Below are 55,978 nucleotides of genomic sequence, written 5' to 3'. Positions count from 1 at the left end.
AACGTCCTGGTGCGGGATGGGGATGACAAGCCATTCCTCATCGACTTCGGAGCGGTGTTCCTGCCAGGGGCGTACACGTTGACGCGGGAACTCCCCCCGGTGACGTTCCACAACATGCCGCCCGAGGTCGCCGCCTTCCTGCGAGGGGGCGAGTGGGAACAGGGAGCGCACTTCCCCGCGCAGCCCGCGGCGGACCTCTACGCGTTCGGTGCCCTGCTCTACGAGGCCCTCACGGACTGCCATCCCTTCAACCCCCGCCTGTCACCGGAGAAGCTCCTGCTCGCCATTGAGTTCCTCCCGCCGGTAGAGCCCGTACAGTTGGACCCGCGCGTGCCACCGGGCCTGAACGAGCTGGTGATGCGATTGTTGGCGAAGGCGCCGGAGCAGCGGCCCCCGAGCGCCAGAGCCGTGCACGAGGAGTTGGTGCGGATGCTGGAGCGGGAAGGGGACACGGAGGCCTGGACGGCGCTGTATGCCTTTCCCACGACGCGCGATGGCGCGGGCCCACGGGCGGAGGCGCAGCCGGGAGAAGGGGCTGGCACGCCAGAGGTTCTCGAGGCTCCCCGGCATCCCACGGCCTCCAGCCGCCAGGCGACGGATGACTCGCCTCCGTCACCCGAGAGGGACGCTCCGGTGGTTTCGGAAACGGTCGGGCCGAACAGCACTGGGCGGGAAGCGAGATGGTATCGCAAGGGTTGGGGGAGGGCACTCGTCGTGCTCGCCCTCTTCCTGCTCCTGCTCGGGATAGGGTGGGGATTCATCCGCACGCTGTGCGCGTCCGTCTTGGAGGGGGCGTGTTCCGGTGCGGCTTCCACCGCGCTGGCCCCTCCGGCGCCTTCCGAAGAAGGATGCGAACCCTTGCACTTCTCCACACCCAGGTCTTTCCGCGAAACCCTCGCGCTGCTTTGTGCCGTTTCCACCCACTTCCTGGCCTGCACGGGCGCCCCCGTGCGCCCTGACGTCGGAGGTTTTCTGGAACGGTGTCCTCCCGAGGCTCGCCTGACGGCCCTACGATTGGGTTTCGGGAAGCGGCTCTTCACGGCTGTCGAGCTGACGACCGTTACGGACGCAGGCCTTGGGAAGACGAGTCTGCGCAATGTCAGGAGCGGACCCATGGAGGGGTGGATATTCCTGCCCGACGAGAGCATCCGCCGGGTGACCGGTGAGGCGAAGGTGTTACCGGATCGGGTCTACGTGCAGTTCGATCGGATCTATCTCGATGGGCTCTATCCGAGCACTCCCGGTCGCATGGCGACTCCGATTTGTGCCGTGGTCGTGAGCGATCTTGACCGGACGAAGTTCGGGGTGCTGACGCATGCAGCCCTTCCGGACGAAGGGGTCGAGGTCGATCCCTCCAAGGTGGACCGAATCCCGGATGCAGCCGTCATCAATGCGCCCATGGTGGACACGTATGTCCAGGTCCCCGATCGCCACTTCCCGGAGTGATTCAGGTAGGCATACCCTGCGCATTCGTCGCGTAGTTTGAAGAAACCCCGGGTAGGGCTCAAACATCGCTCGGTGCACTGTGTCGAGATGAGCCCTGACGGTGATTTCCAGCACGCCGACATGGTTCTGGCTGCCCATGTCGTCGATGCTCAAGGCAGCAACCTACAGATTTTGATCGTCCAGCTCTATTGGGAAAACGTCTGGCTTGATCTGTACGCTGTCTGCTACGACTCCAGCGGGTAGAGAACCGAGACTTCCGACAATCGCTTGAGCGAATGGCTGTATGCCGTTGAGGATTCGGAGCTTCGGTTTGGAGCTTGCAAGGTCGTATAGGCGTGCAATGCGATAGTTCTCCGTCGTTGCGGCGAAGCGCAACTCGGCAATGCTCATGTGTATCGGCCGCTCGAATGAGCCACGCGTCGTCTTCACGTCAACGAACACGTGGGGGGTGGTGTCCAGCCATCTGGCCGCATGTACTTCATAGTCGAACGCTGAACGGGCATGGGTCAGCGAGACCCATTCAAAGTCGTCTTCGTCGTGGCCCTTGCTCACCAGCCAGTTCCCGAAGAGCTCTTCACCCAGTTGTCCGGTTTCTTCAGCAGCCAGAAGTTGCTGGCGCAGTTCATGAGGGGACATCGCCACTGAACGGCCGGACGGTGTTGTCCCCACTGGAGTTGGAGCGCTATTTCCAAAGAGGACTTCTTCGACCGTGTCACGGAAAACGAGTGCGTCGAACGGATGCTCGCCAGCGGCATACGCATCGATGGTCGCTGCGCGCAGGTCGGCGATGATTGTCTCCGACACCTCGACCATGGTGCTTCTACCAGCGAATTCGAAGAAGCTTGCAATAGCCGCGCGCAGCTTGGCGTCATCATTGGCCGAAACGAGAACGAGTGACAACGCTTTTGGACGTTCATTGCCTTCGAAAGAGATGACAGCAAAGTCGTCTGCCGCAAGCCCGTCGTAACGCCCCGGCTCTCCATCCGGGTCATGGATGATCTCACCGTTGAGACGCCAGTTTTTTGCGCCCGGTGAGCGCAGGGCCTTACGTGCAAGGCGGTGCGCCGCCCTTCCCCCGGGACCAATGATGGTCAAGGGAAAGAACACCGGGTCGTAGATGCCTTTGAGGCCCGGGTAGAATCGGTCGATGAAGACGTCGCTGTTGAGGTTGATCGCCTTCTGCTTCGAAAGCTTCAGGTGGACCTTGAAGAATGACAGGTCCGAAGATGTCAGGGACTTGATTGCGATCTTGGCGCTGCTCATATTCAATCACCCGGGCCTTCAGTACTCTTCGGTTCTCAAACAGCCGCGCTGGTCTGTACTTTCGCCTCGCGATGTGACCCGGCAATCGCATGGTGTGCGACACCTATCGAAGCAAGGAGCGGCTCTGCGAGTGCATGCGCCAGCAGCGGAGGCACCGCATTCCCAATCTGTCTGAAGGCTGGATTCATCGTGCCCGAGAATTCAAACCCGTCTGGGAAGGACTGAAGGCGAGCTGCTTCGCGCACTGAGAGGACACGCGCCTGGTCGCTGTCGTAATGGATGTGGCTGTACGAATCCTTACCCAGATGGGCCATCAACGTGCGAGCCGGTTCATCAGGCTCCATTTTGCGCCACTTGTTTGGGAACTTCCCCGGATCATAGGGCGGCACGTAGTCACTGCGGAGCGCTTCGTACTCGGCAGAGCCGGGATCTATAGGATGTCCCGCTCGTTTCTCTTCAGCGAGGCGTTTGGTGAACAGGCGCTCGGCCAGAGCGTACGCTTTCGGGTAGTCGTCACCCCAACGCATGGCGCGAAAGAGTCGATAATCGCGGTCACTGAGTGAGCGGATGGCGTGATCCCAGATCTGACCATCACCTTCGAAGCCGGGCCAGGTTCGCATCAGGCGGGCATAGTCGGAAGGCACGACATCCGGGCGATAGGTGACGGCATTGTCGAACCGCCGCGCACCACGGCGAATGGTTCCTTCGAGGTGCCCGGTGATCGGAGGGAGGTCTGCAAGCGCCTCGCGCACTGTTACAGGTGGGCGTCTCGTTCGCCTAGCCTCGGGTGTCGGCACGTATCGGGTCCGCGGCGCGAAGAGGTCGCCAACGACGATGTGCTTCAAGGCGACATCACGCGAGCCTTGATATCCCGGTGGGAAATCGACCTTCCGTGTTGGTGCCGGGAACGAAAAATAAGCACCTGCGGCTTCATGGATGCCGACCAGGATGAATCGCTCCCTCATCTGGGGCACGCCGTAGTTCGCTGCGTTGACGAGCGTGTAGACGCAGCGGTAGCCCAGGCCCTCAAGGACCTCACAGACCTCTTCGGCCAGGTTGTGCCCGCCGAAGTTGAGGATGTCCGGCACGTTCTCCATGAGGAGGGCTACAGGCTTGAGTGCCTTCACGTACTCGAGGTACGGCAAATAGAGCTTGGCTCGTGGGTCATGGCGGAACGCCTCGGGGTGCTCATGAACCTCGCGCAGCTTCGCACGTCCGACACGGGTGAAGGCCGGGCACGGTGGACCACCAACCAGGACGTCAACTTCGTACTCAGGCTTCTTGACGCCGAAGGATTGGAGCAGGGCATGTGGCCCTGTGACCGTGATGTCCTTCGGTGCCGCATGTGCCTCGAAGAGTTCTGGGGGCAGATGCCGATGGAAGTTGAGGGCGTGAGAGCGGGCGGCATGCTCGTCGAACTCCACACCGCAAACCACCTCACAGCCGGCGCGGTGAAAACCAAGGGTAAGGCCTCCGCACCCGGAGAACAGATCCAGTAGTCGCGGGCGCTCCCCTCGTGCGAGGCGGTCGAGCTTGTGGTCGATGGGTCGAAGCATGGGGGTTTAGAATCCTACGGCCTGACGGTGCCCGGTGTCCGCACTGGCCTTCTCGAAAAACAGGTCCAACAACTGCGGCGATGCGCCCTCTTGAGTCCTCCTCAACTTCACTTGGATTCTCGGGGGCATTCCATCGGACTTATAACGCAGCGGCTCCGGCGCGCCACCTCCTGCATGCAAGCTACAGGCCGCTACCGGACTGCCCGTGTGACCTCTTCCACTTTTTCGTGCTGCGCCTGCCTACCACGAACCGTCGAGGCTCGGTGCTTCGCAGCTCCTCCATCCAGCGCTGTTCCATGTCCCCCTCTCCAGGCAGCGCATCCACCTGCACGACCCTCCAGGAGACAGGCGGGCTCCACTGCTCGCCCTGGATCGCAGCGCGGATCGTCTCCAGAACTTCGGGTAACGACTCGAAGATCTGGTGCTCCCAGAAGCGGCAGATGCGCCAGCCCTCGGCTTCGAGCTGGTGCGTCTGCCGCTGGTCACGCTCTACGTTCTCAAGGAGCTTGGCGGACCAGAACTCGTTGCGCGTCCGGGGCCGGACGTAATGCTCGGGGCATCCATGCCAGAAACACCCGTCTATGAAGACGGCCACCCTGGCCTTGGAGAAGACCACGTCCGGCCGCCCATGAGGCGTCCTGGATTGCAGCCTGAAGCGCAGGCCTGCCCTCCATAGAGCCGAGCGCAAGAGTCGTTCGGGGGAGGTGTCCTTACCACGGATTCGCGACATCTGCTCGGAACGGGTGAGGCCCATGCATCCTCTCCTTGAGACTCCATACCTCTCGGGTGGTAGCGCGTTCCTGCGCGGTACAGGGTAGTTGGGGGATGCTACCTTGGCGCCAACTACTTCAAAGGTAAAGAGGAACGAACCAACCCCGTAGAATCAGGGCCCTTGTGGATTGCGGTTTCCCCGCACATCAGCACGCACACCTGGCCTGCCTGCAGACGAATTCCGGCGGGCCGAAAGGCCCACCGAGGGAAGGGGGAGTTCCACTCGCGGTCCAAGTCATCCAGCTCAGTGACGGGTTTCCTTGGGGCCGTACGATTGGCCAGACAGACACAGTCGGGATACGCTGGGAGCAGACAAGAGGGAGATGACTCATGTCCGGTGTCAGGTGGAGCTTCCGTAAGATGCAGCGCGGGGAAATCAACGCGGACCCCGTGCAGGAGGAGTTCTTCACCCCAAAGGAGGGTCTGGCCGACAGCTTGGTGCGAGAGGGTGACCAGAACACGCTCGATGCCCATGTGGATGGGCAGCCACTGCGTGTCTGCTACACCATCTCCAGCCAACCGTTGGAGCCCCAGGCCGCAGAGAAGTATCTGGCGGGCCTGGAGGAACACCTGGAACCCGGCGGTGTCCAACTCCGCCTTCGTGACGAGCCCGCACGGTACCTCGTTATCGAGGATTTCGGCACGCGAGGTCTCCAGGGCAACCCGAACCAGGATGAGGATGACCCACCAGGATTGCCGTCGGAGAGCAAGAACCACTTCTTCTACTTCTGGCGGAACATTGGCCGCTCCAGCAAGGGTCATACGGATCGCGGTAGATGGGGGCTTGGCAAGACGGTCTTCCCTGCCGCGTCCCGGTTCCGGACCTTCTTTGGGCTGACGGTTCGGAAGAGCGATGGTCGGGCGCTGCTCATGGGCCAGTCCGTGCTCAAGGTCCATAGCATCGACAAGCAGCGGTACTGCCCCTACGGCTATTTCGGGCTGACGGACAATGAAGGATACAGCATCCCCGTTGAGGACGCGGAGGTGATTGCTGCATTCAAGTCCGACTTCCATCTGCAGCGTGCGGACGAGCCGGGCCTGTCACTTGTGATTCCTTTTCCGCATGTGGAGGAAATCAATGCGCTGCAACTCCTCCGCTCCACTATCCGGAACTACTTCTACCCGATTCTTTCGAGAGACCTCGTGGTGGAGGTCAGACATGGAAACGAGAAGTGGGTGCTGAATCGCGACAGCCTGAACGACATCTCGACCCGGCTTGACTGGAAGGACTCTGACACTTCAAAGGAACGTCTCCTGAAGCTGTTCGATTTCGCCAGATGGTCCATCTCCAGGCCGGAATCCGAATTCGTTGCATTACAGCAGAAAGGGATGAACGCACCGACCTGGGGAGAAGAGCTCTTTCCAGAGAGTGCACTTGCGAAGCTGCGGGAGAGATTTGAGAAGGGCGATCGGCTCGCATTGAAGGTCCCTGTCAAGGTGGAGCGCAACGGTCGGCCGATCAAGACAGCTCACTTCAGGGTCTTCCTGGAGAAGGATCCGAAACTCGGTCGAGGGGAGGACCACTACATCCGGCAGGGCATCACCATCACCGATATCCGCCAACTCAAGGATCCCGGTGTTCGGGGCCTGCTTGTCGTGGATGACCCGGAACTCACTTCCCTGTTGGGGGATGCCGAGAATCCAGCACACACGGACTGGCAGGAGAAGTCCACCAAAGTCAAGGAGGGGTACAAGCATGGCACATTCAGCATACGGTTCGTCCGTAGCAGCATCCGTCACATCGTCACATATCTCTCTGCTCCTCCAGAGGGTCTGAAGGAGGATCTGCTGAAGGATTTCTTCTTTGTCGACCGGCCAGATGGCCCGCGTATGAACGAGGGACAGGGCGGGGCGAGCGAGGCTCCCCCTCCGCCTCCGGAGGGAACTCCTCAGATTCCGCCAGCCATTCCTCCTTCAACAAGTAGTTACCGGCTGGAGCCGCTAGCGGGAGGCTTCTCCATCAGGAGTGTTCCCGGTAGGCCGTTGGCGGGCAAGGCCATCGAACTTGAGGTGGCATATGAGGTCAGGCGTGGAAACGCATTCAAGCGCTACGACCGCAACGATTTCGATTTCAGCAGGTCCGTTTTCACCATCGCTACCCCGGTTGGCGCAAACGTGGCCGACAAGGATGCGAACAAGTTGCGTTTCGACATCACCGACGAGGAATTCGAGATCAACGTAACCGGCTTTGACCCGCAGCGGGACCTGAAGGTCCGTGCGAACGTCCGGGACTAGGGGACGGCAATGATCAGACGGTTCAATTACACGAAGCGCAGGCGCATCGACCCTGAGCGGGTCTTCATCCGGTTGATACGCAATCCGAATGGGCCTCCCTCCTTCGATGCCAGGATCGACCTCTCGGGGGCGCGATTCCCGGCGGATGCCAGTGTTTTCGTCGAGGCCTACTATAAGTCCTCGTACATGCGTTTCCCCTACGGCACAGTGGGACGTATCGTGCCCGAGCCCGAGCGAGACCTGAAGGAGTTCGACCGGGACAGTACGGTCTTCTTCCGCGTCAAGATCGTAGACCGCAGTGAACGGGTGGGCAAACTGCTCGCCGAACTCGATGACATCAATCCTGTGGAGGCGGGGTCGGAGGGCGATACGAGGTATTGCATTCTCCCAGTCAGCTTCGGGGAGCTGGGGCAGGAGATCTGGCGGCTCAAACTAGACGAAACCAGGCCTGTGTTGGAGGTCAACCGTCTGGATGGGATGGAGGAGTATGTGAGGAGCAGCCCGATGTTCCTCTCGCTCGTCTACCCAGCTGTCATCCGTGAGGTGCTCCAGCATCTGTTGCTGGTTGAAGAGGAGGAGATCGCGGATGACGATACCACGTGGCGGGGCCACTGGATGAGATTCAGTAAGCACTACAATCCCGAACCGGTTCCTTCAATAGAGGAGGATTCCTATCTCCGGCGGGAGTGGATCGAACGGGTGGTTCGGCGCTTCAGCGAATCGCAAAAAATCCGGGAGAAGTTCACTGCTGCGCGTATGTCGGAGGGCTCCTGATGGCACTCGTGCGCAAGTTGAACGCCAGGGGGCTCAAGGCGTTCCGTGACTATTGGAAGGAAATCCGGAGTGGCTCTCCAGCATCGCCGCCGCTCGACCTGCTGGAGGATCGTTCGTGCTCGGATGCGCTCGATGTCCGGATCGATGTCGAACACGAGCGTTTTACTACCCGATTGGAGGCCGCCCGATATTTGAGCGAAAAGCTCGCGCCGCTCCCGTCCTCCTCCGTCAAGAACAACGCGGAACTCTGGAATTGGCTATCGCTCTTCTACTTCGATCAACTCAGTCCTCAGGACGGTCGAAAGGGACGGAAGGTGAGGCAGGAGTATCACTACATCCTGCCGGCCGTGACGGAGGCCGGGCATTCCTGGCACTACTATCGCCATCTGCTGGTCGGGCCCTACATCATCTATGAGCTACACAAGGAACATGCTCAGACGTTGTTGTGTGGCCGTGTGGAGGAGTTTGGAGACTTCAACGAACAACTGGCATCGCGGCAGGAGTTCGTGACCAACCGAGCCATCGTCCAGGCGGTGGATATCCTCTATTTCGACAAGGACAAGGGGAAGCCCAAGAGGGGCGCTTCGCCCAACAGCAGGAAGCCCGGGACGCTCCGACGATTTGTCGACGTCATCCAGCAGTTCGACCTCACTTACGACCTGTACTCGCTGAATGGAGAACAGCTTATCGGATTGTTCCCTGTCGAATTCGAGCGGTGGCGAGCCAGGTAGGTCGCGACGAGATGAAGTTCGAAGATGGAGCCTTGGCTCAGCTGTATATGCTCCTCACGTGGAGGACATTCGATGGCCGAGCCCGCTGGTCATTGGGCATCCGCGAAAGGATGGGCTCGTTGGTGGAGCGTTGCTGTCTGCTGGCGGGCTGATCGGCTGCGCCACAAGCCGCGACACAGTGACCGGGTACATCTGTGACTGACCAACGATTGGGTGGTAGTTCAGGCGGACCTGTTCCCGGAAGAAGATGATGAGCCAGACCTACAAGGCCCTCACGCAACCGTTACCCATCGACATTGTTGGCCCTGATGGAAAGAAGCGGCCCATTCACGCCTTCCCGAAGGTGGGTGGCTTCAAGAAGGTTCCGCTCGCCCGCGGATTGAAGGCGTTCGAGCTGCACTTTCCGACCTTCCTCAAGAAGCGGCGCGGCAGCAATCTCGTGGCTCCGGACCTTGGCACCTCCCTATGTATGCTGCTTGAAGTGGAGGACGAGCAGCAGTGCTCCGAGATCGTCCGTCGTGTGGCGCATGAAGAAATCCCGGGGACGTTTGGCAAGTACCTCGACACCATCCATTCCTTCGACGTCACCGTGCACCGCGAGGCGCGCACGATGCAGGTCTCCGTGGTGCTGACGCCGCACGGGGCCGACACGGTGTCGTGGAGCTTCGAGCTGCGGTTTCCTCCAGAGGAGGAGGGCGTGCGCCAGGACGAGGTCAGGCCTCTCCCGAGTCCCCAGGCTCTGAACGATCCCAGGGCCGCGGAACTCATCCGCATTGCCTGGCACTACTACCCGGCGGGTTATCCCGTCTGGGAGGACGATGACGAGGAGCCGGTACTTGCCTACCAGCGGACGCCCGAGTACCAACGGTGGAGTGCGATCCGGCAGAAGACCTGGGACGACTGGAAGGAATGGGAAGACTTCCTCGAGAGCGTGCGTGCCGTGTTTCCAGGGCACGTCATCCGGGATGTCACCTATCCCTCGACGGATGCATGTTCCCGCTGTTGTTTGTATCTGGAAGAGCCCTTGCCGGACGGCGGACGGGTCGTCACCCGGGTGGTGGGGGCCGTGTGTATCCTCGCGCCGCTATACCTCGTCTACACGACGACGGCGACAGTAAGGCCCGACAAGACCTCAACCCGATCGCGGCTCACCTTCGAGCCGGCCGGCGAGGCGAAGCCTTTCGCTGACGCAATGGCCCGGCTCATCGAACAGTCGTTCGATTATCGCCCCTTCCCCCTGGAACTGGCCGACATCCCCCTGCCGGACCTCCGTGTCGAGTCCCTCTACGAACCGCCCACGCTCCTCGGTGCCCTCTTCGCGTCTCGGGACACGTTGGATAACCTCCCCTGAACCTGGGGGGGCCGATGAGCTTCGAAGATTCCCATCGTATTCGTCAGTACGCATTCGAATGTGAGGAGCGCTCGTGGGTACGGGCTTCGTTCGACCGGTACGTCAGCCTCCCACTGCTGGCGCTCCTTCCTCGCGGCGTGCACCCCAACGTGTTCACCTTCTCCGGGCACTTCGCGAACGTCGTGGCCTTCATTCTGCTCGCCTCATTCGCGGACTTCGCTCTCGAGGATGAGCCCGTCTCCTTCCGGCTCGTGGCGCTCGCCGCGGCTCTGCTTCTCTTCGTCTCCTGTGTCATGGACAGGGTGGATGGCCTCCAGGCCCGCCGCCTCCGCGTGTCCAACCCGCTCGGCGACTTCTATGACCACGGGCTCGGTGCGCTCGCGGGCTTCATGATTCCTCTCGGCGGACTCGCCGCCTATGGGGCCTCCCCCGGCGAGTTGATGGGGGTCACGGTCGCCTTCGCGTTCGGCACGTGGGCCGGCACCTTCGACCGGCGGCGGACCCAGCGGCTCGTGCACCCGCCCTTCGGTGCGCTGGAGATTCACGTCCTCTTCATCGCCGTGCATCTGCTCTCCGTCCCATGTGGTCCGGCGCTCTGGCTGATGCGTGTGGCAGGGGTGGGGCTCGTGGACGTGCTCGTCCTCGTCACCGTGCTCAGCTTCGCATACGTGGGGGTGGATGCCCTCGCGAGGATGGGCCGGGAGCGCCGTCATGTGCTGGGTCTCGGCGTCAATGTGGCGCTGGTCGGGTCCTGGTTCGTTCTCGCCCTTGCGAGGGGTCAGCACATCGCGGTGGAAGCGGTCAGTGCGCAGCTGCTGCTGGGTCTGGTGGCGGTGAAGCACCACTGGGATGTCTTGCGCAACGTGCTCATCGGCACGCGCTACCGTTCCTGGGACGTGCCCCTCACCGGGTTGTTGGGGCTCTGGAGTGTGAGTCTCCTCATCCCCGAGCTCTCCCATGTGGAGGCGCAGGAGGAATTGCTCCTGCTCTTGGTGGTGTGGGTGTCGGCCTCGCTCACCTGGCAGTTCCTCCACACCACGTGGTTCGCACGGCGTGAGTTGGGGATGTGACTGCTCGTGCTTTCTTCGTCGCAGCGCGGCATGAAATAGGCGTGCAGGTTGTCCTGGCCCGGCGCCGGGGCTTCCGTATGCTGCGCCTCCCGCATGAACGAGCAACACGTGGCCTGGGTCCCGTGGTCCAGTCCCGGGCACGAGCATCTCATCCTTCGCGAAGTCCCCCGCGGTCTCACTGCGCACTCCTCCGTCGAGGGTGTCACCGACGAAGGCCGCCCCTTCTCCCTTCGCTACTTCCTGCGCACCGACAACGCCTGCCGCGTCCGCGAGGTGGAGCTCGCCCTCCTCGGCAGTGACTCGCGGCTCGCTCTGCGCTCCGATGGTGCGGGCCTCTGGTCCGACGACAAGGGCCGCTCCCTTCCCGAGCTCGACGGCTGCATCGACGTGGACATCTCCGCCAGCCCCTTCACCAACACCCTCCCCATCCGCCGTCTGGGGCTCGCCCCCGATGCGTCCGACGACATCGTCGTCGTCTACCTCTCCGTCCCCGAGCTCGCCGTCCGCCGCTGCCGCCAGCGCTACATCTGCCTCGGCCCCGAGCGCTACCTCTTCGAGAGCCTCGAGTCCGGCTTCCGTGCCGAGCTGAGCGTCGACTCCCAGGGGCTCGTGCTCGACTACTCCGGGCTCTTCCGCCGCCTCCCCTCGCGCTGACGGGGACCCGGGCACGTCCCGGGCGTTTGGCGTACCCTGCGCATGATGCCTCCACTCGCTCTCAGGAAGGGCCCAGGACCCGTTCGCCGTTGGCTCTACGTCGGTCTCGGGGTCGCCACCTTCGGCCTGTATGGCATGGCCTTCGTGGTGGACCGCTTCGGCCAGCGCGAGCGCGCCGTCCCCTCGGACGTCCTGGTGGTGCTCGGGGCCCGGGTGCTTCCAGGGGGCGAGCCCTCGTCCGCGCTGCGCGCCCGCGTCGAGAAGGCGGTGGCGCTCTACCGCCAGGGCCTGGCTCCTCGGCTCCTGTTCTCCGGTGGCGTGGGCGTCAATCCGCCCTCGGAGGCCCAGGTCATGCGCGAGCTCGCACTACGGCTCGGCGTCCCCTCCGAGGCCTGTCTCCTGGAGGAGCGCAGCCACTCCACCGAGCAGAACGCGCGCTTCTCCTCGGACATGCTGCGCTCGCTCGGCGCCCGGCGCGTGGTGGTGGTGTCGGATCCGTACCACCTCCTGCGTGCCCGCCAGTACTTCCGGCTCCACGGCTTCGAGGTGGCCACCAGCCCCGCCTTCCTCTCCGACCGCAACCTGCGCACCAGCGACCGCATCTACTGGACGGTGCGCGAGGCCATCGCGCTGCTTCTCCACCCGCACGTGCTCCTGGCTCGCGAGCCGTCCTGAGGGGCGTGGCCGGAGATGGGGGCTCCGCCGTCCATCACTCCGGGTGGGTGCGTCCGCGGGCCCGCTGATAGACTGCCGTGGCCATGCCCTCGAAGTCGCCCAATGCCCTCGTCACGCTCGCCTTCCACGTCGAGCACCACCTCGAATCGTGGGGCTGGCGCTTGCGGCGCAAGCTGGGCCTGGGCCGTCCGCCGCGCATCCTGCCCTACCGGGGCTACGGGACGACCCGTCAGTCCGTCATCAAGGCCCGCGTGCTGGAGGACCGGCACGTGCGCCCGCCCTGGAAGCGGCACACGCTGCTGGGCAGCGCCATCGCCTCGTGGAAGCGCTACATGACGGTGGAGATTCCCCACGCGCGGGTGCGCGTGTCCTGGGGCGGGCACCAGTGGGAGGGCACCACCGACGAGGAGGGTTTCCTCGAGCTGTGGGTGGAGCCGCCCGCGGGGGTGAAGGCCGGCTGGCACGACGTGGAGCTGGAGCTGCTGTCGCCCGCTCCCGAGGGCGTGGCCCGCGTGCGCGCTCCCGTGTTGGTGGCGGGCCCCGAGGCCGAGGTCGGCGTCATCAGCGACCTCGATGACACCGTCATCGTCACCAACGTCACCAACTTCCTCAAGCGCTTCTGGGCGCTCTTCCTCACCGAGCACCGCACGCGGCTGCCCTTCGAGGGCGTGGATGCCTTCTACGAGGCCCTGCATCAGGGCAGCACGGGTGCGGCGGGCAACCCCATCTTCTACGTCTCCTCCAGCCCGTGGAACCTGTATGAGCACCTGGACGAGTTCCTCGGGCTGCACCGGATTCCCGCGGGGCCGCTGCTCCTGCGCGACTGGGGGCTGAGCCGCCACGGCTTCGCGCCCGGAGGGGGGCACGGGCACAAGCTGGAGAAGATTCGCGGGGTGCTGGGGACGCTGGAGTCGCTGCCCTTCATCCTCATTGGCGACAGCGGGCAGGAGGACGCCGAGCACTACCGCACCATCGTCCGCGAGTTCCCCGGGCGCATCCGCTGTGTCTACATCCGCAACGTGTGGCACCGGCCGGGCCGCGAGCGCGAGCTGGCCCTCATCGCCGAGGACATCCGCGCCGCGGGCAGTCAGATGCTGGCCGTGGATGACACCGTGACGGCCGCCCGCCACGCCGCGAGCCAGGGCTGGATTCGCTGGCGCGAGGTGGCCGAGGTCCAGGCCCACCAGCGCGAGGACGCCCAGGCCCGCTCCCTGCTCGACAAGCTCGACCGCGAGCACGGTTGAGGCTCGTGCTCCCGCTTGGGGGCGGAGACGCCGGGTGATGGGGGATTGAAGTATAAGTGTTTTTCTCCCATGTTGCTTGAATTCCTGGAATGACCGTGGCACACGGGCCGGGAAGCTGGACGGGGCCTGGGGGGACCGCGTCCCACAACCCCGAGGGCCTGATGATGCGTCGCAAGCGGATGGAGACGTGGATGGTGCTGCCGGTGGCCGTGCTGGCCGCCTGCGGTGGTGTGGACGGGACGGAGCAGGCGGTGGAGACGGGCGAGAGCACCCAGGGCGTGCTGTACGCCCCTGCGGCGCCGGCCAGCGGCAACATCCTGGAGGGCACCACGTACCTGGGCCCGGTGGCCCTGGGCGGCGCGGTGCAGACGTACTTCACCACGAATCCGCAGTACTACTCCTTCACGGTGCAGGTGCCGGCCAGCTCCCTGGTGAAGCTCGAGGTGACGCACCTGGGCAGCTCCATGTACCTGGACACGGGCCTCTTCGTGTACGGCCCGAAGAACGCGGCTGGCAGCTACGGCACCACGGTGCTGGCGCAGGACGATGACGCCGGCTATGGCCAGCTGAGCAAGCTCGACTCGGTGCCGCTGGTGCAGGGCGGCGAGTACCTGGTGGTGGTGAGCTCGGGTAGCGGCTCGGGCAAGCAGTTCCGCCTGCAGACGAGCTGTGCCGGGGGCGCGTGCGCGTCGACGACGCTGCCTCCGGCTCCGGCGGGCTACCAGTTGGCGCTGACGGAGCAGGCCATCACCTCGCAGCTCCAGGCCACGCTGAACAGTGGCAACGCCGTGTATGACTGGACGACGGGCTACCTGCGCCGGTTCGACTTCGCGTGGCCGTACTCGGGTGAGCCGACCCTGGCCCAGGCGGACGCGGCGGTGCTGGGCAGCACCCAGGACTACGGCGAGTACGCCTACGACGCCGGCACCGTGCTCACCTATGCCCAGCTCCAGGACTTCATGTACTCGGAGTTCCAGCCGCTGCACCCGCAAATCCTCTCCACCTACGGCAATGGGGTGGAGAACGTGCAGGTGATGACGCACTACTACTCGCGGCTGGTGGCTCCGGGGGCGTCCGGCTGGTTCCGGCTCAACGTCATCCTCTTCCCGCAGTCGCGCAAGGTCATCGTCTTCGAGCAGAACGGCTACGAGACCTGAGCCCCACCCGCGTCCGCCCGGCACCGTGTCCAGTCAGGGCCAGCTGTGGACAGGTTGGCCCTGACTGCCGATGGTCATTCCGTTGCCGCGCCCTGGCTGCTCCACCGGGGCGAGCATCGGCTGAGAGCCCCGGCGCGCCCCGCTCGAGATCAACCGCCGGGCTTGTCTCGCTTGCTTGCTCTGCGTTTGTTGGGAGCAGTGCCCTCCGTGCGTGGTCGGCTGCGCTTGGTGGGCGATGCCGGGCTGGGCGCGTCTGGCTGCCCCGCGGCATCCTCGGCGGGGTCCAGGGCCCAGGTGCCGCTCTCCCAATTTTTCAGTACTAGCGAGGCTTCAAAGGGCACCAGCCCCTCACCCTTCGCCGCTTCTTCCAGTATCGCGCGGGCCTCTGACGTCCGGTATCGCAGCAAATACGCAGCGGCCGAGACCCGAACGTCCATCCGAGGGTGCGTCAACAGCACGGTGAGCGCATCGCGCCCGGCATCGCCATGTGCGGTCAACTTTTCGAATGCGGCTATGTATCGCTTGGCGTGCTTGTTGCCGGTCTTCGCGTCACCTCTCCAGATTGAGTCCGTCTGTGCAGCCACGTTCTCGGCAAACTCAGCAACAAGCCCCTCAATCTCCGTCACCAGATGCCTCCTAGAATGTTCTTGATGGCCAACAAGCCGAACTCGCGCTGTGCCTCATAGGATTGAGTGCTAAGCCACTGCCGCACTGTCAGGGTATTTGAGTTCGTGATCTTTGGCTGAATTGACGAGTAAAATGCGCTGATGCGCGTATGGATGGGTTTTTCTAGTGCAGCAACATTCTCGGTGTTGTGAAGGGCCTCGCCCCCGAATCGCTTCACATTGCCCGGTGTCTGCTCCACGATGTGATGCCATTGCTTTCCTGGGCCTGCCGGCCCCATGGCCGCCTTGAAGCCACTAAACGACCCCCACGCCCTGTGTCCGTTGGGGAGGAGCTTACCCCGGCTCGGCGCAGGATTCCCAGCGGCAAGGCCTTGGGCAGCCATGGTCACAACGTGAGGTGCCAATACGAGGCGGATCGTGTTCTCGGGCACCGAGACGATGAAGCGCTCGGCTCCGATGGCCGCATCCTGCAAGGGCAAGCCGGTATTGGCCGTGAACCTCTCCGAAGCTTGCGCGAATCCCGGTAGCTTCGGGGCCTTGGAAGCGAGCGCCGCCGTTTCTCCGATCGCCGCTGTCGCCACGACTACGAGAATCCGCACGCTGTTGGGGCCGATGACACGGCCGAACCGCTCGGCTATCTCGCGTAGCTCCGCAAAGGTAGAGGCTCGGGGCGCAGCTTCGTAAAGCTCCGCATAGGCTTGCAGCAGAGTGAAGAATTCCCACCCGAGATAAGCCCACATGGCGGCGCTGAACACCAGGGCCGCGCCCTTTGTTATCGGCTCGGGCACTGGCGCCAACAACAGCGCCATGTAGATGGTTATGGTGGTGCCGAGCATTGTCAGCACCCGCGAGGGGTTGAGCATCGCCCGCACTTCCGCGTTGACGCCTTCCAGGGCAGGGCCCACAGCCAGGGAGAGCGCAAGGCGGCGCTTGTCGTCGTCCTGGATGCGTGGCCCGTCGTCAAACAGTGTCAGGCAGTCCCCTGGAGTGCCGCATCGCTCGCAATACCGCCCGTAGGACTGCGCCAGGTCTGATTGCGATGCTTCCCCACTCATGGGTGTGGAAGCCAACGCCAGCCTACGGCCGACATAGAGAGGTGGGTGGGAGGTGGCCACCCGCAGCGGCACGTCGAGCCAAAGCGTTGTGAGGGCTGCCGCGAGCTCGGAGTCACTCACCTGCACCGGTGCGAAGTCCGTGGGCAGCCTGGTCAAGACAGTTTCTTCCCGGCCTCTGTCGTTGGCTTCCGGCTCTGGTTCCCACGTTTCGGACGAGTCGTTCGGAACGGTCGGACGGTAACGGTATGCCGCGCCCATGGGAGCCCCGGTGGCACATGCTGTCACCAGCATCAACCCCGCCAGGGCCAGTGCACCCACACGCAAGGGCCGCCGTGGTTCCACGGGGCGCGCATCGACCGCATGGCTAGACATTGCCGCACCTCTCCGAGCGAACCGCCCGAGTTGGAAATCCAAGCCCGCCGATTACAGAGAGCGGCGGACCGTCACGTCAAGCCGTCGGCTCCGGCGAGGTGCTGAGCGCAATGCCTGGTGACGTCTGGACGGACTCCCAGCCTTCTCCCAGAGAAGGCCGGGGTGAGGAGCTTCCACCTCCACGAGCGAGCGCCGGTGCTCCCGCGAGAGGCCCGGCGTCTTGTTTTCCGTGCTCACTGGCAGTCGGGGTCCGCCTCGTCCGCCTTGCCGTCCGCGTCGTCGTCGGCGCCATTGGCACAGTGGCCGGACTCTCCGGGCACGTACTCGGAGATGTGCAGTGTGTAGCGGATGGGCACGGCCGCGGTGTCACTGGTCAGTCCATCACCGCGACGAGGCCCACCCACCCGAGCCCGCTCCACCGCCCGCCCATGCCTCCGCCCTCCACCCGACCCGCGAGTGGTCTCCGGCGGCACAACCTGGGGTGGCCCGGCTGACAGGGGAAGGGGTCTCCGACTGCCAGGGGCCCGGTGGTGAACGGACGCCGCCTGTCCCCGAGGCCCATGGGCGACGGGTTTCCGACAGCACATTGCCCGGGCGCACCGATTCCTGCACGCACGCCTGGTCGTCACCTTGTGTGGAAGGGCCTGGTGGGGAGGGGGGAGGGCAGCGGATGAGGCGTCCGTGGACGTTCGCGACGCGCATCGCGGTGGGGCTCACCGCCTCGCTGTTGGTGGCGTTGGCCATCGCCGCCAGCACCGCGCTCGCATTGCGCTCGGTCCTCTCCGGCGACGAGGGCGCCACCCTCAACCGTGTCTGGCACCTGGCGAAGGTGGAGCGGCTGCGCCGGGCCTTCAGCGAGAAGATCGCCAGCCAGCGCGGCCATGAGTTGATGGGCGGCAGCGGCTTCCTGGCCGAGGCGGACCTGGCCCGGCGGCAGTTCATGGACACGCTGGAGGATCTCCGCTCGCACGCGGTGGGCGAGGAGGAGGTGCGCTCGCTGGACGCGGTGGCGCGCGCCGAGCGGGAGCACGAGCAGGTGAACCGGGAGCTGGAGGAGGCTCGGGCGCACGGGGCGAATCAGAGCACACGGGAGCGGCTCACCCTGCGGTTGACCGAGGCGCGCAAGCTGACGAACAAGGCGCTGGACGAGCTCGTATGGCTCAACGAGCACCAGGTGAGCGAAGGGGCCCGGCAGGCCCGCATGTCCGAGCGCCACGTGCTCTGGCTCATCCTCGCCGTGGCGACGTTGGGGTTGCTCGTGGCGATGGTGCTGGCCTGGGTGCTCACCCGGGCGCTGTGGCCCCTGCACCATGAGGTCCGCACCACCGCGGAGCGTTTCCAGCTGCTGGTGGAGGGGGTGAAGGACTATGCCCTCTACCTGTTGGATCCCCAGGGCCGGGTGGCCAGCTGGAACCCGGGCGCCGAGCGCATCCAGGGGTGGCAGGCGGAGGAGATCATCGGCCGGCCCGGCGCGCTCCTCTATCCGCCGGAGGTGATGACGGAGGGGCTGCCGCAGCGGGAGCTGGAGAGGACGGCACGCGAGGGGCGTCTGGAGTCGGAGGGCTTGCGGTTGCGCAAGGACGGCACGCGCTTCTGGGCCGAGTCCCTGCTCACGGCGCTGCGCGACCTGGAGGGCCGGCTCGAGGGGTACGCGGTGCTCACCCGCGACATCACCGAGCGCAAGCGCCTGGAGCGCGCGCAGCACCTCTTCACCGAGGCGGAGCGTCTCTTCCATGCCGCGAGGGATCCGGACCAGGTGGCGGTCGAGCTGGCGCGGATGCTGGTGCCGGAGCTGGCCGACGGGTGTGTGCTGGCCCTGGTGGGCGCGACGGGCGTGCTGGAGCCGCGAGCGGTGGCGCATGCCTCCGTGGAGAGGGAGCTCATCCTGTGGGAGCTCATCCGCAACCCCCAGCGCGGGCCGGGCGCGGTCACCCTGGAGGTGTTCCGCACGGGCAGGAGCGAGCTCGTCACGGAGGTGACGCCGGAGCTCCTGGGGGAGGTGGCGGTGGATGAGGTGCACCTGTCGCTGCTGGAGCGGCTGGGCACGGTCTCCTACCTGGTCGTCCCGCTGCGCGCGGGCGGGCGGGTGGTGGGGGTGATGATGCTGTTGGCCCAGAGGCCGGAGCGCCGCTTCACGCAGACGGACCAGGTGTTCATCGAGGAGCTGGCGGGACGCATGGCGCTGTCGCTGGAGAACGCGAGGCTGCTGCGCGAGGCCCAGGCGGCGCTGGAGCTCATCGGGGTGGCGGCGCACGACCTGGGCAACCCGCTCAACGCGCTGCAGTTGATGCTGGGCAAGCTGCGGCGCACGCCTCCGTCGGAGGCGGACAAGCTGCGCGAGGTGCTCACCTCGGCGATGCGCTACACGCAGCGGCTGGGGCGGCTGCTGCACAACCTGTTGGACTTGTCGCGGCTGTCCTCGGGGAAGCTGGAGCTGGAGGTGGGGGAGGTGGACCTGGCGGAGCTGGCGCACGACGCAGTGGCGAGGCACTCGGACCAGGCGGCGGAGGCGGGCAGCCGGCTGGTGCTGAACGTGGAGCTGGGGGTGGTGGGGAGGTGGGACAGGCTGAGGCTGGAGCGGGTGCTGACGAACCTGCTGTCCAACGCCTTCAAGTACGGCAAGGGCCAGCCCATCGAGCTGCGCGTGGAGCGCACGGATGGAATGGGACGGCTGGTGGTGCGCGACCACGGGCCGGGCATTCCCCTGGAGCAGCAGCGGCAGATCTTCGAGCGCTTCAAGAAGGCGCCGGCGAAGGGGGTGAAGAAGGAGGGGTTCGGGCTGGGCCTCTACATCGTGCGGCAGCTCGTGGAGGCGCACGGGGGCACGGTGCGCGTGGAGAGCGAGGAAGGGGAGGGCGCGACGTTCACGGTCGAACTCCCGCTGGCCTCGGCGAGTCGGGAAGTGGATGCCAGCGCACAACATCCGGGAATGGTGCATTAGTCGGATTGAGCCGGGTAGACGGTGATGAGACCGTGAGGGCGTTCACGAGGTGAGCCATGGTGAAGCTGGCCCTTCTGGGAGAGTCCTTTCCGGCGCAGCTCCGGGAGAATCCGCAGGCGCTCCGGGACGTGGAGGTGGTGTGGTCGGGGTCGTCGGTGGAGTCCTTCCGGCAGGAGGTACCGGCGAGGCGCCCCAACGTGCTGGCCCTGGACTTCAAGGAGTTGAACGGGGTGGAGACGGGGGGGGTGCCGGGGCTGATGGAGGGCTCGGGGGCGAGGCACGCCATCGTGACGTACCGCTTCGCGAAGCGGGGCGTGTTGCAGCAGTACCCGGCGGGGAAGGTGCGGCTGCTGCAGGGGCCCATCTCGCTGTCGCTGCTGAGGGCGCACGTGCACCTGGCGGTGATGGACGACATGCTGCAGCCGCAGCAGGTGAAGAGGGTGCCGGCTCCGGGAGCGGGGGCCCCGATGGCCTCGGCGGGGGCACCGACGCTCCAGTTGGGCGCGCCCGGAGCGGTGTCCACGGTGACGGTGCCGGCCACGCCGAAGCCCCCGCGCTACTCGGCGGAGCAGTTGGGGGTGCTGCTGGAGGTTGCCAGCGCGGTGCAGTGCGAGTGCCCCAACCACCTGTCGCAGATCGTCAGCAGCCTGCAGGCCTTCGAGGAGTACTCGAAGCAGTGTGAGAGCCGGAACGAGGCGGACCGGCAGCTGCACGCGCTGCTCTACCGGTACACGGCGGCGGCGCGCGCGGTGATGGAGGAGGCGCTCACCGCGCTGGTGAAGCACGAGAACATCCAGCTATAGGCGAGCGGAGCCGAGTCTGCGAAGGAACTCGGCGAAGGCGGGGCATACGCGAGCGAGGGTGTCGAGATCGCACTCCTGCACGAGCTGTCGACGGATCTCCGCGGGGTCCTGCTTGCTGGCGTGCTCGTCGGACCACTGCTGCAGGAATTCCTTGGCCTGGCGCCTCCCGAGGCGCTCGGGGGGTTTGGGCGGCGAGAGCGGCTTGCGGATGACGGCTTTGACCGCCTGGGGGTCCGCGATGAGCCACGCCTCGAATTCCTGGATGGCCACGGAGGCGACTGCTTCGACCGTGAGGTCCTGAAGCGTCGAGTCGAGTTCCGCCTGACGGTCCTCCTTGCCATCCGCGTCGACGAGCACGATGGCCAGATCCGGCCGCAGGTCCTCGTCGGCCCAGAAGAGGAGGGGACGCAGGGTGGTGCGGCTGTGGAGCATGCTTCCACGTGCGAGCTTGCCGCGAGAGCGCAACGGCTCCTCGAATTGGATGAGCTCTGGAGCGAGGCTCCGGGCGCGCTCGAGACAGCGGCGAACGAGCAGGTGTGCTGAGCCCAGTTCGTTCTCGGTGAGGGGAGTACCCGGGGCTCGCTGGCGGCTCGTGTCCCGGCCGGTGAGTTCGCCGGGACCTTCGGCATAGACGACGACGCGGAACATGCTCAGGCCCCGGGGACGCCGCCCATGCCGCCGGAGAGCCAGATGCTTCCGAGGGATTGGTTGTACTCCTCGTAGACACGCCGCCAGTTGGTCGTATCGGTGGGGGCTTGATTCACCTGGACGGAGCCATCCTCTTGCGAGCGGGTGAGGAATCGGACTTCCTCGGGACGTACGTAGTCGAGCAGCTCGGCGGAATGGGTAGCGAGCACGACTTGGATGGGCTTCTTGCCAATCTCTCCGGTGGTCATCTTGCGCAGCATCTGGATGAGTTCATCGAGGAGATAGGGATGCAGGGCCCGTTCGGGCTCTTCGATGGTGATGAGCTCCACCTGGGGGTTCTGGTGCTGGAGCACGATGAAGGCCAGCAGCAGCATCGTGCCGTCGGAGACTTGGCCGGGTGCGAGCCAGAGATCCGGGTTCCAGCGATCCTGGAAACGAAGGCGGTGTTGTCCCTGCTCAGTGGGCTGGAGGTCTACGTCGCTGAACATCGGGACGAGTCGGCACAGTTCCTTGGCGACGCTGGCCTGCTGCTGGCGTGTGAGGGAGGCGAAGACGTTGGTGAGATTGTCTCCGCTTCGCGTGAGTCTTTGTGCGAGAGCCAGGGTATTTTCCCGGCGGAGCGCCGCCAGGTCGAAGGCAAGTGGTTGGTACGGATGCGTGCTTGCGTGGCTGGGACTACCGAACCTGAATGCTGGTCCAGCTCCAACGTTATGTTTGCTGGCTCGGAGGTTCTGCGAAACACCGGTATCGTAAATCCAGTCGATAGAGACGGTCAGTGAGGTGTCCTGCTGCCAGAAGTCGGAGCGTCCCAGGCTGTTGCGCCCGTAGGACTGCAATCCTTCCAGCACCGTCGTTTTCCCGGACGAGTTGGGCCCCACGAGCACCGTCAATGGCTCGAGTGTTAGCTCCACGTCCCGGAGGCAGCGGAAATTCTTGAAGTGCACCTTGCTAATCACGGGCCCACCTTAACAGCCCCGGGGCCGTGGGGCTCCGGGCTTTCAGGTGCCTGTGCCGGGGGCCTCACACCGTTGGAATGGGCGGTACCAACGGCTCCACCGAGGACAGGCCGCGCAGGGCATGCGGCTCGTGGGCGCGCTCGTCCTCCTCGAGGCGCTCGAACTCCACGGCGTCGTGCGCGCAGAAGACGCGCACATCCCGGTCGTGACGGCGCACCAGCTCGCGCAGTCGCTCCTGGTTGAGCTTCCGCATCCGCCCGTCCTTCTGCATGAGCTCCTGGTATGCCCACAGCCCTGGCGTGCACTGGGGCCGGTCCGGGTCCATCTCCTGGTGGTAGAAGTACGCGTCTCCCGCGTGCAGCAGCCACCCGTCGGGCGTCTGCACCGCCACGCCCGAGTGTCCGAGCGTGTGTCCCACCAGCGGCACCAACAGGAACTCCGGAGGCAGGCCGTCGAGCTCGCGCACACACTCGAAGCCGAACCAGCGCTCGCCCCCTCGCGGCATGGGGTAGGTCACCCAGTGCGGCTGCGTGGTCCACTGCCGCGGGCGGAAGCGCCGGCGATCCAACCACGTCGTCTGCGCCATGGCCGCGTCCACCTCCGGCGCCATCACATGCACCCGCGCCGCCGGAAAGTCGTCCAGCCCTCCCGCGTGGTCGAAGTCCAGGTGGGTCAGCAGGATATGCCGTACGTCCCCGGGGTCGAAGCCCAGGCGCTGGAGTTGCCGCAGCGCCGTCATCTCCTCGTTGAGCTGGGGCCGGCAGAGGTATTCGAGGAAGAGGGGACTCAACCGGGAATTCGGGTCGCGCACGTCCTCGAGTCCGAAGCCCGTGTCCACCAGCACCAGCTCGCGGTTCGTCTCCACCAGCAGGCAGTGGCACACCAGCGCCGCGGGCACGCCCCCGGGCCGGCGTCTCCCATCCATCAGCCGCCCACCCGGCGGGCACATCGTCACGCAGTTCAAATGGTGCACGCGCATCCGCTGCTCCCTTTCGTTGCCGCAAAGGTGGGGTGTGCCTGGCGGGCGGGCCAGATGTCGGGGGCTTGGAGCAGTCCGGGGGCTTGGTGCCGGGCCTGGCTGGATGCTCGACGAGCGGCCGGGCTGGAATTCGTACCGCTTTGGCTGGCGTGACCCTTCTTCCTGTCTTACGTGAGACGGCGATATGGAATCCCATCCGCTGCTCGAGCGCGCGTTGATGCTCGTCCCGCTCGTCCTCTCGCTCACCGTCCACGAGTTCGCCCACGCCTGGAGCGCGAGGCTCCTCGGAGACGACACCGCCGAGCGCATGGGCCGCTTCACCCTCAACCCCTTCGCGCACATCCACCCGATTGGCACGCTGCTGCTGCCGCTGCTCGGCATCCCGTTTGGCTGGGCCCGCCCCGTGCCCATCGATCCCACGCGCTTCCGGCGGGGCATGTCCATGCGCACCGGCTGGATGCTCACCGCCGCGGCCGGGCCCCTCTCCAACCTGCTGCTGGCGGCCGTGAGTGCGCTCGCCTATGGGCTCACCCTGCGCTGGGCTCCGGACTTCCTGAGCGCCAACCCGGGGCTGCGCTTCCTGCTCGCCATCATGGTGGCGACCAACGTGGCCCTCGCCCTCTTCAACCTGCTGCCCGTGCCTCCGCTCGATGGCAGCCGCGTCCTCGAGGGACTCCTGCCGCAGCGGATGCTCGGCTCCTGGCAGCGGTTCCTCGCGCTCGGGCCCGTGCTGCTGTTGGGCATCCTCTTCTTCGGCGGCAAGCTCATCGCCGGGCCCACGGCGTACCTCATCGGGCTCATGGAGCGGCTCATCTCGGGCATCGCCCTGGCCGGCACCTAGCCTCCTCGCTCCGGCGGGGCACCGCGGGATAGAGTGCCCCACCCATGCGTCCCTGGTTCCTCCTCGCCGCCGTGCTCCTGCCGGGAGCCGCGGCCGCCTCCGGACATGATGTGTCCCTCGGCGCCACCGCCCTCCTTCTCACCAACGGCGGCGTCTACAACGTCACCTCTCCCCGGCTCGGCCTCGAGGCCGCCTATGCACATGAGCTTGGCTCGTGGCGCCTGGGCGGTGGCGTGCGCTGGCTCCCCGCGGGCCGGGGCAACCTGCCGCTCGAGGTCTACGCTCGGGCGCTGCTCTCCACGCACCTGGGGGTCTGGCAGCCCGCGGTGGGCCCCGAGCTGGGCCTCAGCGGCGTGCCCATCATCCTCCCGCCGAAGGGGGGCTTTCCGGATGACCTCTCGCGCCAGCAGGCCGAGCAGCTCGGTGCCGCCTACGTGGCCGTGCATGCCGAGCCCCTGCGCTTCGTCTTCGACCGCTTCACCGTGAGCGCGCTCGAGCTCCAGTGGGGCACCTCGCTCAACCAACCCGGAGCCACCCTGCGCCTGCAGCTCGGGCTCGTCCATGTGGGGGTGACGCTGTGAGACGACTGTTCGCTGCCCTCCTGGGCCTCGCCGTGGGCTCCTGTGTCTCGAGGCCCGCGATGGACGCGGCTGCCGTGTCGCGAGCCGGGGACTTCGCCGCGGGCGTGGAGAAGTCGCGGCTGATATCGAACGTGGACGCGCTGGTGGCGGCCCACCGCGAGGACACGCCGCTCGACTGTAGCCTCTTCGAGACCTCGGACATCGACACGAACCGCCGGCCCGTGTGCAACCTCACGCGCGAGCTGTCCCGGAGGCTGGTGCGCGAGCGTTTCGAGTCGCTCGGGTACAGCGTCACCACGCACGACACCGAGGACGCGCGCTTCCCCACGAGCAACGTCATCGCCGAGCTGCGCGGCACCGAGCACCCCGACGAGGTGGTGGTGATTGGCGCGCACTACGACGCCTTCTTCTCGGGAGCGGACGACAACAGCTCGGGCGTGGCGGCGATGCTGGAGATGGCGAGGCTGGCCTCGGGCAAGCGCTTCGCACGCACGGTGCGCTTCGTGGGCTTCGACCTGGAGGAACTCGGGCTGGTGGGGAGCACGCGCTACGTGCAGACGCACCCGGGGGAGCGGATTGTCGCCTCCATCGTCTTCGACTGCATCGGCTACCGGGACGCGACTCCTGGTGCCCAGCAGGGCCTGCCCGGCTTTCCCGTGCCCACGACGGGGGACTTCATCGCGGCCATCGCCAACGAGCAGTCACGCGCGAGCCTTGAGGAGCTGTATACGCTGGGCTCGCGGTTGAAGGACGGGCTCGTGCGAGGCGTGGTGATGCCGAACGATGGCTCTGGCCCGGCCTCGGGCAACCTGATGCGCAGCGATCATGCCCCCTTCTGGCTGGCGGGGCAGAGCGCGCTCTTCCTCACCGACACGGCCAACTTCCGCAATCCGAACTACCACCACGACACCGACGTGCCCTCCACGCTCGACGCGGACTTCCTCACCGACGTGACGCGGCTGTCCGCCGCCGGGCTCTCCTACTGGGCGGGGGGTCCCCAGCCATGACGCCGACGACGCTTCTCATGCTCTCCACGCTGGCCGCCTCTCCGGCGCCGGCCGAGGAGACGATGCCTCCGAGGCACCAACTCTCGCTGTACGCGCGCTCGGGGGCGACGGTGTACCTGTCGCCGGCGCGAACGCACGGGGGAGTGGGAGGCGGCTTCGGGCTACGGGACACGGTGGATGGGCGGTGGCTGCTGCAGGTGGACGCGAGTGGACTCACGGGCCTGGGCTCGGCGCTCGCGGTGAGGGTTGGAGCGGGAGTGCAGCGCCAGGGGTGGTGGGCGCCCGCGGCGCTGGTGAGCCTCACGGGGCTCTTCGGGGACCGGATGGACTTCCTCACCCCCGAGCATCCCGCGCCCGTCGCGGGGCCCTCCGTGGGACTCGGGCTGACGCTGGCGCCCGCGCGCTTCACGTTGGGGCGCGCACAGGTGTCGGTATTCGAGCTCGGCGTGGGGGTGGGCACGGATCGGCCGGGGCTCGGACTGCTCTACGGGCTCACACTGCTCGAGGTGGGCGTGGTGCTGTGAGTGGGGTAGACGGCCGAGCACGGGCGGCACTCCCTTGAAGAAGCAGGGAGGCTCGGCCCACCCCCGGACATTCTCGAGAGCGGGCTGGTGGCTCCGCGCCGCTTCCGTCTGGACGAGTACCACCGGCTCATTGATGTCGGAGTGCTCGGCGAGGATGAGCGCGTGGAGTTGCTGGAGGGGGTCATCGTCGAGACGACGCCGCAGGGCCGACCTCATGCGCTGGTGATCTCCCGGCTCAACCGTTTCATGACCCGCGCGCTGGGGGATACCTACAGCATCCGTCCGCAGCTCCCGCTCTCGCTCGGCGACGACAGTGAGCCGGAGCCGGATCTGGCCGTCGTCACCCGTCACGAGGAGGAGACGGCCCAGGTGCACCCCCGCTTCGCGTTGCTCGTGGTGGAGGTGGCCGACGACTCGTTGCGCAGGGACCGGTTGCTCAAGGGCCGCATCTACGCGCGGGCCCGGGTGCCCGAGTACTGGGTGGTGGACGTGACTGGCCGCGCCGTCGAGGTGTACTCCGACCCCGATGCGGACGCGGGCCGCTACCGTGCCCTGCGCACGCTCGGAGGAGGGGAGACGCTCTCCTCCGCGGTGCTGCCCGGGCTGGCCCTGTCCGTGGCGGATCTGTTCGCCTGAACGAAGTGCCCGGTCACCGAGCCATCCTGTCACACCCTGGTCACACCTCTCTTGCTACCGATGCTCGCGCGGGACACCTCGGGGGGGTGGACGTGCCGTCGCCTCCGAGTGAAACGCATACAGCTCACCAGAGGGGATGGAATGTATCGGTCTATGTTTCTGGGTGCTTCGGTTCTATTCGCAACGCTCACGGCTGGCTGCGGCACCGCACCGCCGGAGGAGGACGGCGTCACTTCTCGTTCGGATGCCTTTGAAGTCTGGCGGGGCGCGGAAAATCTTCTCATCACCCAGGTGAGGCAGGGAAGCGCCATCCGCGTGTGCCTCTCGGGCAGCGGCGTCGACGAGGCGACGCGGCCTTCCTTCGAGACCACGATTCGAGATGCGATCATCGCCTGGGTTGACGGAGCTCGCCCGGCCTCGACGGTGGCGCTCCTCACGCAGAGCGACATCACCTTCAGTTGTACCGACCCGCACGTCACGGTGGACTGGTCCTCGAGCACGGGCAGCGCGCACACGGGTTCTGGCTCGGTCAGCCTGTTCGCGGGGGATGATTTTCCGGTCGTCCTCCACGAATTCGGCCATGTGTTTGGAATTGGCGACACGTCTGTCGAGGGGGGGGCGTGTGACCCCGGTCAACCCAACTCCGTCATGTGTGGGAGCGGCGGCATCCCCAGCGCCCTCCAGCCCGACGACCTCAATGCCATTCAGGAGGTGTTCTGCATGGCCTTCGAGAGCAGCTGTAACCGCCGCTGGGCGTCCGCGATGAAGTGGTGTTATCAGTCGGGCGACCGGTTCCGGACGGGTGACTTCAACGGTGACGGCCGCTCCGACATGCTCTGCAACAACCCGGTGAGCGGCTACGTCTGGATTGCGTATGCCAGCAGTACGGGGCGGTTCACGGGGACGGGCTGGGAGAAGCACTTGAACTGGTGCAACACCACGGGCTCCCAACTCACCATGGGTGACTTCAACGGCGACGGCCGCACGGACATGCTCTGCCACAACGTTTCGACTGGCTCCAAGGCCATCGCCTACGCGAACAGCGCGGGCAGCTTCACCGGTACCAACTGGCAGAGCGCGATGGGCTGGTGCCGCCAGCCGGACGACACCTTCAGCACGGCTGACTTCAACGGCGACGGCCGCGCGGACATGCACTGCCACAACAGGGCCACCGGGACGCATTGGCTCGCGTACGCCAATGCCTCCGGGCAGTTCCCCGGCACGAGCTGGGAGCGTCGGCTGGACTGGTGCCTGGGCGCCAATGACCGCCTCCACCTGGGAGACTTCAACAGGGATGGGCGTACGGATCTGCTCTGCCACAATTCATCCACGGGTGCGAATTCGATCGCCTACGCCAATACCTCCGGCCAGTTCACCGGCCCCACCAGGCAGAGCACCGAGGGTTGGTGCTACCAGTCCGGCGATGTCTTCAGCCTGGGAGACTTCAACGGGGATGGGCGCACGGACATGCTCTGCCGGAACCTGGCCAGTGGCCACGTCCAGGTGGCGTTCGCGGATGCCAACGGGGGCTTCCTCGGCACGAGCCGTGAGTGGGCGCCGAACTGGTGCACTCAAGCTGGCACCGAGTTCCTTGGCACTGGAGACTTTGACGGCAACGGGACCGACGACTTCCTGTGCCATGACCGGAACGACGGCGACAAGTGGATTGCCTACCAGTATCCGTGAGGTCTCCGCGGTAATGGTCTGAGGCCACGGGGGGAGCGCGCCTCGGAAGAAGGGACGCGAGGCGCGCTCAGTCCGGGAAGAACATCGGCTCGCGCGTGGCCACGAAGTCCGAGATGGCGGAGACCACCTCGGGGGGCAGGTTGCTGAACTGCACGCCCAGGCCGGGCATCAGCTCGGGCGTCTTGTCGTTCACCTCGCGCGTCCAGCGCACCACCCCGCTCACCTTCATGGGCCGGCCACCCGGCAGCGTGAAGTCCAGGTCCACCGTCGTTCCGCGCGGCACCGACTGCACCGTCGCCACGAAGATGCCGCCTTCGCTGATGTTCGTGGCGAAACCGGTGAAGAAGTTCGAGTCGCTGCGCATGTCGATGGCCGTCTGCATGCGCACGCGCGACGAGCGGGCCCCCAACGGACGCGGCTCGGGAATGGTGAGGTTTTCCTGCGCCGGGGCCTTCCGGTGCGCCGGGGCCGTCTGACGCGCCTGCGCTGCCTGGGCCGCCTTCGCCGCCGCCTCGCGCTCGCGCTGTGCCCGGGCCGCTGCCTCCGCCGAGCGCTTCAGCCCCGCTTCCGCCTCGCCCAGGTCCTGCTGTGCCCGCGTGTTGAGCAGCTGCAGGGACTGCAGGGCCGCCTGGGCCTCCTGGGAAGCCCGGCGCCGGGCCTCCAGCGCCTCGTGGCGTGCCGCCAGCCCCCGCTCCCGGGCGTCCTCCGTGGAGCCAGTGTGCACCGAGGCCGACTCGAGCCGGGCGCTCGCCCCACGGACATGCTCGTCCGTCTGGCGCTCGGCGGGCACCCGCGACACCTGCTGCCGCAGCTCCGTGAGCCGGCGGGAGAGGGACTCGGCCTCCGTGGCCGCTCGATTGAGTTGCTCCGCGAGCCGGGCTTCCTGACTGGCCTGCTCGGCCTCGGCTCGTGCGAGCTCGGACTCACGGGGGGGCGGGTGGGACGGGGCGGGGGACGGCGCGTTCATCTCGGCCGCCCACTCTAGCGCGCTCCCCGGGGGGCGACGAGTGGGGAGACCCCTCTCCCCCGCCCGTCCGGACGGTCCCCTCCGCGCGTAACCCCTCGGAGGCACAGCGTTCGGGGGGCGCGTGGCTCCTGGCGCCGGCCGCTTCCGGAGGATCAGCGGGCCTTCGCGGTGCGGTGCGCGCATGCTGCTCCGGCGCGGGTGACGGCCCCGCAAACTCCATTTCTCAACATGGGGTGTGATGAAAAAAATGAAAGCCGTGCGGATTTGTTTTCCAGCTTCGGCGAATTTGTCTGGTTGTGATGACTATTCACACGCGACACGTCACATTCGTGAGAGGTGGAGTTATGGCTTTTCACACAGCGCACTTATGATGTGCACGTGGGGTGACACGGTCAGGGGCTGTATCGCTGTCACCTCATGAAGCGGGGGCAATGCATGGACGCGCAGAACCGGGGCAGTTCACTCCACCAGGGAGGAATGATGGACGCTCGTCAGTTCGCCGCAGTGCTTGAGAAGTTGGCCGGGGCCGAGGATTCGCGGCTCCAGCAGGTGCTTCAGTTGCTGACCCAGAGAAGTGCCTCCGAGGGAACGGAGCATGCAGTTCACGGCCGGTTGCGCGGTGAGCGGCGCCGGTTGGCGCGCAGGCGGCTGGATGCCGAGTTCGCCGCCGCGTGTGGTGCGTGTGCCTGCTTCGGCGCGCCCCATTGCCCCAACTGCGGAGGAGAAGGGAGGCCCGGCTGGCAGGTGCCCGACGAGAACCTCTTCAGGATGTATGTGGCGCCGGCGCTCGAGCGGCTGGGAATCCACCATCAGGAGGAGGGCCACGCCACGATGTGAGCAGCCGGGCCCGCTCCCGTGGCGCGGGGGAGCGGGCGGAACATCAGGAGGGGCTCAGTCCGCGCCCTTGATGCAGGCGATCGGCTTGAGACGCCTGGCCACCTTCGCCAGGCCCGCCATCTCCACCGTCTCCAACACATCGTCGAGGTTCTTGTAGCAGGGCCCCGACTCGTCCAGCGGCGTCGTGCGCGTGTTGAGCAGGATGCCCGCTTCCGTCATGCGCCGGTCCGTCTCGGACTGGTCGAGCACCCGGCGTGCCTCGCCTCGCGACAGCCGCCGGCCCGCGCCGTGGTTCACCGAGTAGATGGACTGCTCGGCACCCTCCTCCGCGAACAGGATGGCGCTGCCTGTCTCCATGGAGCCCGGAATCAGGATGGGGTGCCCCGTCTTCTCCCACTGCGTCTTGCGCAGCGCCGGGTGGCCGGCCGGGAACGCGCGCGTCGCGCCCTTGCGTGCCACGAACTTCCCCGACTCCTTCTGGATGAGGTTGTGGGAAATCTCGTAGTAGATGTCCGCCGTCCCGCCGAACACCTCCTCGAGCGCCGCGCACACCGCCTCGCCGATGAGGAGCCGGTTGGCCACCGCGAAGTTGGCCGCCATGTTGTGCAGGTTCCAGTACTCGCGGCCGAGCCGGCTCTCCGCGTCCAGCCAGATGAAGTCCTCGCTGCGCTTGCCCAGCCCGAGCGCCGCCGCGCCCTCGACGAAGTAGTGCTTCGCGATGTTCCACCCGAAGCCGCGGCTCCCCGTGTGCAGCATCACCCACACGCGGCCGTTCTCGTCCACCTGCATCTCGGTGAAGTGGTTGCCTCCTCCGAGGCTCCCCAGCTGATCCCTCTTCTCATAGGCCCGCTCGGGGATGTCCACCCGGTCGTCCTCCACCGGGATGAAGTCGCGCTCCGTGGTGGACGCGCTGCGGCCGAGCGCCTTGGCTCCATGACGCACCACCTCGGCGAACGTGCGCGTGTCGATGCGCCGCTGCTTCTGCACCCGCGAGGCCCCCACGCCCACGGCGATGCGCTTCGTCACTTCCTCAATCCACTGGCGGCGCTTGGCCTTGTCGGCCACGTCCTCGGCGGTGAGCGTCGTCTGGAGCTGGACCATGCCGCAGCCGATGTCGTAGCCGGCCGCCGTGGGGAGCAGGATTCCGTCCGTCTCCACCACCGTGCCAATGGGGACGCCGTAGCCCACATGGCAGTCCGGCGTCACCGCCACCCGCGTCACGCCGGGGAAGGAGGCCGCGTTGACCACCTGGTCGAACACCCCCTCCTCGAGTCCTGGCAGCTCGGGACCCTCGCCCCACAGCAGCTTGTCCGAGAGGAACAGGTGGGCGTCCACCTTCATCGTCTTGGTCTTCGGCAGGACGTAGTGACCCTCCGCGACCTTCTCCAACCTTTGCGTCCAACTCATGGCCATTTCCCCTGGGGGTAGTTCAACCGCTGGCAGCGACGGAAGCGTCCTTTGGATGCTGACGAACAGAGTGGGCGGACGGGCCTGCGACCGGTCAACGGCCACCGTGTGGAGGATGTTGCCCTCTGGTCACCCGCAGTTGCCCCTTCACTGAAGAATTCCCATTCCTTTCCCGGAGCTTCAAGGGGGTAGGGAGATGGGGATTCTCGGAGCACTGCTGGTGGCTGTGACCGTGAACACGGGTCCCGTCGAGGTGAAGACGGCACCGGTGTTCAACCCCGCCACGTGTAGCAAGAAGCGCGTGGACGCGTGTGGCTGCCACCATGTCTACGGTGTCCGCCACTGCCACCCCAAGCGCAGGACCGACCATTGTGAGTCGGTGGCCCAGGTGAACGAGTCCTCCGGGAAGGACGCCTCGCGCGCGGAGCAGTTCGTCGAGCAGTTCTTCTCCGTTGAGCCGGACTCCGAGTCCACCGAGCAGGCGCAGCAGGACTCCGCGACCCTCTGAAGTCCCACGCCTGGCGCGGTCCCTGGGAACAGGAGGCCGCGCCCGGGTTTCACTCCTCCACGTTCATCCCTCTCGGTGTTGGGGCCGAGCCACCCGGGCGTTGTTCCGCCCGGCAGGCCCCCGGAATAAGAGGGGTTGACCCTCACGCAACGTGAGGCCCTATTCCTTCGCGTGGAGGTGAGGACGATGTCCCTGACAGTGAGCCAGGTTGCCCGGCTGGCGGGCGTCAGCGTGCGGACGCTGCACCACTACGACGAGATCGGCCTGCTCCGGCCTTCCGGGCGGAGCGAGGCGGGTTACCGGCTCTACGCGCAGTCGGATCTCCAGCGGTTGCAGCAGGTGCTCTTCTTCAAGGAGCTCGGCTTTGCGCTGGAGGAGATCATCCGCATCGTCGGGGATCCGGCCTTCGACCTCCGGGCTGCGCTGCTGATGCAGCGGCAGCTCCTCACGGAACGAGCCACCCGCGTCCACGCGCTCTTGAAGTCCGTGGATGCGGCGCTCGAGTCGCTCGAGAAGGGAACGGTCATGACGAAGGAAGAGATGTTCGAGGTGTTCGGAGACTTCGATCCCTCGAAGTACGAGGACGAGGCGCGCGAGCGCTGGGGCAACACCGAGGCCTACAAGGAGTCGGCCCGGAGGGCCGCGCGCTACACGAAGAAGGACTGGGAGAAGATCAAGGCGGAGGGCGAGGAGCTCACGAGGGAGCTGGCGGCGCAGCTCGAGGCCGGGCGTGCTCCGACGGAGCCCGGAGTGATGGAGCTGGCCGAGCGCCATCGTGGCTACATCTCCCGGTGGTTCTACCCGTGCTCGCATGAGATGCACCGGGGACTGGGAGAGCTCTACGTGAATGACCCGCGATTCACGGCGAACATCGACCGGGTGAGGCCGGGGCTGGCGGAGTACACCCGGGACGCGTTCCGGGCCAACGCGGAGCGCGCGTCCCGCTCGTAGCCGAAGGCTCACACCTCCGCGGAGTAGGGCGGCGCCGGGTCGTACTGCATCCGGCGCTGCACGTGGCGTGCGAGTGCAGGGGTCCAGAGCTGGCCCACCAGCCACAGGGCCATGTCGATGCCCGCGGATACTCCGGCCGCCGTCACGACGTTCCCATCCCGGACATAGCGCACCTCCTCCAGGACGGTGACGTCCCCGCGGGCGCGGAGCTCCTCGATGGCCCTCCAGTGCGTCGTCACGCGCCGTCCGGCGCACAGCCCCGCGCCCTGCAGCAGGAACGCTCCCGTGCAGACGCTCGTGAGCCAGGAGGCCTCGGCACTCCGCTCGCGCAGCCACCCGAGCATCCGCTCGTCATGCATCTCCCGCTTGCGCCCCTCGCCTCCCGGCACGAGCAGCACGTTCATCCGGGGCGCGCTGGCGAAGGAGTGGTCCGGAATCACCCGCAGCCCCTTGGCGCAGCGCACCTCCGTGCCCTCTCGCGACACGGTGAAGACTTCCAGGTTCGTGCCCTCCTCCTTGGCCGTCATGGTGAACACCTCCCACGGGCCCACGAAGTCGAGCTCCTCGGCGCCATCGAACAGCACGATTCCAATCCGCGTCATGACGGTCTCTCCTTTTGGGCGCGCGGACGCACTCACGGGTGCCACTCGAGCGCGATGGGGTTGGGCTCGAAGCCCAGCGACTCGTAGAGCGCGCGGCCGTCCGGTGACGTGTGCAGCCACAGCTTTCGGTAGCCGGTGGCACGCGCGTGCGCGAGCAGGGCTTCCATCATGGCTCGCGCCAGGCCCCGGCCCCGCCAGGCGGGCGCGGTGTACATGTTGAGGATGTAGCCCTCGCGGGCCTCCAGGGCGCCGGGCGAGGGCGGCCGGTCGAAGGGGGACAGGCCGCTGCAGGCCACGGCCTCGCCCGCGTCCGTCTCCACGAGCCAGGCGACGAAGCGGCCCGTGGGCAGTGAATCCTGGAGGAAGCGGCGGGTGACGCTCACGAGGGCGTCGCCGCCTTCCCGGGTCTTCTGTGGCTCGAGCTCCTGGAAGAGGGCGAGTCGCAGTCGAAGGAGGGCTTCCACATCCTCGGGGCTTGCCTGGCGCAGCCGCCAGCCGGCAGGGGGCATGTCTGTATCTCCTGGGGACTTGCGAGCGGAACGGATGCGATGCGTCAACCCTCACGCTGTTCCGCCTTCCGAGAGAGTGAGGGGCCGCGCGGACATTACCAACCGTTCGTCGTCCCCCGGAAGCGCGGTGCTTCTGAGCTGCCATTGCCTCGAGAACGGGTTCGCGAGACCCGGCCGTGCGTGTCGTGGTGCGACAGAGAAGTCGCGGTTTCCCCAGAGCCAGGGTCGCGAGTTCTCTCGGAAGAAGGGGCGGCACAGGGGTTGCTGTGGCACGCCGGCGCCTGCTCACGTCCCCCCCTTCTCAAGCTGGCAGGCCTCACGAGCCCCGTCATGAGAACTCCCGAATCCGAACGCGCCCGTGCCAGCGATGGCTGGCATTTGAACCTCCGTCCGTGGGCGGTGAGGTGCTCGCTGCTCATCGCAGCCGCGAGCGCCATCGCCACCTCTCAGCCGAGATCTCCAGCGGTTGTCGCGGAGTACAGCGGAGCCCCCTTCGTGCTGACCCACGAGGCCGGGAAGGTGTCTCGCTCGCTCGTCATCTCCATCTCCCCGGGTGAGGCCGGCCAGAAGGAGAATGAGGGCCTTCTGTCCATCGAAGGCACCGCACGATGGCGGCCGGCGAATTCCTCGGCTCCTGGCAGTCCCTGGCTGACCACCCGGGTCTCGAAAGTAGAAGGGTCATACAGTTCCTCGGATACAGCGATCCTGCTCGAGACCGAGGGGGTGCCGGTGCAGATCCAGGTGGCGCAATCCCTGGTGTCGATCAGATGCCAGTCCGGGCAGACGTGTGAGTTCCCCGTGACGGTCGAGTTCGAGTTCCAGGGCGGAGCGTTCCAGGGGGCCGTGGAGATGGAGTGGCGGGCGAGCGTGTCCTTGCAGGTCGTGGACGAGAACAAGGTTCCAAAGAACTATGCCGTCACGCTCACGGAGCGCTGAGCCCGGCTGTATTGGATTCCGTGGTCGGAGGTTCCCATGCGAAAGCATTGCTTCTTCTCAAAATGGCTGCCCGCTGCCTCGTTGCTCCTCTCCTGCGTAGGGCCCCCGGACGAGCCAGCGCGCACGGCGATGCAGGTGTCACATGACGGCTCGCCCGCGGTGCTCAGCGTCTCCGCTTCTACGGCTCGCCGCCAGATCGCCTTGCACGTTCAGCCCGTGAGCGACAAGCACGGAGTCGTCCATTATGCGGACCTCCACTTCAGGCTCATGCCTTCGGTGCAGGGCTCCGGCCCGGAAGCGCACGGCCGTCCGTGGCTGAAAGCGCGCCTGTTTCAAGCGAGCGACGGGAAGCTCGTGAGTGAAGGGCTCTGGGTTCTGGGGGATCCGGGTGTCGAGGGCTACTTGAACGGCGTCTCGCTGTCCGGGTGTTCCGAGCAGGCGCGGTGCGATGCGGCCTATGTGCTCGAGTTCGAGCGTCAAGGCCCACCCACCGATGGTGAGGTCCTCGTCAAGTGGACTGCCTCCTCCTGGGTGAACTGGACATCTCCCGACAGTGGCACCTACACGCTGTCACTGGACGAGGAGTGAGCCGTGCCGGAGGCCCAGCGCGCGACGCGAAGCATTCTTCCTGGTGACGGTCTTCTGCACCCGCTGGTCCTCGCGGCCGTGCTGCTGCTCCTGGTGAATGACCACGTCCTCAAGCAGCGCTGGCCCTCGTGGTGGACCGGCAAGCTCTCGGATGTGGCGGGCCTCGCCTTCTTTCCCCTGCTGTTGCAGGCCGCGTGGGAGTCCGTGTCCGCGAGACGTGGACGTCCCTTCACGCCCTCCGGCCCGGTGCTGCTCACCTGTGTCGTGCTCACCGGCGCGGTGTTCTCCGCCATTCAGCTCTGGGACACGGCGGCGCTCGGATGGCAGTGGGGGCTCGGGAGTCTTCAATGGCCGGTGCGCGTGCTCGGAGCACTCTGGAACGGCGCCCGCATTCCGCAGGTGGCGCCGGTGGCCCATACCGCGGATGCGTCGGATCTCCTGGCGCTCCCCGCGCTGGGGCTGCCGGTCTGGCTCGGACGGGCGCGCTGTCACCGGGCCTCCACCGCGATGGAGTGAAGGCTTTCAGTGAGTGGCCGGGCCCAGGGCTTCACCCAGCGCTGCGCGCAGCAGGCGGTCGATGAGGTCGAGCCCGGCTTCGCCCTCGCCCGGCACGAACTCCAACACGGACATGCCCACCAGCCGTCCGTCCTCCCGCAGGCGCGAGAGCGCCGCCACCAGCGCCTCCGGTGTCACACCTCCAGGGGTTGGGCACTTCACGTGTGGGAAGCCCGAGGGCTCGAGCACGTCGAGATCCAGGTGCACGTAGACGTGGCGGAAGCCGGCTTCTCCGACCCAGCGGGCGAGCGAGGCCGGATCGTCGTTGAGCCGCGACGCCGTGAGGCGGGCCATCCGCCGGGCCGTGATGAAGTCGGCCTCCGGCGGGTCCAGCTCGCGCGCTCCAGCGAGCAGCACCTGGCGCGGGTCGAGCCGGGAGGCGACGAGCCGGGTCAGCGCGGGCTCCCCCTCGCCCAGCAGACAGCGCAGGGGCATGCCGTGGAAATGCCCGCTGGGCGAGCTCTGCGGCGTATTGAGGTCGCCGTGGGCATCGAGCCAGAGCACCGCCAGGTTGCCAGCGTAGCAGCGGTTCAGCCACGAGACGGGCGCCAGCTCCACGCCGCAATCACCCCCCAGCGTGACGAGGCGCGTGGGCTCGTGGTGTGCGAGCAATGCCGCGGCCGCCTGCTGCTGCGCCAGGAGGGCGTCATAGCCGAGGATGCCGTGTCGGATGGGCAGCGGGGTCTCCCTCTCCACCGGGACCTCCACCCAGGGTAGTTCGGGCCAGCGCTGCCTCACCAACGCCGCGCCACGATAGAGCTCGTCGCTGGTGCCGGACCCCTGCCACTGCGGGAAGTAGAGAAAGAGCATGGGGCCTCTCGGGTGCGTGGAAGGCATCGTGCGGCGCGGTGGGTATGAGTTTCGCTATTCAACAAGCGTAGCGCGTCATGGCTCCGGGCAGGGGTCGCATCAGGCGGACATGGACGGTCGCGGTCCAAGATTGGGCACCACCGCCAGAAACCGGAGTCTTCTCATGAATGCCCCGTCCGTGGCCCCACGTCCCGCTGTGCCCCGCATCGCCACTGGCCCTCGAGGCCTGCCCCTCATCGGAGTCGCTCGCGATGCCCGAAAGGATGTGTTGGGCTTTCTCATGCGGACAGTGGCGGAGCACGGGCCCGTGGTGCAGTACCGGTTCGGCCCCGGGCGCGCCTACCTCGTGACGCACCCGGATGGGCTCAAGTACGTGCTGCAGGACAACTCGAAGAACTACACGAAGGACCACTTCAGCTACTCCATGGTCCGCCGTGTCGTCGGCGATGGCCTGCTCACGAGCCAGGGCGAGACGTGGCTCAAGCAGCGCAGACTCGCGCAACCGGCATTCCACCGGGCCCGCATCGCGGCGATGGCGGAGCAGATGGTGCGAGCGACAGCGGAGTTCTCGGAGCATTGGGCCGAGTCCCAACGCACGGGAGCGCCACGCCACGCCGTGCGGGACATGATGGCGCTGACCCTGCGCATCGTTGGCGAGGCGTTGCTCGGAACCGACGTGCGCGCGGAGACCGAGGTCGTGTCCGCGGCCTTCAACGTCGTCAGCGAACAGACGGTCGAGCGTTTCCGCACGCTGCGCCTCATTCCTCCCATCCTGCCCACCGCCTATGACCGGGCCTACCGCCGGGCGAACCACACCTTGAGGGAAGTGGTGGCCCGGGTCATCGCGAAGCGCCGCGAGCACCTGGAGGACCGCGGAGACCTGCTCTCCATGTTCATGCTCGCGCGAGACGAAGAGACAGGCGAGCAGATGGATGATGCGCACCTCCAGGGCGAGGTGCTGACGATGATGATCGCGGGCCACGAGACCACCGCGACCACGCTCTCGTGGGTCTGGGTGCTGCTCGAACAGAACCCGGAGGTGGAGCGCCAGCTCCACGCGGAGTTGGAATCCGTGCTCGGTGGCCGAGCGCCCACGGCGGAGGATGTTCCGCGGCTCGTGTACACGCGCAGGGTGCTGGATGAGACGCTGCGCCTCTACCCACCCGTCTACATCCTGAGCCGCAAGGTGATGGAGGACGACACGGTCTACGGCTACCAGGTGCTCGCCGGGTCGTCGCTCGACATGAGTCCCTACGTCACGCATCGCCTGGCGGAGTTCTGGCCGGACCCGGAGCGCTTCGACCCGGATCGCTTCACACCCGAGAAGATCGCCGCGAGGCCGAGGTACGCGTACTTCCCGTTCCTCGGCGGCCCGCGTCAGTGCATCGGCAACACCTTCGCGCTGATGGAGGGTACGCTCATCCTCGCGACGCTCGCGCAGCGCCACCGTCCGAGGATGGTGGCCGGCTACACGCCGAAGCCCGAGCCCCTCCTCACGCTGCGGCCGGCCAGCGAGCTTCCCGTGATGATCACCGCGCGCTGAGCCGCCATGCACGCGGCCTCGCTCAGTGGCAGTGCACGACCCCGACCACCTCATCGGTGAAGCGATACCAGACGTTCTTCTCACCGAGGCCCGCATCCTCGATGACGGGCTGCTTCTTGAGCCAGTCGACCAGCTCGGGGCTACAGCCCAACGGACCCTTCTGGCTTGCGAGGTCCTTGAAGAACTGCATGCGCCGGGACTCGGAGACCTCCTTCGCGGCCCTGGCCGCCTCCTGACTGGCTGTCAGGACCTGGACCTCGGCCGGCTGGGAGAGCAGCCGCGAGCTATCCGCATACTCGACCTCCAGGGCGAAGCGGATGGGCCCCGCCGCATTGGGAGTGAAGGTGTGCTGCGGATTGAACTCCGGGTCGTCTGGGTTGCCGGACAGGGGAACGGGCGGGAACCGCTCGGCGACCTGGCCATTCTTGTCGAGCTGGACCACGCGAAGGGTTTGGATCTCCGGGCTCCAGACTCTTCGCAGCAGCCGGGTGAACTGCAGGGTGCTCTTCTGGCCCAGGCGTAGCTCGCGGGGGAAGGGCGCTGGCTCCTCGTGGGAGAACTTGGACAGCATTTGTTGAAAGACGCCCCGGTCTCGTTCCACCTCGGAGCCGGTGAGTCCTGTAACCGCCTCCGCGGAAGGAGCGGAGGGCCGACAGTCCACCTGGAGGGGGATGACCTGTTTGCGCTCGAGGACCTGACCGCTCTGGCAGCGGAGGGTCAGGCTCACGGGAACGGAGTCCACGCTGACCTCGCCGTCCTTCGCGCAGGCTTCCTTCACCGCGGAGACTTCCCACAGGTACAGCTCCATGCGCGTCGAGGCCCCATAGAGGTTGTGCTTGCGCAACAGCTCAAAGGTCTGTGGCCTGCTATTCGGCCCCTTGCCGGTCTTGACCTCCAAACCCACCGCCTTGCTGTCCGAACAGGTCCAGTGGATGTCCACCGCCGCGACGAGCCAGCGTGGCGTCATGCTGGCGGGGCCATCCGGATAGGCGACGCTGGCGGCTTCGCCCCGGCCGGTCACCACCGTGCGAACCTCCTTTGGCTCCGGAGAGCGAAGGGTGAGCTCATTCGTCAGCGCATACGCCGGTGTGAGGGAGAGGGTCGTGACGACGGTCAGCGGCCACGCGAGAGCGCGGGGGCGTTGGAGGAGGGTCATGACAAGGCTCCAGGCGGGAGACGCAACGGTTGAAGCATGGCGTAGCACATGCTCCCGTGGTGGGTCCCCACTTCCGAAGCAGCGATCACGTCCGGACTCAGGACGCGAGCGGCACTTCCAGGTGCTGACGCAACTGCCGCACGTCGCGAGCAGGCGGCGCCCCGAACAACCGGCTGTACTCGCGGCTGAACTGCGACGGACTTTCGTAGCCCACACGGAAACCTGCCGTCGCAGCGTCGACATCCTCGCTGAGCAGGAGACGGCGTGCCTCCTGAAGCCTCAACTGCTTTTGATATTGCAGCGGGCTCATCGCCGTGACGGCCTTGAAGTGGTGATGCAGTGAGGACGTGCTCATGTGGACCTTCCGCGCGATGTCTTCAATCCGCAGCGGCTCCGCGAAATGCTCCTTGAGCCAGCCGATGGCTCTGGCGATGCGCTGCGCCTGACTGCCTGCCGTTGCAATCTGGTTCAGTTGCCAGCCGTGTTCGCTCTTGAGCAGGCGATAGAGAATCTCGCGCACGGCGAGCGGCGCGAGCGCTGGAATGTCCTCGGGTGTGTCCAGCAATCGCACCAGTCTCAGCACCGCATCCAGCATCCGCGGGCAGGCCTGATCGAGAAACAAGCCTCGGGAGGGGGTTCGCTGGGCCGGGGCGGGCAGGCCCGCCTGCAGGCTCACCTCGGCGATCTCTCCCGGGTCGATGTCGAGGCGAAAGCAGAGGTACGGAGCCCGGGGCGTGGCTTGCACCACCTGCGCCGTGACGGGAAGGTCCACGGACACCACGAGGTAGCGCGAGGCGTCATACCTATACACCTCTTCGCCCAGCATCACCCGCTTGGAGCCCTGGGCAATGATGCACAGGGCGGGTTGATGAACCGCGTGGAGCGGCTCGTTGGGATGCGAGGCACGAATGAGCGACATGCGCTCGACCGCCGTCGGATGCACGCCGTCGCGAGGGGCGAAGCGCTCGATCACCGCGGCCAGTTCGGCCATGTGCATCGGATCCTTCTGCGGGGTCATCGTCATGGGACGAGTCTACTCCGTCCACCTGGAGTGTGCCGCACGCTTCCGCGACCGCTTGCAGGATCAGGCAAGAATCCGCCGGGAACAGGCTACCGGTCTCTCCCTCCCCGCTTCTAGATAGTGCTCAATCCCAGCGCCCACGGGCCGCGGGAGTTCTGGGGCGCTCATCGAGGAGAGAAAGAATGTCTGGAATTGAAGGAAAGGTCGTCGCCATCACCGGGGCAAGCAGTGGTATTGGCGAGGCGACTGCCCGCCTGCTGGCTAGGCGCGGCGCGCATGTCGTCCTGGGCGCCCGGCGCACCGACAAACTCGAAGTGCTCACGGGGGCCATCCGCGCCGAGGGCGGCTCGGCCCGATACCGGCCACTGGATGTGACCCGTCGGGAGGACATGGAGGCGTTCATCGACTTCGCGCGTGGCGCGTTGGGCCGCGTGGATGTGATCATCAACAACGCGGGGGTCATGCCGTTGTCCATGCTGGAGGCTTTGAAGGTCGACGAGTGGAACCGGATGATCGACGTGAACATCCGGGGGGTGCTGCATGGCATCGCCGCTGGATTGCCCGTGATGAAGCAGCAGGGAGGTGGGCAGTTCATCAACGTCTCGTCCATCGGTGGCCATAGGGTGTCGCCCACGGCGGCCGTGTACTGCGCGACCAAGTTCGCGGTCATGGCCATCTCCGAAGGGCTTCGCCAGGAGGTCGGTGGCGATATCCGGGTGACGGTGATCTCTCCGGGTGTCACCGAGTCGGAGCTCGCCGAGAGCATCTCCGACCCCACGGCACGGGAGGCGATGAAGGAGTACCGGCGGATCTCCATTCCCGCAGACGCCGTGGCCCGGGCCATCCTGTTCGCGATCGAGCAGCCCGCCGACGTCGACACCAGCGAGATCATCGTGCGTCCGACCGCCAGCCCCCACTGATTGCAATGACCGTGTCACTCACGACATGCCATTTCGACAGACTGACAAAGGAAGACCCGGTGCCCGACATGGACCGGTGCCCGACATGGAATTGAATTAGGGGGGCGGGAGTCCACCCAGAGGATCAAGTAACTGGAAGACAAGGAGGTGCTTGCCGCTCTCATATCTTGCCTGATCCTGCAAGCTGACGCACGGGGGCATGCGGCGCGCTCCGATTGGGCGGAACAGGTACTGCCGGGCTGCTGATGCGATGGACTGATAGATGGGCTTGTTGGGTAGACAGGCCATGGGGATGAACTGGAGTTTCCCAATACACCAGAGATGTCCTCCTGCGTAAGCGAGACTTCAAGGCGAATAGCGTTGAATCTACCCCAGTTCAGAACTCGCTCCAATCACGATCCGCATGCGCATAAGGCAGTCATCTATCGAAGGATGGCGTCAAGCCTTACCTGTGGAGCCAGCGCTCCCTCTGCTGCCCGCTTCAGGCGCTCCTCTCTCTGTCCGAGGCCGCCATACCCAACTCAGCGTGCTTCGGGTGGTTTCTACAATGGCGCGGTACCGCCTTTCTTCAATAGCTTCGCTGCCACACGGAACAGGTCTGGCATGTCGAGGCGTCCGTCCGGACGGCGGAACATAACTCCAATCCGTTCGAGAGCTGCGTACAGTCCTTGCTCGTCCGCATCAGTTTTCTTGGGAAACGGCGACAGATATCCATCACGTTGAGCGCTCTTGATCGATAGACTAACGGTTTGTGCACGCCTCCATACTTCGAACACCTCATCCTCTTCTTGTGGCAAAAGAAGGCCCGCCAACGGCGCCAGCACGCCTTTGATCCAGGGAAATTCCTGATGAAGCTGATCAACGCGCATCTTTGATGCCGCCCGCAGCCCATGTCGAATACCATCAGGCGAAATCACGAAGTCCGTTGGATGCTCTTCAAAGTTCGCAGCGCCGATGGCGAGGCTGAGGAAGCTTCTTGGGGTGACTTCATCGAAGGCGTCGCCGAGGTGCGTGAGTGGCCAGTCGTAGGTATTTCCTTTCTTATGTGCATGTGGCCCCGCTGCCATGTAGGGGCCGGCAAGCGCAGCCATCAGTCTGCGCTGGCTCTTCTCGTCATGAGCGAGCACCCATTGCCGCGCGCGGATCTGTTCGGGTGTCGCCGTACGGAGGTTCAGAGACGCAAGCAAACGTCCGAACGGTTCTGCCGCTTCGCTCATTGCAAGGCGCGCAAAAAGCAGACCGTATAGGTCCGTGCCGCTCCACGTGAGCCGAACCGCGCCGGTGCGTAGCTTCGGCAACTCGACGAAACGCAGAGCCTCGTCTTCGAGTTGGTCAGGGCGCAGGAAGAGCTTCGGACGGACTGCACGCCACGCCCGCATCGCCCACACGACCTCAAGAAGCGTCTGCGTCAACATTCGTCGCCGTGGCCACGATGATGCGACGGTGTCGAGCGCGTCATACACGATAATAAGTGTCGAGTCGCTAGCCTGCAGTTCTCGGGCGCGTACCGATAGCAGGGTTTCGCGCTGCTCGATATCAGCGGCGACCGCGACGAGCTTCTTCAAGCTTTGAGGTTTTCGGCCCGAAGAGAGTTCCATCGCACGCAGTATGGTCGCCCACCAAAAGATGCGTGCCTCTTGTTCTCCCCCGTTTTCTGATACGCACTCGTCAAGCTTTTCCTTATCGACCCCCTCAGGTCCCGGCAGTCCGGTGTATCCGAATTGCACTTCGATGCGATCAAGCCCTAAGCGAGGGTATGCCTTGGCAGCTGCTGCGCGCAGTGTGGCATTGCCTAGCACTCCCGTCCAAAAACTCTTCCCGGTGCCACGAGTCCCCTGAATGATGGTCGCGGCTGGGTCGAGCGCAGCCGAGTGGGCTCCAGGTGCGTACAGATCGTCCAGCCCTGGGGCCTGGACTCCGTGAGCATCGCTCGACACGTCGGCAGGCCACGATGCCAGCGCGGAGCGGAGTTCAATGATATCGTTGGTTGTCACAGTCATACGGGTTCCGCAAGCGTTGGAAAGACTGCTTCCTCAACGCGATCAACTAGCGCGCCGAATGTGCTTCGGTAGAGGGTCTCGGTAAGCAGATCACGCCTCTGAAGAGGATCAAATCGGTCGAAGCGATCATCGCGCAGGACGGGAATGGGCTGTTTCAGTGACCACTCATCAGGCAAGACATCTTTGTCTTCTATCTGCTCGTCCCAGGGGACGTCGCTAAAGCCGTCCGGCAGTGGTACCTCGATCGGTGTCGTCCTCTCGTTTGGTATCGGGCCATGCCGAGCCACCATTGCTTGCCATTGTTGGACGAATTCCGCACGCGCTGCGGCATCGGCAGGTGCTTTGGCGTGAACCGGGTTGAGCCGGTCAACCCACTCGGGCACAGGTCCTTGGAACGGTACGAGTCGAGAGAGGTGTGCGAGCAATGCAGCGTACCCTTGGAAGGTCTGTGCCTCGTGTAAGCCGAACAGGAAGATCTCGGCACCAAGACCCAGGATTGCTGAAGCAGTCGTTTCGTGCAGCCCCGCTCGAGCGTCAACAAGGATGGCATCGTAGCGCTTCGGGTCGGCAAACCCATCAATTAAGGTGCGGACCTGATCCAGGATGGTCGCGACTGTTCCGTCCGCTCGGATGTCTTCCGCATAGGCACGCGCGAGTTTGCTCAGCACGTCGGCTGGTTGCGCGAGCGAGCGTCGACCGAACGCGGGGATGACATCGATTCGCCCACCTTGAGCGGCTAGGGCTGAAGGGCCGACCATGTCGACGAAGAAATCGTTGCCGAGCTCTTGAAGATTGTTCTCGACCAGCGCATCGATCACTCCAAACTCTGGCACGGTTTCCGGCGTGAGCAGGAAGGCACCAAGTCCCGGCGCCTCAAGGTCCAAGTCGACCGCTAACACTCGTCCCCCACGTGAGGCGAGATGTGCCGCCACGACAGATAGAGCAGTGGAGCGTCCAACACCGCCTTTCAGGCTCGCAAAGACGAAGCGAGGGGGTGCTAGGACTACCTCGGCGGGTGAGCGCAGCCAGTCCGCGCCCACAAGCCGACGGTCCACCAGTTGTACCTTGCGTTGGCCCACGCGGCACTGCAATTTCGCAGGGTCCGCTAAAATGGCTGCAGCACCGATCTCGGATGGCGTTGCGAAAACGCGGTCGGGGCGGGCATAAACACCTAGTGTCTCTTTCAGCCGGGCAGTAATGCGTCGAGCAGTTGCCGTGTCGAGAGCAGCTCCAGTGAAAAAAGACAGCCGTCCGGAGGCGTCGCGCAGGACCACTCCGGCCGCAAGTGCATCATCACCCAGTTCGGCAGCGACAGTCTCGACCAATCGGGGCAAACTGTCGTCGAAGAAGACTTTCGTGCTCTCTGGCATCGTCATCCATCCATGCTGGTGACGGCTCGCGCCGCCTGCTCAGCCCATCGATCTACCGGCTTGGTTCTGACTTCAGCCGTGGGAGCGTAGCGTATTCCGATGGCCCATTCGTTCATGAAGTCGGGGGGCTCGATGAGGCGTCGGAGCGGCTGCGCTCGACGGCCCGAGAGCACGTCAAGCAGGAGGGTTCGTAGTAAGGGGAAATGCGCGTAGAACACGTCGTCCCGGCGTGCTTCCGGAATGTTCTGTGCCATAGCCTTCAAGGCGCACTCGGCGGCGAGACCGAATAGGTATGCTGCGACATGGCGATGTCCGTTCTCGGCCAACTGCTGGGCTGCCTCTAGCTGTCGTCGGGCTGCTGCCGGTAGGTCTGCTGTGTAGGACATCGCGCTCTCCTATGCCGACACCCTATCTAGCAGACGTGTGGGAGAAACAGCACGTAGTTCGTACATAGGGAAGGAGAGGACCGCCACCGTCGGGCGAAGCGGGACCGTTGACATCCTGCGAGTGCTGCTGCGTGGCCCCGATCTGCGCACTCGCCCCTGGGCCACAAGTGGGCCGGGGAAACAGCGATTTGGTTCTTTGAGGCATCCTGGTAGGTTGTGCCGCGCCATGCGAATGCTCCTACGTTTCCGGTCAACCCTCCTCCTGGTCCCGTGGCATCCCTGGGTCCGCGAGCCCATCGAGTGGGCCCTCATCCTCTCGGAGCATCCAAGAGCAGAGGCGTCCAAGGTGTGTACGTCAGGGGTCGTGTCTCCACTGTCTTGCGCCTCGAGAAACCCTGCGATCCCGAGCGGACGAAGATGCTCGGCTGGGAGGGGCGTTCGAGCCCGTGCTGTGTGCAGGCAACTCGGTGTTGCTATATCCCCTCCGCGACCTCACGCTAGGTGACTCTCATGGACGGGACGGAAATCCCATTCATCGTGACATCTCATCAGCAGGTTTATGGTGACCGCGAGGTCGACCAGCAGGTGAATGGGCTTGCCCGGTTACGTGGACAGTGGGGTTATGCTGCCAACTTCTACGGTAAGGCCGCAAGCTCAAGATCTACTGGACTGACGTAGCCCAGCGAAGAGTGCCGCCGCTGCCTATTGTAGAAGACCTCTATGTTCTCGAAGACAGCCAGCCAAGCCTGTTCGTGCGTGGCGAAGTCGGTGGTGTAGACGAACTCTAACTTCAAGCTGCTGAAGAAGCTCTCAACCACGGCGTTGTCCCAGCAGTTGCCCCTGCGCGACATGCTGCATTGAATCCCGCGAGAGGCCAGCGCCTGCCGGTAGTCGGTGCTGGCGTACTGACTGCCCCGGTCCGAGTAGTGCTGCAGCCCCCGTGGTGGCTGGCGTCCCTTGAGAGCCATGTCCAGCGCGTTGAGCACCAGGTGCCTGTCGATGTGCTCGCTCATGGATCAGCCCACCACCTTCTTGCGTGAGAAGAGGTCCATGACGACGGACAGGTAGAGCCAGCCCTACCTCGTCCCCACGTAGGTTATGTCCGTGGCCCATGTGCAGTTGGGCTGGCCGGGGGAGACGTCGCGCTTGAGGAGATTGGGAGCCACGGGCTAGTTGTGGCGTGAGTCCGTCGTGCGCACGAAGCGACGTCTCTTGCGAGCAGCCAAGCCCTGCTGGCTCATCAGGCGGGCCTCGCGCTTGCGACTCACGCGCTGCCCGCGGGCACGCAGCTCCGCGTGGACGCGCGGGCTGCCGTACTTGCCGCGGCTCTCCTGGTGCACTGACGTCACGACCTCGGCCAGGGCCCGGTCCGCCTTGTCTCGCTCGGACTCCGGACGCTCCCTCCACTCGTAGTAGCCCGAACGCGACACGCCCAGTTGCTGGCACATGATGTCCACGAGGAAATGGGCCCTCTCCGCCTCGATGAACTCGAATTTCACCTCGAGGTCTCCTTCGCGAAGAAGGCCGCCGCTTTTTTTAGAAAGCTGCGCTCCATCTCCAGATGACGCACCTCCTTGCGCAGCCGCAGCAACTCCTCCCGCTCGGCCGTGGAGAGCGCGCCTGCCGGGCTCTTGTCATTGCCTCCGTCGGCCTCATGCACCCAGTTGCGCAGGGCCGATTCGGTCAGGTCCAGGTTCTTGGCCACCTGGGGCAGGCTCTTGCTGCCCTCGCGCACCAGCCGGACCGCCTCGGACCTGAACTCCGGGGTGAAACTCCGCCTTTTCCTTCGCTCCATGAACACTACCTCCCGTGTAGCCGGCTTATGAGGTGTGTCCACAAAATCCGGGGCAGGCGCAGGTACTCGCGGCCCATTGTGTAGACAGCGGTGACACGGTCCCCATCTGCGCGATGGCCCGCCTTGGAGATGGTCAGCTCAGGAATCGGCCCGAGTCAAAGCCTGGGACCGCCATCCTCGAGTTCTCCATCGCGGACGCCTTCATCGTCGATTCGTTCCGGTGCGCGCACTTCACCCCTCGGGCGCCTCCACCGTGACTTCCAGCGTGAACTCCCTCGACAGCACCCGGTCCAGGTCATCCACCTCGTAGGCCGTCAGCGGCGTGCGCGAGGACACCACCAGCCAGCGCGTCCCCGGCGCCGCCCTCATCGCCAGCGTGTTCCCGGACAGTCTCCGCACCTCCGCTGGCGAGGGTTGTGGCCCCGCGGGCGCTGCCGGCGCCGGTGGCAGTGCCAGCCGCCCCGGTACGTTCGCCTGCCTCGTGTGCAGCTCCACCATGTCCCGCTTCTGCTCGGGGATGCTCGATGGGGGCTTGGGTGCTGGCGGAGGCAGGTGCACCTCCTCGCGGCGCGGCGCGTACGTGGGTGACAGCCGCTCCAGTGCTCGCGCTATCTCCGTGTCCCTCGGGTCCAGCTCGAGCGCTACCTTCAACGCAGCCCTCGCCCTCGCCTCGCACCCCAGCTGCAGCAACAGCTCCGCCGCCGTCCGGTACGAGGTGATCGCCTTCTTCCTGTCCCCCGCTCGTCTCCACGCCTCCGCGTGGCGCACGTACAGATGCGGATCCCTCGGCTCCAGCTCCAGCAGCTTGCCGTACGTGCGCGCGCACTCGGCGAACTTCCGCCGTGCATACAGGTCCAACGCTTCTTCTTTCAGCTCCCTCACCCCCATCTCCACCCCCACCACCGCCCCGAGTACCACTTTCGCCAGACCTGTCCCCGCATGGACAAGCATGGGGTGTGCCGCGGAGTGGCGTGGGCCCGCTCGTTCCCCGGTCGGACCCGCAGTCTCAACCTCGTCACTTCCCGTGTCCTCCGCCTCGCACCTCGAGAGGCGGACCTCTGCCCACACGTGGAATTCTCCTTCCTCCCCGCTCAACCCGCCTTCCCAGACCCTGTAAGAAAGGACGAGAGCCCCGTTCCAGTCTGTAATCCCGCCAGGGTCCCCTTCATGCCTCCTCCGTCCTCGCTCGCCAGCGTGTTCGCTTCTCATCTGCGGCCCTCGGCTCGTGCCTACGCGGAGCTGCCCTCGCTGGAGGCGGTGCTCGCGGAGCTGCTCGCGTCGGCTCGCGCGGCCTGGCCCCGGGTACGGCTCGACGAGGCCGTCTTCCTGCGCCACCTCGCCGAGCGACTCCCTCCGAGCGAGGAGCCCGAGCGCTCCCTGCGCGCCGTCCCCGCCGCGGACCTGTTCCTCGCCTGTGCCTGTCTGCACGGGGATGCCGCCGCCCACGCCGCGTTGGAATCGCACTTCTTCCCGAAGGTGGCCGCCGCCGTCGCTCGCGTGCACCCGGGCGCCGATACCGCCGCCGAGGTGTGCCAGGTGTTGCGCGAGAAGCTCCTCACCTCCGAGCCGGGCCGTCCTCCCCGCATGGCCGAGTACCAGGGCCAGGGGCCGCTCGCCGCGTGGTTGCGCGCCGCCGCCGTTCGCACCGCCCTCAACCTGCGCCGCACCGCCTCGCGGCAGGCCCGCGCCGAGGAGGAGGCCCTCGCCGACGCCACCGTCCCTGGCTCTCACCCCGAGCTGGAGCACCTGCGCCAGCGCCACCGGGCCGACTTCCAGGCCGCGCTCGCCGAGGCACTCTCGGCCCTGCCCTCGCGCGAGCGCACCGTGCTGCGCCTCCACCTCGTCGAGGGGCTGAGCCTGGAGCGCATCGGCACCATGTACCGCACCCACAAGTCCACCGTCTCCCGGTGGCTCGCCCGCGCCCGCGATGAGGTGCTCGCGGGCACCCGCGCCCGGCTCGCCGAGCGTCTCCACCTGTCCGAGGGCGAGCTGTACAGCCTCTTGCGCGACGTGCCCCACCAGCTCGACCAGAGCCTCTCCGCGCTCCTTGCCAGCTCCCGTTGAGCGGGGGGCCGAGAATTATTTTCGCGCCGCCGTGCAACACCGCGCCGCCACCGGTGTCACCCGGGCAGAAGGTCGAAAAAGGGAGACACCCATGCACGTGAAGAAGCTTGTCGGAGTGGTCGCGGTCCTGGCGGTGACGGTGTTCGGCACGGAGGCGCGCTCGGAGCAGGCGCCCGCTCCGGCCCAGGGCCAGGCCGCTCCGGCCCATGATGAAACGCTCACCCTGAACAAGGGCGAGGTGCGCATCCTGGATGCCAAGGACATCACCCGTGTCGCGCTGGGCAGCCAGGAGTTCGCCGACGTCGCCACGGGCGGCGATGGCTCGGAGAAGGTGCTCCGCGTCACCGGCGTCAAGAAGGGGGAGACGACGCTGCTGGTGTGGACGAAGGACGGGAAGCGCAAGTCGTACCGGCTCGTCATCCAGGGCTGACGCTGCCAGGTCCTCCAACCAGGTCAGGGCCTGATGAGCCCTGGCGGGGCCGGTCGGAGTGCCAGTGCGCCCCTCCAGCGACGAACGAGCACGTGAGGGGGGCGTGGGACACCCGGAGCTCAAGCGGCTGGTTCGAGCGCGAGTGGCTGTGCAAACCACGCCTCCGCGCTGCTCATGCTTCGTCGAAGCGCTCCATCTTCACTTCCTGAAGGTCGTGGAACGACCGGCCCACGAACGCCTCCAGCGCGGCCATCTGATGATCGAACGGGTGGATTTCTTTCGTCGGTTCGCCCGGGAGCGGCGTGCCCTCGTCGTCGGACATGCCATTCCCCCGGCTGCGGAAGCGGACCCGCTCGCCGTTCCGAAAGAGCGAGAACATGTAGGTGCCGCTCGAGTCGTCGAACGAGAACACGAACACCGGGCCGTGCTTGCGAGAGCACGCCTGGAAACCACCGGTGTAGCTGTCCTGATCGAGCCCGATGAACCTGCCGATCACGACGGTCTTTTTTCCGACCATGCCCACCGCGTACTGGTCGAACGAAGCGCCCAGCAAGTCACCGAACTCGAGCGGTGCATCCCCCAGGTTGACGGAAACCTCGAGCTCCTGCAGCGCGACCGCACCCGCTTCTTGCAAGCGCTTCACCCTCAGCTCGTCAGCCGTTTCGTTGCCGGTGATGAAGATCCGAAAGGCCTCATCGAGGAGCTCATCGACGACGGTGTGAAAGTCAAAATCAATGATGGCGCCGCCAAAGCTCATTCCCACGTTGCATCTCCTCCGCGATTTCGGACGCCGACGGCTTGTCGGCTCGTCAATTCAATCAGACGGGCGGCGACTGGCGCACCAGATTCACCGTCAGGCGCCGCTCCAAGGCCTGGCTTCGAGCAGTGAGGGCACTTGACTCCATGCGTGGCCCTGTCACGGCTCCTCGTGCGCATCGGGCTCCGGCTCCCACCCGTCCCGGCCCCTGGCACCGTGAATGATTTGCATTATCTCGTGGCGTATTTTCACGGGTTTGATGGGGGTCCACCGGGGACGGATTCGCCGGACGAGGTCTTCTCCCCGGCCCACGTCCACCACTTCTCGGTGGGCGACTCTTTCATGGTCCCTGTACCGGCTTCAACCGAGGTCCGGATTTGTGTCTGTGTGCCTGGCATCCCCTGGGGCTACTTTGAGAGGAACAGTTCATGTTCAGAACAGGCGAGAAGGAAAGAAAGATCTCCAGCAAGAACATGCGACCAGAAGAACTCGACAAATACTACGGGCCCTCGCCCTCGAGCAGTGCCGCGAGGAACAGCGCATAGGTGAGCTCGGCGACGGGCCGCTTCTCGCGGCGGGCCTGGATGCGCAGCGCCTTGGGCAACGAGCACGACTTGCCGCGCTCGCCATCGCGCATCCGCACATAGCCCCGCTCAGAGAACCCGAGCACCTGCCAGCCCCGCTCCCGGAGCGCCTGACTGAGGTCGTCGGTGAGCTGGTGGTGAATAGCCTTGGCCAGGGGCAACAGGCCGAAGATCTCGCTCGACCAGCCGCCTGCCTCCTCGCGCCAGCCCCGCGCACGCAGGTAGTTCGCCTTGCGCGTGAGCGAGAGCCCTCCGACGTGGCGCTCAAGCTTCACGGGGCTCCACGGGTCAGCGGACCGTCGAAGCTTTGCCCCTCGCAGTCGGCATAGACATGATCGCCGACGAAGGTCAGCGAGAGTTGGATCCGCCGCGATTCGAAGCCGGAGAGCGCGCGCAGCAGCTCGGCATCAATCGCGGCGAGCTCGGCCTTCGCCACGCGCGTCGCCTTGGCTTCGCGCGCCTCGGAGAGGAACGCCTCGAGCCGCTGGGGGGACTCGAACAGCACCGACACCTTCGCGTGCGGGTTTTGATCGACCGCGCGCTGGACCTTCAGCGGGTCCGCCTTGCCAACGCGCACCCAGCGAGTGACCAGGCCGGTGTAGTCGCGGCACTCGAGGTCTGGCGCATCGGGTTCGCCCAGGCCCTTACCGAAGGTGAGCCGCTCCTCCCAAAGCCAACAGAACGCGAGTACCCGCAGCCAGACGCGCTGCATGGTCTCGGACGGGTGGCGCGCAACCTTGATGCTCAGCTGAGGCTGGTCGATGGAACGATCGACGTGGCTCAAGGCGATCTGGAAGTCGTACAGCGTCGGAGCGAGGGCCATCGGAGAGGTTCTAGCAAGTCCTCGGAAAGACTTGGAGGCGGGTCGGTTCACCCGTCCAGGCGAGGCCTGCCTACCTGTTGCTTGGGTCCCGCGTGACACCCGCTCTGCCGCCACTCAGTTCGGGTTCTTTGACCACCGTTTTGGGTGAGTTCTTTGACACCGTCTCGGGGAATCCCAAGGCCCGGCTTCGAGCCGTTCAAGCTGCCTTGTGCCAATCCGCCGCCGCCAGCCTACCCGGTGTCACCTGCGTCGGAGCCCTCGTCGACCGCGTCAGAATGTCGCTGTCATCGGATCGGGACCGATGCGACCATTCGCGTTATCGAGCTTCGCGATCTGCGCCAGGTCTTCTGCATCGAGTCTGAAGCCGAAGACATTGAAGTTCTCCTGGAGGCGGGTGGGCGTCACCGATTTCGGGATGACGACCAGGCCGCTGTCGATGTGCCAGCGGATCACCACCTGCGCCGGCGTGCGCTCGTGCCTGGCGGCGATCTGGCCGATCACCGGATCGGACAGCAGCTGGCCCTGGCCGAGCGGGCTCCAGGATTGGGTGACGATGTTGCGCTTGGCATGGGCCTCGCTCAGCGCCTTCTGCTGGAAGCGCGGATGCAGTTCGATCTGGTTCAGCACCGGGACGATGCCGGTCTCGCCAATGATGCGGTCGAGATGCTCGGCGGTGAAATTCGAGACGCCGATGGACCTGGCGCGGCCCTCTTCCTTCAGGCGCTTCAGCGCCTTCCAGCTCTCGACGTAGAGGCCCTTGCGCGGCGCCGGCCAGTGGATCAGGTAGAGATCGACGTAATCGAGGCCGAGGCGCTTCAGGCTCTGGTCGAAGGCCGTGAGCGCACTGTCGCCGCCCTGCGCATTGTTCCACAGCTTGGTGGTGACGAAGACCTCCTCGCGCTTCACGCCGGAGGCGCGCAGGCCCTCGCCGACGCCTTTCTCGTTGTCGTAGATCGCGGCCGTGTCGACATGGCGGTAGCCGGCCTCGAGCGCGGTGCGCACGGCAAGTGCCGCCTGCTCGTTGGAGGCCTGCCAGACGCCGAGCCCGACCTGCGGGATGGAACGGCCGTCATTGAGTTGGATGGAAGTCTGGGTGGACATGGGGAACTCCTCTTTGGCTCGTGAGGCCCCGAGAGGGTGTCAAAGAACTCCCCGAGAGGGAATCAAAGAACGAGAGAGAGGTGACCCGGCACGACACGAGGAGGAACAAAGGGCCCTGGCTCCAGTGAGTGTCAACGTCGTTGTCGCGAGAGGTTGACTCGAGTGGTCGGTCCGCCAGCGGATTCCCGAGGGGCTCCGATATCACGCAGAGTGCACCACGAGGCAGGCTTGGACTCGGAAAAGAGCTGATGACATGCACCCTCTCATCGCGGCTGGCGTTTTCTACATCCTCAGCGGTCTTCTGTTCCCCGTGACGCTGCTCGGCTACGTCATCTGGACTGGCAGCCTCATCGTCCGGCGCGGATCGGGCGTATCGACAACAGCGCAAGGACCGCTGTCCGCACGCTGGGTCGAGCACCTCCTGGGGACCAGGAAGGACGAGGGGGCGGATCTGCTGATGCGGGTACTGCCCGGCGTGCCATCCCTGGGCCCGCGCCTCACGGCCGGCCCCATGCTGTTCGCCCACCGGCTGACGGGCTACGTGCCCAGGGCTTTCCGATACCCCTTCGAGGGCGAGGTGCCCCCACGGTACCAGGCCTCTGCCCGGATCTCGTTCTTCGACGCCGCCGTGGACCGATACCTCGCGGACATCAGCCAGTTCGTCATTCTGGGGGCGGGTTTCGACACGCGCGCATTCAGGCTCCCGGAGGACGGGGCGATCCGCGTCTTCGAGGTCGACACACCGAAAACACAGGCGCTCAAGCGGGAGATGGTGAAGACGGCGGGCCTCGACTCGGCCCGGGTCACGTTTGTCTCAGCGGACTTCGAGAAGGAGGACTGGCTCGAGCGGCTCGTGGACGCGGGTTTTGACATCGGCAAACCGGCGCTCTTCCTGTGGGAGGGAGTGCTCATCTACCTGGAGAAGCAAGCCGTCGAGGACACCCTGCGCAAGATCGCCAGCACGGCCAGGGGCAGCGTTGTCGCGTTTGACTACTTCACGACCGAGTCGCTCGAATCGCGGGCGTTCTATTGGCGTCTGGCGAGAGCGGGGACCAGGGCCAGCGGAGAGCCGCTGAAATTCGGCATCGATAGCCGTCCGCCGGTGAGCGAGCGCCTTACCGGGTTGCTCCTGTCCTGTGGACTCTCACTCGGAGAGCACCAGGTTCTCGGGCAGGAGACGGAAGGGAAGCGCGCATGGGGCGGCTTCGCCATCGCGGTGGTGAAGTAGGGGGAGTCACGCCATCCGCTTCGAGGTGTAGCGCGGGCCGCCTCGAGCAGCTCCCGCTGGCGGCCCGCGCCTCCACCTCGCCTATCGATTATTTGATATACACTTGAGCCCTTGTCCTCACCTCCCCAAGGCTTGTGGGCCGCACATCGACCTTGAAGCCCCTGCCCGACAAGGTGTCCTCAGTGGTCAGGAAGTTGAAGATGGTCGGACCGGGCCCCTCCTCGCCTCGGGCCCTGGGGTATTGTGCGTTGCCATGGCAACCCATGCATCCCCCCATCACCACCTGGTTGGAAGTCGCGGGCAATCCCCGCACTTGCAGGATGTTCGGCGTTTCGCGCTCGTTTATCAATTGATTGGCCGCTGCGCCGCGAGTGCCAGGATCCGAGACCGCGCCTTTGAACAACTGGATACCAGGCTGGCTGCTTTCGATCACAGTGTTTGCCAGGTAGAAGTCCTCGGTGAGCGGATTGAGCTTACCCGGGATGGAGCCCGCGGTGGGGCTGTCCTCATTCACGGGGAGAATCTGCACTCCCGCGAGACGATAATATTTCCACACCGAATTATTGAACGCGGGCGCGCTGGCCATGGCTGCACTGACTTCATTGTTGGCAGTCGTGACGGCGTTTGTCACTGCATGTGATACCCCGACCTTGATCGGGCCTGCAAAGCCGGAAGGAAAGTTGAATGACCCGGAAATGATCGGATAGCCGTGGGCTGCGTCCACCGCGCCTTCCAGGGGCAGCGCAAATGACTGGAGGTGGCCGGTCCCCGTATTGACAATGGCATGCGGATTTTTGACGGCCTGCGGAGTCTTGATGGATTGCCTGTAATTCATTGTGTCATAGAGGGTGATGACATACAGGCCGGTGTCTTCAGCATCTTGCGGGCTGGAAGCGTTGTCATCCTTCTGCAAGTTATCCACATGCTCGAAGGTGGTATAAATAAAGGCAGGGTAGTTTTTCGTCTTGCGCAGAATGTGCAGACCGACCAGACCGAAAGTGCCCACCCGCGGCTCGGGACTGCTCACACCCGGTCCAGCATGGTTCGTACCCTTGACGTAGAACAGGGCCTCGGCTGTGTGGTAGCGACCCGATTTGATCAAATCATCAGACAGCTCCCGCCAGGCCGCCTTGACTTCTATGGATTCATCGCCACTCAGCGCATTGGCGGGCACATCAGGGCTCCCCGCATTGGGAGGAAATTCAATGCGTTTGGGGAGGGCATTGGGGGTATAGTTGGAGCCCAAGGTGTTCCGGATGTAATCATACTCCGCCTGATTCACCTTGGCCTCGAACAATATCATGTGATCGTCATATGGGTTGGCTGACGGCGTGTTGCCGTTTTTGGGGAAGAAGATCTGGTTTTGGCCGATCTGCGTGGTTTCGTCGAGATTGTTGAACCGGGACTTTGCTGGGTCGACCCTGAGGCATCCCCTCATAAAAGGCCAAAGGCTTCACGGAAAACGAGCTGCTCGTAGACGAGTTGGGCGAAGCGTTCAATGAGAGGGCGCAACCGGGTTTCGGGCATGTTGGGAAGAGCCTGGTAATA

Annotated in this window: 53 protein-coding genes and 2 pseudogenes (1 of these 55 cut by a window edge); 29 read left to right on the top strand and 26 right to left on the bottom strand. The window is 65.5% G+C overall.

All coding sequences use genetic code 11. The features are described 5' to 3' along the window. Positions 1–1,446, top strand: the 3' portion of a protein-coding gene (locus DAT35_RS46070) for a serine/threonine-protein kinase (RefSeq protein ID WP_158502153.1). 447 nt of this gene lie to the left of the window's left edge; only the last 1,446 of its 1,893 coding nucleotides appear in the window; its start codon lies off the left edge, out of view; its stop codon occupies positions 1,444–1,446. A gap of 162 nt (positions 1,447–1,608) precedes the next feature. Here the strand turns inward: DAT35_RS46070 and DAT35_RS46065 are convergent, their stop codons facing one another. The 3 genes from DAT35_RS46065 to DAT35_RS46055 all read right to left on the bottom strand — a co-directional run bounded on the left by DAT35_RS46065 (position 1,609) and on the right by DAT35_RS46055 (position 5,019). After that, positions 1,609–2,709 (bottom strand): hypothetical protein, encoded by a 1,101-nt coding sequence (locus tag DAT35_RS46065; protein ID WP_108075716.1) that lies wholly within the window; start codon positions 2,707–2,709, stop codon positions 1,609–1,611. Between the two features lie 35 nt (positions 2,710–2,744). Next, positions 2,745–4,265, bottom strand: a complete 1,521-nt coding sequence (locus DAT35_RS46060; RefSeq protein ID WP_108075715.1) for a DNA cytosine methyltransferase — start codon at positions 4,263–4,265, stop codon at positions 2,745–2,747. A 181-nt stretch (positions 4,266–4,446) separates the two neighbouring features. Continuing rightward, positions 4,447–5,019, bottom strand: coding sequence for a very short patch repair endonuclease (locus DAT35_RS46055; RefSeq protein ID WP_108075714.1), 573 nt, complete (start codon positions 5,017–5,019; stop codon positions 4,447–4,449). Between the two features lie 347 nt (positions 5,020–5,366). On the opposite strand from DAT35_RS46055, the gene DAT35_RS46050 reads away from it, so the two are divergent. From DAT35_RS46050 to DAT35_RS46010, 9 genes are all read left to right on the top strand, one after another. Beyond that, positions 5,367–7,271 (top strand): hypothetical protein, encoded by a 1,905-nt coding sequence (locus DAT35_RS46050; RefSeq protein WP_108075713.1) that lies wholly within the window; start codon positions 5,367–5,369, stop codon positions 7,269–7,271. 9 nt (positions 7,272–7,280) lie between these two features. After that, a complete protein-coding gene (locus DAT35_RS46045) occupies positions 7,281–8,045 on the top strand; it encodes a hypothetical protein (protein WP_108075712.1) in 765 nt (254 codons plus the stop codon). Next, the gene (locus DAT35_RS46040; protein ID WP_108075711.1) at positions 8,045–8,776 is read left to right on the top strand and encodes a hypothetical protein; all 732 of its coding nucleotides are present in this window, start codon (positions 8,045–8,047) and stop codon (positions 8,774–8,776) included. Before DAT35_RS46045 ends, DAT35_RS46040 begins: the two co-directional genes overlap by 1 nt. A 247-nt stretch (positions 8,777–9,023) precedes the next feature. Continuing rightward, positions 9,024–10,127: a hypothetical protein gene (locus tag DAT35_RS46035; protein WP_108075710.1), complete on the top strand. Its 1,104-nt coding sequence runs from the start codon at positions 9,024–9,026 to the stop codon at positions 10,125–10,127. Positions 10,128–10,141: 14 nt separating this feature from the next. Next, complete coding sequence (locus DAT35_RS46030; protein ID WP_108075709.1) at positions 10,142–11,197, top strand: CDP-alcohol phosphatidyltransferase family protein; 1,056 nt, start codon at positions 10,142–10,144, stop codon at positions 11,195–11,197. A 93-nt stretch (positions 11,198–11,290) separates the two neighbouring features. Further along, on the top strand, positions 11,291–11,851 hold the full coding sequence (locus tag DAT35_RS46025; RefSeq protein ID WP_108075708.1) for a putative glycolipid-binding domain-containing protein: 561 nt from the start codon (positions 11,291–11,293) through the stop codon (positions 11,849–11,851). 45 nt (positions 11,852–11,896) lie between these two features. Beyond that, on the top strand, positions 11,897–12,526 hold the full coding sequence (locus tag DAT35_RS46020; protein ID WP_108075854.1) for a YdcF family protein: 630 nt from the start codon (positions 11,897–11,899) through the stop codon (positions 12,524–12,526). An 83-nt stretch (positions 12,527–12,609) separates the two neighbouring features. Then, positions 12,610–13,770, top strand: coding sequence for an App1 family protein (locus tag DAT35_RS46015; protein ID WP_108075853.1), 1,161 nt, complete (start codon positions 12,610–12,612; stop codon positions 13,768–13,770). A gap of 161 nt (positions 13,771–13,931) precedes the next feature. Next, a complete protein-coding gene (locus DAT35_RS46010) occupies positions 13,932–14,927 on the top strand; it encodes a hypothetical protein (protein WP_304466086.1) in 996 nt (331 codons plus the stop codon). Between the two features lie 278 nt (positions 14,928–15,205). Here DAT35_RS46010 and DAT35_RS46005 read toward each other — a convergent pair. The 3 genes and pseudogenes from DAT35_RS46005 to DAT35_RS59495 all read right to left on the bottom strand — a co-directional run. Further along, a pseudogene (locus DAT35_RS46005) lies at positions 15,206–15,556 on the bottom strand (DUF2019 domain-containing protein); the annotation flags it as partial. Further along, positions 15,550–16,764, bottom strand: coding sequence for a hypothetical protein (locus tag DAT35_RS46000; RefSeq protein WP_108075706.1), 1,215 nt, complete (start codon positions 16,762–16,764; stop codon positions 15,550–15,552). The pseudogene DAT35_RS46005 and the gene DAT35_RS46000, both read right to left, overlap by 7 nt. A 449-nt stretch (positions 16,765–17,213) precedes the next feature. Continuing rightward, on the bottom strand, positions 17,214–17,384 hold the full coding sequence (locus DAT35_RS59495; RefSeq protein ID WP_158502152.1) for a hypothetical protein: 171 nt from the start codon (positions 17,382–17,384) through the stop codon (positions 17,214–17,216). Positions 17,385–17,650: 266 nt separating this feature from the next. Between DAT35_RS59495 and DAT35_RS62230 the strand changes: the two genes are divergently transcribed. Together DAT35_RS62230 and DAT35_RS45985 are read left to right on the top strand one after the other, a co-directional pair. Further along, positions 17,651–19,921 (top strand): ATP-binding protein, encoded by a 2,271-nt coding sequence (locus DAT35_RS62230; protein WP_108075704.1) that lies wholly within the window; start codon positions 17,651–17,653, stop codon positions 19,919–19,921. A gap of 56 nt (positions 19,922–19,977) precedes the next feature. Then, positions 19,978–20,724, top strand: coding sequence for a hypothetical protein (locus DAT35_RS45985; protein WP_108075703.1), 747 nt, complete (start codon positions 19,978–19,980; stop codon positions 20,722–20,724). On the opposite strand, the gene DAT35_RS45980 is transcribed toward DAT35_RS45985, so the two are convergent. The 3 genes from DAT35_RS45980 to DAT35_RS45970 form a co-directional block, all read right to left on the bottom strand. Next, the gene (locus DAT35_RS45980) at positions 20,719–21,372 is read right to left on the bottom strand and encodes a DUF4276 family protein (RefSeq protein WP_108075702.1); all 654 of its coding nucleotides are present in this window, start codon (positions 21,370–21,372) and stop codon (positions 20,719–20,721) included. The two genes, DAT35_RS45985 and DAT35_RS45980, sit on opposite strands and share 6 nt — an antisense overlap. 2 nt (positions 21,373–21,374) lie before the next feature. Continuing rightward, entirely contained in the window at positions 21,375–22,328 is a 954-nt protein-coding gene (locus DAT35_RS45975) for an AAA family ATPase (RefSeq protein WP_108075701.1), read from the bottom strand. Between the two features lie 64 nt (positions 22,329–22,392). Beyond that, positions 22,393–23,307, bottom strand: coding sequence for an MBL fold metallo-hydrolase (locus tag DAT35_RS45970; protein ID WP_108075700.1), 915 nt, complete (start codon positions 23,305–23,307; stop codon positions 22,393–22,395). Positions 23,308–23,491: 184 nt separating this feature from the next. Here DAT35_RS45970 and DAT35_RS45965 point away from each other — a divergent pair, with 184 nt between their 5' ends. The 6 genes from DAT35_RS45965 to DAT35_RS45940 all read left to right on the top strand — a co-directional run bounded on the left by DAT35_RS45965 (position 23,492) and on the right by DAT35_RS45940 (position 28,582). After that, positions 23,492–24,148 (top strand): site-2 protease family protein, encoded by a 657-nt coding sequence (locus DAT35_RS45965; RefSeq protein WP_108075699.1) that lies wholly within the window; start codon positions 23,492–23,494, stop codon positions 24,146–24,148. A gap of 44 nt (positions 24,149–24,192) precedes the next feature. Beyond that, a complete protein-coding gene (locus DAT35_RS45960; RefSeq protein ID WP_108075698.1) occupies positions 24,193–24,729 on the top strand; it encodes a hypothetical protein in 537 nt (178 codons plus the stop codon). Then, entirely contained in the window at positions 24,726–25,736 is a 1,011-nt protein-coding gene (locus DAT35_RS45955; RefSeq protein WP_146210148.1) for a M28 family peptidase, read from the top strand. Before DAT35_RS45960 ends, DAT35_RS45955 begins: the two co-directional genes overlap by 4 nt. Continuing rightward, the gene (locus DAT35_RS45950; RefSeq protein ID WP_146210147.1) at positions 25,733–26,260 is read left to right on the top strand and encodes a hypothetical protein; all 528 of its coding nucleotides are present in this window, start codon (positions 25,733–25,735) and stop codon (positions 26,258–26,260) included. Before DAT35_RS45955 ends, DAT35_RS45950 begins: the two co-directional genes overlap by 4 nt. A gap of 87 nt (positions 26,261–26,347) precedes the next feature. After that, positions 26,348–26,896, top strand: a complete 549-nt coding sequence (locus tag DAT35_RS45945; protein WP_158502151.1) for a Uma2 family endonuclease — start codon at positions 26,348–26,350, stop codon at positions 26,894–26,896. 291 nt (positions 26,897–27,187) lie between these two features. Next, entirely contained in the window at positions 27,188–28,582 is a 1,395-nt protein-coding gene (locus DAT35_RS45940) for an FG-GAP-like repeat-containing protein (RefSeq protein WP_158502150.1), read from the top strand. Between the two features lie 67 nt (positions 28,583–28,649). Here the strand turns inward: DAT35_RS45940 and DAT35_RS45935 are convergent, their stop codons facing one another. Further along, positions 28,650–29,549 (bottom strand): TIGR02266 family protein, encoded by a 900-nt coding sequence (locus DAT35_RS45935; RefSeq protein WP_108075693.1) that lies wholly within the window; start codon positions 29,547–29,549, stop codon positions 28,650–28,652. 477 nt (positions 29,550–30,026) lie between these two features. On the opposite strand from DAT35_RS45935, the gene DAT35_RS45930 reads away from it, so the two are divergent. Then, a complete protein-coding gene (locus DAT35_RS45930) occupies positions 30,027–30,386 on the top strand; it encodes a hypothetical protein (RefSeq protein WP_146210146.1) in 360 nt (119 codons plus the stop codon). A gap of 54 nt (positions 30,387–30,440) precedes the next feature. Here the strand turns inward: DAT35_RS45930 and DAT35_RS45925 are convergent, their stop codons facing one another. Further along, a complete protein-coding gene (locus tag DAT35_RS45925; protein WP_108075691.1) occupies positions 30,441–31,793 on the bottom strand; it encodes an RtcB family protein in 1,353 nt (450 codons plus the stop codon). Positions 31,794–31,989: 196 nt separating this feature from the next. On the opposite strand from DAT35_RS45925, the gene DAT35_RS45920 reads away from it, so the two are divergent. After that, positions 31,990–32,301 carry a hypothetical protein gene (locus DAT35_RS45920; RefSeq protein ID WP_108075690.1) on the top strand — a complete coding sequence of 104 codons (312 nt, stop codon included), beginning with the start codon at positions 31,990–31,992 and terminating at the stop codon, positions 32,299–32,301. A 186-nt stretch (positions 32,302–32,487) separates the two neighbouring features. After that, positions 32,488–33,252, top strand: coding sequence for a MerR family transcriptional regulator (locus tag DAT35_RS45915; protein ID WP_108075689.1), 765 nt, complete (start codon positions 32,488–32,490; stop codon positions 33,250–33,252). Between the two features lie 8 nt (positions 33,253–33,260). On the opposite strand, the gene DAT35_RS45910 is transcribed toward DAT35_RS45915, so the two are convergent. Together DAT35_RS45910 and DAT35_RS45905 are read right to left on the bottom strand one after the other, a co-directional pair. Beyond that, the gene (locus tag DAT35_RS45910) at positions 33,261–33,854 is read right to left on the bottom strand and encodes a DJ-1/PfpI family protein (protein ID WP_108075688.1); all 594 of its coding nucleotides are present in this window, start codon (positions 33,852–33,854) and stop codon (positions 33,261–33,263) included. A 32-nt stretch (positions 33,855–33,886) separates the two neighbouring features. Continuing rightward, complete coding sequence (locus tag DAT35_RS45905; RefSeq protein WP_108075687.1) at positions 33,887–34,363, bottom strand: GNAT family N-acetyltransferase; 477 nt, start codon at positions 34,361–34,363, stop codon at positions 33,887–33,889. Positions 34,364–34,693: 330 nt separating this feature from the next. Here DAT35_RS45905 and DAT35_RS45900 point away from each other — a divergent pair, with 330 nt between their 5' ends. Genes DAT35_RS45900 through DAT35_RS45890 form a run of 3 tightly spaced genes read left to right on the top strand, consistent with a single transcriptional unit; the run spans position 34,694 to position 36,403 of the window. Further along, positions 34,694–35,299, top strand: a complete 606-nt coding sequence (locus DAT35_RS45900; RefSeq protein ID WP_146210145.1) for a hypothetical protein — start codon at positions 34,694–34,696, stop codon at positions 35,297–35,299. 36 nt (positions 35,300–35,335) lie between these two features. Next, positions 35,336–35,887, top strand: a complete 552-nt coding sequence (locus tag DAT35_RS45895; protein WP_146210144.1) for a hypothetical protein — start codon at positions 35,336–35,338, stop codon at positions 35,885–35,887. Between the two features lie 3 nt (positions 35,888–35,890). Continuing rightward, positions 35,891–36,403: a hypothetical protein gene (locus DAT35_RS45890; protein ID WP_233262103.1), complete on the top strand. Its 513-nt coding sequence runs from the start codon at positions 35,891–35,893 to the stop codon at positions 36,401–36,403. Positions 36,404–36,409: 6 nt separating this feature from the next. Here the strand turns inward: DAT35_RS45890 and DAT35_RS45885 are convergent, their stop codons facing one another. Then, positions 36,410–37,252, bottom strand: a complete 843-nt coding sequence (locus tag DAT35_RS45885; RefSeq protein ID WP_158502149.1) for an arginase family protein — start codon at positions 37,250–37,252, stop codon at positions 36,410–36,412. A 109-nt stretch (positions 37,253–37,361) separates the two neighbouring features. On the opposite strand from DAT35_RS45885, the gene DAT35_RS45880 reads away from it, so the two are divergent. After that, on the top strand, positions 37,362–38,795 hold the full coding sequence (locus DAT35_RS45880) for a cytochrome P450 (RefSeq protein WP_369946346.1): 1,434 nt from the start codon (positions 37,362–37,364) through the stop codon (positions 38,793–38,795). Positions 38,796–38,817: 22 nt separating this feature from the next. Here DAT35_RS45880 and DAT35_RS45875 read toward each other — a convergent pair whose 3' ends face one another. Further along, positions 38,818–39,951 carry a hypothetical protein gene (locus tag DAT35_RS45875; RefSeq protein WP_108075682.1) on the bottom strand — a complete coding sequence of 378 codons (1,134 nt, stop codon included), beginning with the start codon at positions 39,949–39,951 and terminating at the stop codon, positions 38,818–38,820. Positions 39,952–40,048: 97 nt separating this feature from the next. Further along, positions 40,049–40,975, bottom strand: coding sequence for an AraC family transcriptional regulator (locus DAT35_RS45870; protein WP_108075681.1), 927 nt, complete (start codon positions 40,973–40,975; stop codon positions 40,049–40,051). A gap of 179 nt (positions 40,976–41,154) precedes the next feature. Between DAT35_RS45870 and DAT35_RS45865 the strand changes: the two genes are divergently transcribed. Then, the gene (locus tag DAT35_RS45865) at positions 41,155–41,892 is read left to right on the top strand and encodes an SDR family oxidoreductase (protein WP_108075680.1); all 738 of its coding nucleotides are present in this window, start codon (positions 41,155–41,157) and stop codon (positions 41,890–41,892) included. 542 nt (positions 41,893–42,434) lie between these two features. On the opposite strand, the gene DAT35_RS45860 is transcribed toward DAT35_RS45865, so the two are convergent. The 5 genes and pseudogenes from DAT35_RS45860 to DAT35_RS45830 all read right to left on the bottom strand — a co-directional run bounded on the left by DAT35_RS45860 (position 42,435) and on the right by DAT35_RS45830 (position 48,331). After that, positions 42,435–43,892 carry a hypothetical protein gene (locus tag DAT35_RS45860; RefSeq protein WP_108075679.1) on the bottom strand — a complete coding sequence of 486 codons (1,458 nt, stop codon included), beginning with the start codon at positions 43,890–43,892 and terminating at the stop codon, positions 42,435–42,437. Next, positions 43,889–45,268 (bottom strand): KGGVGR-motif variant AAA ATPase, encoded by a 1,380-nt coding sequence (locus DAT35_RS45855; protein WP_108075678.1) that lies wholly within the window; start codon positions 45,266–45,268, stop codon positions 43,889–43,891. The genes DAT35_RS45860 and DAT35_RS45855 overlap by 4 nt, the downstream gene beginning before the upstream one ends. Further along, positions 45,265–45,648, bottom strand: coding sequence for a HEPN domain-containing protein (locus DAT35_RS45850; protein ID WP_108075677.1), 384 nt, complete (start codon positions 45,646–45,648; stop codon positions 45,265–45,267). The genes DAT35_RS45855 and DAT35_RS45850 overlap by 4 nt, the downstream gene beginning before the upstream one ends. 635 nt (positions 45,649–46,283) lie before the next feature. After that, positions 46,284–47,443: pseudogene (locus DAT35_RS45840) on the bottom strand (IS3 family transposase). Between the two features lie 231 nt (positions 47,444–47,674). After that, positions 47,675–48,331, bottom strand: coding sequence for a lipopolysaccharide assembly protein LapB (locus DAT35_RS45830; protein ID WP_108075850.1), 657 nt, complete (start codon positions 48,329–48,331; stop codon positions 47,675–47,677). A gap of 279 nt (positions 48,332–48,610) precedes the next feature. On the opposite strand from DAT35_RS45830, the gene DAT35_RS45825 reads away from it, so the two are divergent. Further along, entirely contained in the window at positions 48,611–49,507 is an 897-nt protein-coding gene (locus DAT35_RS45825; RefSeq protein ID WP_108075674.1) for a sigma-70 family RNA polymerase sigma factor, read from the top strand. A gap of 97 nt (positions 49,508–49,604) precedes the next feature. After that, complete coding sequence (locus tag DAT35_RS45820; protein WP_158502148.1) at positions 49,605–49,937, top strand: pilus assembly protein N-terminal domain-containing protein; 333 nt, start codon at positions 49,605–49,607, stop codon at positions 49,935–49,937. Positions 49,938–50,109: 172 nt separating this feature from the next. Here the strand turns inward: DAT35_RS45820 and DAT35_RS45815 are convergent, their stop codons facing one another. The 4 genes from DAT35_RS45815 to DAT35_RS45800 form a co-directional block, all read right to left on the bottom strand. Beyond that, positions 50,110–50,700, bottom strand: a complete 591-nt coding sequence (locus DAT35_RS45815) for a hypothetical protein (protein ID WP_146210143.1) — start codon at positions 50,698–50,700, stop codon at positions 50,110–50,112. 493 nt (positions 50,701–51,193) lie between these two features. Next, positions 51,194–51,553, bottom strand: coding sequence for a hypothetical protein (locus DAT35_RS45810; RefSeq protein ID WP_108075671.1), 360 nt, complete (start codon positions 51,551–51,553; stop codon positions 51,194–51,196). Further along, positions 51,550–52,101, bottom strand: coding sequence for a YaeQ family protein (locus tag DAT35_RS45805; protein ID WP_108075670.1), 552 nt, complete (start codon positions 52,099–52,101; stop codon positions 51,550–51,552). The genes DAT35_RS45810 and DAT35_RS45805 overlap by 4 nt, the downstream gene beginning before the upstream one ends. Before the next feature lie 270 nt (positions 52,102–52,371). Then, positions 52,372–53,202: an aldo/keto reductase gene (locus tag DAT35_RS45800; RefSeq protein WP_108075669.1), complete on the bottom strand. Its 831-nt coding sequence runs from the start codon at positions 53,200–53,202 to the stop codon at positions 52,372–52,374. Positions 53,203–53,455: 253 nt separating this feature from the next. On the opposite strand from DAT35_RS45800, the gene DAT35_RS45795 reads away from it, so the two are divergent. Continuing rightward, positions 53,456–54,430, top strand: coding sequence for an SAM-dependent methyltransferase (locus DAT35_RS45795; protein ID WP_108075668.1), 975 nt, complete (start codon positions 53,456–53,458; stop codon positions 54,428–54,430). Between the two features lie 88 nt (positions 54,431–54,518). Here DAT35_RS45795 and DAT35_RS45790 read toward each other — a convergent pair whose 3' ends face one another. Next, positions 54,519–55,868: a hypothetical protein gene (locus DAT35_RS45790; RefSeq protein WP_233262102.1), complete on the bottom strand. Its 1,350-nt coding sequence runs from the start codon at positions 55,866–55,868 to the stop codon at positions 54,519–54,521. Positions 55,869–55,978: the final 110 nt, after the last annotated feature.

The organism is Vitiosangium sp. GDMCC 1.1324 (assembly GCF_003044305.1).
Classification (GTDB): domain Bacteria; phylum Myxococcota; class Myxococcia; order Myxococcales; family Myxococcaceae; genus Archangium.
The sequence above is the reverse complement of the archived record's forward strand: the minus strand, read 5'-3'. Positions and strand labels throughout refer to the sequence as shown.

Bases quoted from the DNA above. Each gene is read 5' to 3' on its own strand.
- DAT35_RS46065 (WP_108075716.1), bottom strand. From the start codon at position 2,709: ATGAGCAGCGCCAAGATCGCAATCAAGTCCCTGACATCTTCGGACCTG.
- DAT35_RS46060 (WP_108075715.1), bottom strand. From the start codon at position 4,265: ATGCTTCGACCCATCGACCACAAGCTCGACCGCCTCGCACGAGGGGAG.
- DAT35_RS46055 (WP_108075714.1), bottom strand. From the start codon at position 5,019: ATGGGCCTCACCCGTTCCGAGCAGATGTCGCGAATCCGTGGTAAGGAC.
- DAT35_RS46050 (WP_108075713.1), top strand. From the start codon at position 5,367: ATGTCCGGTGTCAGGTGGAGCTTCCGTAAGATGCAGCGCGGGGAAATC.
- DAT35_RS46045 (WP_108075712.1), top strand. From the start codon at position 7,281: ATGATCAGACGGTTCAATTACACGAAGCGCAGGCGCATCGACCCTGAG.
- DAT35_RS46040 (WP_108075711.1), top strand. From the start codon at position 8,045: ATGGCACTCGTGCGCAAGTTGAACGCCAGGGGGCTCAAGGCGTTCCGT.
- DAT35_RS46035 (WP_108075710.1), top strand. From the start codon at position 9,024: ATGATGAGCCAGACCTACAAGGCCCTCACGCAACCGTTACCCATCGAC.
- DAT35_RS46030 (WP_108075709.1), top strand. From the start codon at position 10,142: ATGAGCTTCGAAGATTCCCATCGTATTCGTCAGTACGCATTCGAATGT.
- DAT35_RS46025 (WP_108075708.1), top strand. From the start codon at position 11,291: ATGAACGAGCAACACGTGGCCTGGGTCCCGTGGTCCAGTCCCGGGCAC.
- DAT35_RS46020 (WP_108075854.1), top strand. From the start codon at position 11,897: ATGCCTCCACTCGCTCTCAGGAAGGGCCCAGGACCCGTTCGCCGTTGG.
- DAT35_RS46015 (WP_108075853.1), top strand. From the start codon at position 12,610: ATGCCCTCGAAGTCGCCCAATGCCCTCGTCACGCTCGCCTTCCACGTC.
- DAT35_RS46010 (WP_304466086.1), top strand. From the start codon at position 13,932: ATGATGCGTCGCAAGCGGATGGAGACGTGGATGGTGCTGCCGGTGGCC.
- DAT35_RS62230 (WP_108075704.1), top strand. From the start codon at position 17,651: ATGAGGCGTCCGTGGACGTTCGCGACGCGCATCGCGGTGGGGCTCACC.
- DAT35_RS45985 (WP_108075703.1), top strand. From the start codon at position 19,978: ATGGTGAAGCTGGCCCTTCTGGGAGAGTCCTTTCCGGCGCAGCTCCGG.
- DAT35_RS45980 (WP_108075702.1), bottom strand. From the start codon at position 21,372: ATGTTCCGCGTCGTCGTCTATGCCGAAGGTCCCGGCGAACTCACCGGC.
- DAT35_RS45970 (WP_108075700.1), bottom strand. From the start codon at position 23,307: ATGCGCGTGCACCATTTGAACTGCGTGACGATGTGCCCGCCGGGTGGG.
- DAT35_RS45965 (WP_108075699.1), top strand. From the start codon at position 23,492: ATGGAATCCCATCCGCTGCTCGAGCGCGCGTTGATGCTCGTCCCGCTC.
- DAT35_RS45960 (WP_108075698.1), top strand. From the start codon at position 24,193: ATGCGTCCCTGGTTCCTCCTCGCCGCCGTGCTCCTGCCGGGAGCCGCG.
- DAT35_RS45950 (WP_146210147.1), top strand. From the start codon at position 25,733: ATGACGCCGACGACGCTTCTCATGCTCTCCACGCTGGCCGCCTCTCCG.
- DAT35_RS45935 (WP_108075693.1), bottom strand. From the start codon at position 29,549: ATGAACGCGCCGTCCCCCGCCCCGTCCCACCCGCCCCCCCGTGAGTCC.
- DAT35_RS45930 (WP_146210146.1), top strand. From the start codon at position 30,027: ATGATGGACGCTCGTCAGTTCGCCGCAGTGCTTGAGAAGTTGGCCGGG.
- DAT35_RS45925 (WP_108075691.1), bottom strand. From the start codon at position 31,793: ATGAGTTGGACGCAAAGGTTGGAGAAGGTCGCGGAGGGTCACTACGTC.
- DAT35_RS45920 (WP_108075690.1), top strand. From the start codon at position 31,990: ATGGGGATTCTCGGAGCACTGCTGGTGGCTGTGACCGTGAACACGGGT.
- DAT35_RS45915 (WP_108075689.1), top strand. From the start codon at position 32,488: ATGTCCCTGACAGTGAGCCAGGTTGCCCGGCTGGCGGGCGTCAGCGTG.
- DAT35_RS45910 (WP_108075688.1), bottom strand. From the start codon at position 33,854: ATGACGCGGATTGGAATCGTGCTGTTCGATGGCGCCGAGGAGCTCGAC.
- DAT35_RS45905 (WP_108075687.1), bottom strand. From the start codon at position 34,363: ATGCCCCCTGCCGGCTGGCGGCTGCGCCAGGCAAGCCCCGAGGATGTG.
- DAT35_RS45900 (WP_146210145.1), top strand. From the start codon at position 34,694: ATGAGAACTCCCGAATCCGAACGCGCCCGTGCCAGCGATGGCTGGCAT.
- DAT35_RS45895 (WP_146210144.1), top strand. From the start codon at position 35,336: ATGCGAAAGCATTGCTTCTTCTCAAAATGGCTGCCCGCTGCCTCGTTG.
- DAT35_RS45885 (WP_158502149.1), bottom strand. From the start codon at position 37,252: ATGCTCTTTCTCTACTTCCCGCAGTGGCAGGGGTCCGGCACCAGCGAC.
- DAT35_RS45880 (WP_369946346.1), top strand. From the start codon at position 37,362: ATGGACGGTCGCGGTCCAAGATTGGGCACCACCGCCAGAAACCGGAGT.
- DAT35_RS45875 (WP_108075682.1), bottom strand. From the start codon at position 39,951: ATGACCCTCCTCCAACGCCCCCGCGCTCTCGCGTGGCCGCTGACCGTC.
- DAT35_RS45870 (WP_108075681.1), bottom strand. From the start codon at position 40,975: ATGACGATGACCCCGCAGAAGGATCCGATGCACATGGCCGAACTGGCC.
- DAT35_RS45865 (WP_108075680.1), top strand. From the start codon at position 41,155: ATGTCTGGAATTGAAGGAAAGGTCGTCGCCATCACCGGGGCAAGCAGT.
- DAT35_RS45860 (WP_108075679.1), bottom strand. From the start codon at position 43,892: ATGACTGTGACAACCAACGATATCATTGAACTCCGCTCCGCGCTGGCA.
- DAT35_RS45855 (WP_108075678.1), bottom strand. From the start codon at position 45,268: ATGACGATGCCAGAGAGCACGAAAGTCTTCTTCGACGACAGTTTGCCC.
- DAT35_RS45850 (WP_108075677.1), bottom strand. From the start codon at position 45,648: ATGTCCTACACAGCAGACCTACCGGCAGCAGCCCGACGACAGCTAGAG.
- DAT35_RS45830 (WP_108075850.1), bottom strand. From the start codon at position 48,331: ATGGGGGTGAGGGAGCTGAAAGAAGAAGCGTTGGACCTGTATGCACGG.
- DAT35_RS45825 (WP_108075674.1), top strand. From the start codon at position 48,611: ATGCCTCCTCCGTCCTCGCTCGCCAGCGTGTTCGCTTCTCATCTGCGG.
- DAT35_RS45805 (WP_108075670.1), bottom strand. From the start codon at position 52,101: ATGGCCCTCGCTCCGACGCTGTACGACTTCCAGATCGCCTTGAGCCAC.
- DAT35_RS45800 (WP_108075669.1), bottom strand. From the start codon at position 53,202: ATGTCCACCCAGACTTCCATCCAACTCAATGACGGCCGTTCCATCCCG.
- DAT35_RS45795 (WP_108075668.1), top strand. From the start codon at position 53,456: ATGCACCCTCTCATCGCGGCTGGCGTTTTCTACATCCTCAGCGGTCTT.
- DAT35_RS45790 (WP_233262102.1), bottom strand. From the start codon at position 55,868: ATGAGGGGATGCCTCAGGGTCGACCCAGCAAAGTCCCGGTTCAACAAT.